Source organism: Variovorax sp. KBS0712, assembly GCF_006323185.2.
Classification (GTDB): domain Bacteria; phylum Pseudomonadota; class Gammaproteobacteria; order Burkholderiales; family Burkholderiaceae_C; genus Variovorax; species Variovorax boronicumulans.
In genome coordinates this window covers 904,204-961,874 of sequence record NZ_VCCD02000001.1, presented here as the reverse complement: position 1 = coordinate 961,874, position 57,671 = coordinate 904,204, and the positions used below count along the sequence as shown (strand labels likewise).

Genomic DNA, 57,671 nt, shown 5'->3' with positions numbered 1-57,671 from the left:
ATGAAGATGTTTAAGCGGGCGCGGGTCATAGCGCGATCCCGTCGTCAGGGTCCAGTGCGGCCAGACGCGCGGTGCGCATCAGCTGCCGGTCCACGTCTTGCGGCCGCAGCGGCACGTCGTCTTCGTCATCGAGCATCAGCAGGCCCTCGGCGTCTGGAAGCGGGGTCACATCGGCGGCGACGTCCAGTTCGGGCTTGAGCTGGTGACCACCCTCGCCGGCAAGTCCACTGGCATCTCCGGCTGACGAAGGCATGCGCGCTACCAGAGGTGACAGTCCGCTCCAGTCGTCAGGCCGTGCCGCAGGTCGGTCCGCATAGATGCCGCTGGCCAGCAACGGCTGAGGCAGGACGCGCGGGGTGAAGTTCCTGTCCTGGTAGTACCGCAGCTTCTTTGCTTTGATCGGGGGATGGCCGGAGACCATCACCACCGCGTCGTCCGGCGGCAACTGCATCACCTCGCCGGGTGTGAGCAACGGCCTGGCCGTCTCCTGGCGGGATACCATCAGGTGGCCGAGCCAGGGCGCGAGCCGATGTCCCGCATAGTTGCGCTGTGCGCGCAACTCGGTGGCAGTCCCGAGCGCTTCCGAGATGCGCTTGGCTGTGCGCTCATCGTTCGTCGCGAACGCGATGCGCACGTGGCAATTGTCCAGAATCGAATGGTTTTGGCCGTAAGCCTTGTCGATCTGGTTGAGCGACTGCGCGATCAGGAAGGCCCGCAGGCCGTAGCCGGCCATGAAGGCCAAGGCCGACTCAAAGAAGTCCAGCCTGCCCAGTGCCGGGAACTCGTCAAGCATCAGCAGCAGCTTGTGCTTGCGCGCGATGCCGTCCGAGCCATCCAGCGATTCAGTCAGCCGCCGTCCGATCTGATTGAGGATCAGTCGGATCAGCGGCTTCGTCCTGCTGATGTCCGAGGGCGGAACGACCAAGTAAAGCGAGACGGGATGCGCCGCCGAGATCAGGTCGGCGATGCGCCAGTCGCAGCGCGAGGTGACTTCGGCTACCGTGGGGTCGCGATACAGACCCAGGAAGCTCATCGCGGTGGACAGCACCCCCGAGCGCTCGTTGTCGCTTTTATTGAGCACCTCGCGCGCAGCAGAAGCAACAACGGGATGGACCTCTTCGCCCAGATGCCCGGTGGTCATCATCCGGTGCAGCGTCACCTCGAACGGGCACGCCGGATCAGACAGGAAGTTGGCCACGCCGCGCAGCGTCTTGTCCTCGCCGGCGTAAAGTACGTGCAGGATGGCACCAACCAGCAGGGCGTGGCTGGTCTTCTCCCAGTGGTTGCGCCGCTCCAGTGCGCCTTCGGGATCGACCAGGATGTCGGCGATGTTCTGCACGTCGCGCACTTCGTGCATGCCGCGCCGCACTTCAAGCAATGGGTTGTACGCTGCCGACTTCGCATCGGTCGGGTTGAACAGCAGGCAATGCGAGAAGCGCGACCGCCATCCTGCGGTGAGGTTCCAGTTTTCTCCTTTGATGTCGTGGATCACCGCCGAGCCCGGCCAGGACAGCAGCGAAGGCACCACCAAGCCCACGCCCTTGCCGGAGCGCGTCGGGGCAAACGCCATCACGTGCTCCGGACCTTCGTGGCGCAGATAGTCGGCGTCCTTGTGCGCGGTCTTGCCAAGAAACACGCCGGCAGGCCGGGTCAGGCCAGCGTCGGCGATCTCCTCACGCTCGGCCCATCGCGCCGAACCGTAGGTCGTGACCTGCCTGGCCAACCGTGAGCGCCAGACCGCCATACAGATGGCCGCGCCTGTAGCGAGCATCCCGCTCGACGCAGCAATGATCCCTCCGCGCTCGAACACATGAGGTGCGTAGGCATCGAAGAAGTACCACCACTCGAAAAGCTTCCAAGGCTCGTAGACCGGCATGCCCAAAAGGTCAAACCACGGCGACCCGAGCCGGGTCTGATGGTCCAACGCATGCGCCGTCCACTGCGTGCCCGCCCAGACGCCGCCAAGGGTGATACCCAGCACCACAACAATCTGTCCGAACAGAATGCCGGTTGCACTCCGAGTCCGCATCGGCCACTCCTCCTTCGCGTCTTGATTCCACTGCGCGCGTGCCGCAACGGCACCGCTTGCCCGAGTCTGGAGTCGAGTCGCCAAACCGCCCATCCATCGGGGCGTGACGGAGCGTGGTGAGGAGTACACCTACGGAAATCGCCGCCTCGGACTGGATGAAATTCAGGCCTCAAGCCGGCAAACTCACCAGCGGGCAACCAGCATGGCAGGCTACTGGCGGCAGATCCAAGGCCGATGACGCCGAATCGCCCACCGCAGCCGCAACAGTCGTAAAGATCGCTACAGAGTTTTTGCGTTCGCAACGAAACGTTGCAGCGCCTCTGGCAAACCAAAGCGTTGGTGCTTGTGGAGCACGAACGTGGTGATGCACTCAACCTCTTTCAGGGGAACGGCGCGCACGTCGCTACGGCAAAGCGTCTCGATGTGACCAGCATCTGCTAGGCCAACAGCGAGGCCGGCAGCGACGCGTGTAACGTAGCCACCCAGTGTGGCAGCCTCACCTGCCAACGTAACTTTCGCCGTATGACGCTGCACGATGACCTGCATCTGTTGTAGAAGACCCGGCTGCCGCTCGGCGTCACAAGAAAGCAGCGGGAAAGCCAGCAATTCGGCGATGGGAAGGACAGATTGTGCCGCTAGCTCATGCCCCCTGGGAAGTAGCGCCATCACCGGGTAGTTCCAAGCGGGCTGTTGCGCAATCGTATCGTTGTGGGGGAGGCCGAACGAAAACCCCGCATCCAACTCTTCTCGTTCCAGCGCGTTTACTAGTTCCGAAGCACGCATTTCCGTCAGTTCTAGCGGGATCGCAGGGGTCAACTTGCGCCAACGGACGAAGCATTGGGAGAGCTTTGGCTGAGCAATGCCATCGGCCACGCCAACGCGCAGTGGAGCACGAAAGCGCGCGTCCGTCTCACGCACAGCGCGATAGGCGCGGTCGATGCGGATGAAAACCTTACGCGCCTCTATCAGTAGGCGCGCACCGGCAGGGGTCAGATGCAGCTTGCGAGGGGCACGAACGAACAACTGCAGGCCGAGCCGCTCTTCAAGGTCGCGGATGGTTCGCGAGAGGGGAGTTTGATCGATGTGAACGCGTTCCGCAGCACGGCGGAAGTTGAGTTCCTCTGCGACGGCGACGAAGTGGCGAAGGTGCCGCAACTCGATCATTAGTGCTTCCTAAATTGACACTTGTCTCGGGCGAGTCCGTTCGGAATTGCACCGTATGTCTGGATCTGCGGCAAACCGCTCGTTAATTCTCTAGATCCCGGCAAGAAGCAGCGAAATGCAAACGGCCACGTTTGTTGTTCATATGTACTGTTGGCTTATTCGGATGGCACGCGTACGCCGCAAACCCGCCGGACGCGGCACGCCCCGCTTGACCGCACTGCGTGCGGCCAGCGCGTGCCGCTTACTTCTTTAGCGCGGTCATCGCGTCGAAGCCTGCCGTCAGGAACGGCAGCAGGTGCTTGTACACCTGATCGGGGCGAGATGACTTGAACCTGCCGTAGGACAGGTTCTCCACGCGTCCCGGCTCGGCCACGATGGCCACCATGGCCCCGACCATGAAGCTAAAGGCGTGGTAGACAACCTCTTCATCGACGCCATCCAGCACCCGCTGAAATTCGGTTAAATATTGGCGCGAGATCGGGTCGAAATGTTCACCGATCACCTTGGCCCAGTCCGGTGTGTTCGCGAGACGTGCGACCAATAGCGCGTAGTACTTCCAACCCTGCCCGCCGTTGGCGCTGCGCTCCACGAATGGCCATACGTAGCCGGCCACCAGGTCGGCTACGGCCACCGGCTTGCCGCCCATCCGTCCGCGCGCGGCGTCCAGAGCCCGCATGCGCTGGTGCCCCAGGTAGGAAGCGCGACGCTCCACTACCTTAGAAAACAGGATGTCCTTGGTACCGAAGTGGTAGGTGACCAGGGCGATGCGCGTTTCCGTGGCCTCCGCCACATCTCGCATGGAAGTGCCGTGGTAGCCATGCATCGCGAACAGGGCTTCCGCGCCGTCGAGCATGCGCTCGCGGGTGACCTCACCGGCCTTGCGTGGACTGGATCGGTCCACTCCCGGCACACTCGATCGCTCCCCAGGGGCTTGAACGGACTTCTTCATTTGGGCGGGGAGACGCAACCACGCGCGTGAACGGTCGGCATTGGTCAAGTGTACGGCAGGAACGGCTGGCCTCGACAGCACCATTTCATGCCTAGGCAAACCGGCACTTCGATCAAGCCGCAGGAATGACCGGCAGCAGAACGAACGACGGGTGCTCGGGCCCGGTATGCAGGGTGACCGTGCCGCCAAACACCGCCGCGGGTCGGTCCACGGCATCGTTGTGCGTCATGCCGCCCGTGCCCTTGGTGGCGTAGTGGAAGGTCTTGGCGAATTCGCTCAGCTCTCCGCCGTACTCGTAGTCCTTGCCCCGTACCGCTAGCGAGAGGCGCCAGCCCGCGGGCAACACGATGCAGGTCGGCAGGATCTCGATCTGCAATTCGTGGACCTCGCCCGGCACGAGCGGCTCCTTCACGTCGTGGCTGTGCACCGGTTGCCAGGGTTTGCTGCGTGCCGCATCCAGGCGTCGGTGCGATGCGCGCAACCAGCCTTGTGCGATGGGCGTGTTGGGGTCGAGTGCGCCTTGGAATGTCAGCTCATTGCCTTCCGGATCGAAGGCACTGACGATCAGGAACAGATCCGCATCGGCCGTGCTGGAAGAGATGTGCAGGGTCGCGGCAATCGGCCCCGTGATCTCCGTCTCCCGCTCCAGCGGCGCGGTCTTGAACAGCAGACCATCTCCCAGGGCCTCGTATTCCAGCCCGGCCGACTGCGTTGGCAAAGCCGTGCTGAGCGCTTGTGTATCGGCATGCAGGTAATGGCGGGTCCATTGCGTGCGCGAGATGGGCCAGGCGCTCTCGGCGCGCGGAACGAAGCGGCCGTCCCAGTGCCGGATGCCTAGCATCACCGGCGGCTGGCGATCCCATCCGTTGTCCTTGCCCTTGAGAAAGTGGTCGAGAAAGCGCTGCTGCAACTCCATGCCGACCTTCGCGGAGTATATTGACCAGTGCAGTTCGCCATGCACCTCGAGCCACTTCTGCGGAGAAGGCGAGTCGGTGAACGCCATGAAGTTGCCGCGCGGATGGATGCCCTGCCCGCCCCAGTTTGCGGAGGACAAGAAGGGCACGGTGATGTTGCGGGCATCGGTGGAGCGCTCCCGCCACCATGGGCCGTCCATCTCGTGCGCCAAGGCCGCGCTGAAATGGTCCAGGCGGTTGCGGGCCAACTCTTCCTGCGACAGATCGATCGGGCCGGCCACCGACACGCCGGTGTTGGGGTTCTTCTTCGCGCGTGACCCAACGCCGTATTGCACGGTGACGGCCTGCTTGGATGCCCAGAGCTTGGTGAATTCAGACAGGATGCCGCCGTGGCGGCTCAGGTCGCGGTAGACGTCCAGTAGCCCCTCCCAGGGGAGCACGGCTGCCAGGTGACTGGGGTGGCTTTGCGCCGCGCGCCAGGCCATGATGGCGTAGTACGAAATGCCCATCACCGCCACCTTCCCCGTGGACCAGGGCTGCGTGCCGGCCCACTCGATGGAATCATGTATGTCACGCTCCTCATTTGGACCGAAAGGGTCCAGCACCCCTTCCGACCAGCCGATGCCCCGCGAATCGACACGCATCACCGCATAGCCTTGGGGCACCCAGCGCTCGGGGTCCGAGACCTCCCAGTTCTGGTATTTGTTGGTGGATCCTTCGAGGATGTCGGGGTAGCCCTCGACCATCTTGTCCCACTGGATCGTGAACGACTCCTGATAGGACAGGCCCTTGCCATACATGCCGAGCGTGAGAATTACCGGGCAGGGGTCGTTGCCGATTGGACGGAAGATGTCGGCACGCAGCACCGCGCCATCGCGCGCGCGGATCGGCTGGTTCCAGGTGATGCGCATGCCATCCCGGATTTCGGTATGCACATGCAGGTCAAGCTCAGGCATCAGAAGATCTCCTTTTCAATCTATCTGTACATTTGACCATAGATAATCACATCTACTCTATCGGGTTAACACCGATATTCTTGTTGATCAACTGTACAGCAATAATTGCATTCTTTTCAAAGGAGACCAACCATGAAAATTTTCCGCTACGCCTGGACGCTTATTTCCTCGACCGTCTTGGCGTTGGGCGCCGCGCATGCCGCCATACCCTATGAAACGGAAACCTCTCCCGTAAAGATCGTCGTGCCCTTTGCCGCGGGCACGGGAGCTGACGTTATTGCCCGCGCCATCGCGCAGGAGCTGGGAACTTTGCTGAAGCGGCCGGTCATCATCGACAACCGGGCCGGCGCAGGTGGCAACATCGGCACCGAATTCGCCGCCAAGTCGCCACCCGATGGGCGGACCCTGCTGCTGACGGTGAACAACACAATCGTCGTCAACCCGCTGCTCTACCGCAAGCTCGGCTTCAACGCATTGAAGGACCTGCAACCGCTGACGCTGATCTCCACCGGTGGGTATGTGGTGGTCGTAAGGCCCGAACAGGGCATGCGCACGACGGCCGATCTGGTGCGTAGGGGCAAGGCGGAAGACTTGCGCTACGGCTCCTACGGCGTCGGTTCCATGTCGCAGATCTGCACCGAGATGTTCCAGGCCGGCATGGGCACCAAAATGCGCCACGTGCCCTACAAGGCCACGACATTGAATGACCTGCTGGCGGGTGAGATCGAATTGAGCTTCGAGCCCTTCGGCGGGGTCCGCGGCTTTATCCAATCCGGCAAGTTGGCCCCCCTGGCCGTCACCACCCCCTACCGGCTGGCGAGCCTGCCCGACGTTCCCACCCTGAGCGAAACCATGCCCGGCTATGACTGCCGCAGCTGGGTCGGCATGTTCTTGCCCGTCGGCACCCCGGTCGACATTCAAAACTTGCTGCAGCAGAAGCTTGCGGCCATCATTTCCGCGCCTGAGTTCACCAAGGTCATCGATCCCCAGGGCCACCGGGTGGACGTGCGCGGACCGGCGGAATTTGGTCAGATGATCCAGGCCGACTACGCCAAGTGGCAGCAGGTAATCAAGCCGTTGAACATTCAGCTCGATTGAAACCACCACAGCAGACCCGCCTCTACCATGAGCATCTACGAGCAGGGACTTGGCCAAAACCGGGCCAACTTCGTGGCGCTGTCGCCCGCCAGCTTTGTCGAGCGCAGTGCCGAAGTCTTTCGCGACATGCCTGCCGTCATCCATGGGAGCCGCCGCTACAGCTGGGGCCAGTGCAGGGATCGTTCGGCGCGGCTGGGTTCGGCCCTTCGTGCCCTCGGTGTCGGCCGCGGCGAGACCGTGAGTGTCATGCTGACCAACACCCCCGAAATGATCGAGGCGCACTATGCGGTGCCGGGCATCAACGCGGTTCTCAACACGTTGAACACCCGCCTGGATGCGGCACTGCTGGCCTGGCAACTGCATCACTGCGAAGCCAAGGTGCTGATCACCGATGCCGAGTTTTCCCCGGTGATGCGACGCGCTCTCCAGCAACTGAGACAAGAGTACGGGGCCGCCCCTATCGTCATCGATGTGTGCGACACCGAATTCGCCGGGCCTCACGAGCCGCTCGGGGAGCACGAATACGAGGCGCTGCTGGCATCGACGCAGCCCTTGCCCAGGCTGGATGGCCCCACGTCCGAATGGGACGCGATCGCCGTCAGCTACACATCGGGCACAACCGGCGATCCCAAGGGCGTTGTCACCCACCATCGAGGCGCCTACCTTAATGCCGTCTGCAATGTCGCTGTCTGGAGCCTGCCGCACTTCGCCAGGTACCTGTGGACCTTGCCGATGTTCCACTGCAACGGCTGGTGCTTTCCATGGACCCTTGCGCTTATGGGTGGCGTTCACATCTGCCTGCGCAAGGTGGACGCCCCGGCCGTATTTGCCGCCATGCGCGAGCATCGGGCGGACCACTACAGCGCGGCCCCCATCGTCCACAGCATGCTGTTGGACGCCTCTTCGGAGCAGCGGCAAGGCATTGAGCACAAGGTGCGCGGCATGGTTGCGGGCTCGGCGCCACCGGCGTCAATGATCGAAGGCCTAGCCCAGCTCGGCTTCGATCTGGTTCACGTGTATGGCCTGACCGAGGTCTACGGGCCCGCCGCCGTGGCGCAGCGGACACCCGAATGGGCTGCCGCGACGCCCGACCAGCAGGTTCGCCTCAACGGCCGCCAGGGCGTGCGCTATCCGCTGCAGGAGGGCATGACAGTGCGCGACCCGGCCACGATGCTGGAGGTTCCCGCGGATGGGCAGACCATCGGTGAGATTATGTTCCGCGGCAACATCGTGATGAAGGGCTACCTGAAGAACGATAAGGCGACGCAGGAGGCATTTGCCGGCGGCTGGTTCCACACCGGCGACCTCGCGGTGTTGGAGCCGGACCGCTACGCCAAAATCCGCGATCGCAGCAAGGACGTGATCATCTCGGGCGGCGAGAACATCAGCTCGATCGAGGTGGAGGATGCTCTGTACCGCCACCCCGCCGTGATGGCCTGTGCCGTGGTCGCGAAGCCCGATGCCAAATGGGGCGAGACGCCGGTGGCCTACGTCGAGTTGAAGCCCGGCGCCGAAGCCACGGCCGACGCGCTGATTGGCCATTGCCGGCAACTGATGGCCGGCTACAAGGTCCCACGCGAGATCCGGTTCGAGGACATTCCCAAGACCTCGACCGGCAAGATTCAGAAGTTCCAGCTGCGCGAGCGCACGAATTCTTAACAAGCAACAGTGGTCGACCGCGCAGGATCTGCGCTGTGAGAACAAGGCCGGTTGGCTATCTGAAGCAGCGCGCCTTCATAGCTTGCAGGACAGTGCAGTTTGCGCGCATCGCCTTGAACAAAAGTGAAATTCGGTGTGCCTCCTAGACCATCAACTCCAGCGACGCGGCCGCGAAGCCGTGCGGTCAAGGACATCTCGAAAGCGCTGCATTCAACGATCTAGTGGGAACGTCGGCCAACGTTAGCGACATCAACGTCGCCGGAGCGCTGCTGCACGGCGAGGAGCATGCGGCCTTCGGCGACTCGGGCTATCGGGGGGTGCACAAGCGAGCGGGAGCTGCAGGGCCGACCTGGCATGTGGCGATGCGCCCGGGCAAGCGCCAGGCTGCTCAACCCGTTCATCGAGCCGGAGTTCGTAGCCGAGCGTGTCGAGAAGATGAAGGCCAGCGTCCGAGCCAAGGTCGAGCACCCATTCCGGGTCATCAAGCAGCAGTTCGGGTTCACGAAGGTGCGCTATCGCGGCTTGGCGAAGAACACGGCGCAGATCGTCACGCTGTTCGCGCTGTCGAACCTGTGGATGACGCGGGCGCAAGCTGATGGAGGTCAGGGGATGAGTGCGTCTGCGAGGCCCGAAACAGGTTTGCAAGGCGGCCATGGCGGCTGCCCCACGCAGCAAACCGTTGCTGACCTTGCTCGATCGAGCCATCTGGTGGCAGCGACATCACCTTGTTCATTCAGCCGTGATTGCAGAACGTGTTCTGCAGATGGTATGGGCGCCTCCCTCCTGGTGCAGCTTCCGCCCGGCCCTGGGTAGTGCCAGAGTGGCGACCTCGTCGTCATCATCGAACTGGCGGACCATCATGGAACGTACCGTTATCGCCGTCGACATCGCCAAAAAGGTGTTTCAGCTGCACTGGGTCGATATGGAGACCGGGTGCATCGAGCGCTTGCAGCTCAAGCGTGCAAGGCTTCTCGAATGGTTTGCTAACCGCACCGCCGCGCTTGTCGTGATGGAAGCTTGCGGCGGGGCGCACGACTGGGCCCGTGCCTTATTCGAGTTTGGCCACGTGGTGCGACTGATTTCGCCCAGGAAGGTGCGCCCGTTCGTGCAGCGCAACAAGACCGATGCAGCGGACGCTCAGGCGATCTGGACGGCGAGTCAGCAGCCCGGCATGCGCTTTGTGCCAGCCAAGACAAAGGCCCAGCAGATTGTGTTGTCCTTGCACCGACTGCGCGCGCGACTCATGAAGACCCGCATCATGCAGACCAACGAGCTTCGTGGACTGCTCTATGAGTTTGGCATCGTGCTGCCGGAAGGCCGCGTCGCGTTGCTTGGGGCCTTGCCCGACGCGATGTCCGACGCGAGGGTCCGACTGCCGCCCATGCTCGTAGACAGCCTGGACGAGCAGGTCAGGCGAATCCAGCAAGTGCAGGCCGACATCGACATCATAGAACGCAGGCTCTCTCAGCAAATGCGAGATATACCCGCCTGCAAGGCTGTCGCCCAGATCCCCGGCTTTGGGCTCCTTACCGCTACTGCCGTAGTCGCCAGCATGGGGACGCCGACTGCGTTCAAAGATGCGCGAGAGTTTGCCGCGTGGGTCGGATTGTTCCCCCGACAGACCGGCACAGGTGGACGGGTCCAGCAGCTCGACATCAGCAAGCGGGGCGATGCATAACTGCGAACGCTCCTCATGCGTGGCGCTCGAGCTGTCGTGATCAGATCGAAGGATGGCTCGACATGGCCATGGCTCGCAGCTCTGTTGCAGCGCCGACCATATAGCGTGGCCGTCGCCGCCGTCGCGAACAAGTTGGCGCGAACGATCTGGGCTGTCCTGGCCCGCGGACAAGCCTGGCGGCCCGAGGCGTGGCAAGCAGCGCGCTGACGAGTTCTTGGAAACAGCCCGCGTTTGAAGGAGAGCAAGCGACCACGCGCGTGATGGGACAGACAAGGTCGGACCGGGACGGGGACACTCCGATAGGGATCCAGAGAGAAGAGCTCGATCTGCAGATGGGAACCTCGTCAGCGAAAACCATCACGGCCAGCAGGCATATCAGCCTGCATAACAGGCCGGATATAAGACTGCAGCCCGCCTCCTGCTTCTTCACACACACGAGTTACTTGCGATCCGGGAGGCGCCCATTTAAGACCATCCCTAGCGAAATGCCAATGCGGCGCTGGCACGCCGGGCGAGCTGTGCGCTGCTCTAGGCCGATGGCGAACCACGCGTGGACAAAGATGGCAATCTCATCGCTGTTCACGCTTTGCGACGGGGCCGCGAGCAGCGATCGGTGCTCACGGACCACCTCCAAGCACGACACTGAAGTAAGAGGCGAGCCAAGACCAGTCTGCGCCTTGTGCCCTCCCAGGCAATGACGATGAGCTCTCTGAGCGTCTGCGAGCAGATCACACGCCACGGAAGGAGCTCGATCACAGGCACTACGACCGATCGGATCAGTCGTTATCTTGTGGGCCTGCGGATGTCTCGAGCATTGGAGGCTCTACAGACGACCCTGTCGGTTGATGTGCCAGGAAGTGATGTAAGTCTCGATCTTTCGCTGAGCGGCAAGAGCGTAGGGGGGAGCCCGAAGCGCTTACACGCAACAGCCGTACTGTTCGGGGTGGTGATCGTGGAGTTCGGATAAGTTTGAGGTGCGACCCACAAAGCTTTTCCTTGAAGGAAATCGCTATGACTAACGCCACTATGGCATTGACTGAGCTTGCCGAGACGGGAGCCGACATCGACGTGCTGCGCCAGATGGTGCAGTTCATGGCCCCGCGCCTGATGAAGCTGGATTTCGAGGGCCGCTGCGGCGCGGCTTATGAAGAGAAGAACTCCGCTGAACGGCTCAACAGCCGAGACGGCTACCGCGACCGTACCTAGGATCGCCGTCGCAGCGATGATTGCGCGTGAAGATCACTGCCATACCACGCAGTTCGGCGTACTCTTCCGCGACCTGCTGCCGGGCTCGATGGTAGAGGTAGGAGCTTCCTGCTAGGCCAAGGGCTTCGAGCGGTTCTCGCAAGGGGCACCGTTGTCGTATGAAAACATGAACTACTTCCAAAGGTAGTCCAAGTTTTCCGCCGCACCCCCGTTGGCCCAGTTTCAGGGCGGCGCCAACACGGCCGGACGCCGGCTTGTCGGCTACTCTGTGAAATCGACAGAATGCGCTCGTGCAGCATGTGCCACAACAAGCGCCAGATAGCCACGCGCGAAGTCGTAGACGGCTCCAGCCAGAACTAAAAACTTGTGCATCATGAGGGGTCTCTCGCAGTTACTTGCTGACGATGGACTCCCAGGAAGGGCACTTGAGCTGGTCAGGGCCTACGTCGTAGGTATTCACGTTGGTCGATTCAATGACGGCGGCTGGAAATGCCACCTCAGAAGGGACAGGCAGCTTGCGCAATTCCCGTACGGCGGCCATCACACCGAAACATCCTTGTAGGAACGACTTGTAGTCGCCAGTTGCCGCAAGCTTGCCTGCCTTGATGGCCTCGATGGCTTCTTTGGTTCCGTTGATGCCGACGACCACCGATTTGCGCTTCGCCGCCTCGAGCGCCTCAATCACTCCGGTCGCCATTGCGTCGTTGACCGCGAACACACCGTCGATTTTCTGGTGCGTCTGCAGCAGGTTCTCCATGACCTGCAAGGCCTGCAGGCGCTGGTTGTTCGCCGGCTGCGAAGCGAGCACCTTCACCTCCGGAAACTCTTCCAGCGCCTTGCGGAAGCCACGCAGGCGGTTGGTGCTGCTGAGTGCAGCCTTCACGCCTTCGATGACCACCACGTTGCCCTTGCCGCCCAACGACTTCAGCAAGTAGCGGGCGGTCTCGACCCCCAGCGTGAAGTCATCGGCGCCAACGAAGGAAACGATGCGTCCGCTTTCGATGCGGTCCGTGACGTTGACCACCGGGATGCCCGCGGCGTTCAACTTCGTGATGGCCGGCACCATGGCCTTGTTATCGACGGGAATGAAAACTACCGCGTCCGGCTTCCTGACGATCACGTCCTCGACCTGGCTGAGCTGCTCCGGAATACTGTCTGGCTTGGTCGGGATGTAGTGCTGGACCTTCACGTTCAGCTGGGCTGCCGCCGAATCAGCGCCCAGGCGAACGTACTGGAAGAATGGATTCGTCTGGTTCTTGGTGAACACGGCGATGCGCTCGTTGTTCGCCATCCCGGTGACCGGTACAAGTGCCGCAACCAGCAGAGTTGCCGCTGTCGAAATTTTCTTTGCGTTCATGGAGCGATGTCTCCTATGGTTGAAATGGAAGGGGCCGTCAGCGCGCGTTGCCACGTCGCCCGATGACGTCGGCAACGACTGCGAGAAGTAGTACGACGCCAGTGACCAAGGGTTGCCAGTTGGCGTTGACGGCTAGCAGGTTCATGCCGTTGAGCACCAAGGTCAGGATGAGCGCGCCCACCGCTGTGCCTGCGAGCGTGCCCGCGCCTCCGAAGAGGGAAGCCCCGCCCAGCAAGACGGCCGCGATGGCTGGGAGCGTCAAGCCTTCGCCGATGTCACCCTCTGCAGAGTTGAGGCGTGCCAAGAAGACCAACGCAGCCAGGCCCGCCATGAGCCCGCTGACCGTGTAGACCAGGAACAGCCGCTTGCGCACCGGTACTCCGGACAATCGAGCCACCTCTGCGCTGCTGCCCATCAGGTAGATTTCCTGGCCGCGCGTGGTACGCATCGTCAGGTAGCTCCCTGCAACCAAGGCGACCGAGGCAATCAGAACCGGGATGGGCAGCCCGAGAAGGTAGCCGCTTCCCAACGCGCGGAACTCCGGCGGAAAGCCATGGATGCTCTCGCCCGCCATGTACGCGTAGGTTACGCCGTGTGCCGCCCAGAGCATCCCGTAGGTCGCGATGAACGGAGGCAGGCGGAACACCGTTATGAGCGTGGCGTTGAGCAGTCCGACCACCGTGCCGCACGCCATCGCCGCGAGCACGCCCATCGTGATGGAGCCCGAGGTCTGGATGACTACGCCCGCGACGCAGGCCGACAGTCCAACGTTCGCGCCCACGGAGAGGTCCAATCCGCCGGTCAGAATCACCAGCGTCAAGCCTGAGGCGAGGAGGAACAGCAGGCTGGCCTGGCGCAGAACGTTGAGCGCGTTGCCCGTCGTAGCAAAGCTCTCGCTGACCAGCGCCAAAGCGATGCACAGCAGAAGGACCACCAGGAGCCGCGACGACAAGGCACTCAACTTGAACGAGTGCACAGTGCCAGTGGAATCGGTGGGTAGCACGGTGAGGCTGGCCTTCATTTCGTTCCCTTCAGGTTGTCGAGCAGCAGCGACGCAATCACGAGCAGGCCGATGCAGGAGACCTGGACTGCAGAAGAAACGTTGAGCAGGTTCAGGCCGTTGCGCAAGACGCCCACAGCGACAACGCCAATCAGCGTGCCGAACAACCGCCCCTTGCCGTGTTCGAACGAAGTCCCCCCTACGATGACCGCCGCAATCGCATCGAACTCGAGTCCGAGCGCGGCACTGGGGTGGCCTGCGCTCATCCTGGCCGTCATCACCAAGGCTGCAAAGCCCGCTGCTGCTCCTGAGAGCGCGTAGATGCCGATGTGGTACAGCCGCAGGTTCACACTTGCGAACCGGAGCGCCTCGGGGTTCCCGCCTATCGCGCTGGCGTAGAAGCCTAGCCGCGTTCGGTGCATCAGCACATGGAAGACGGCGTAGAACGCCAGCGCAATCCATATCGTCGGCGTCAGCCCGGCGACCGGCTCGAACAAGAAGGCCAGGCTCTCGCTCGTGATGATGCTGTCGCCATCGGTCGCGACGAGCGCGAGGCCCTGCGCGATGCCCATCGCCCCAAGCGTCACGATGAACGGCGGCAGCCCCAACACGGACACGAGCGCGCCGTTGGCCAGTCCGAACGCCAAGCCCACCCCCATCGCGGCACCGACGGCCAGCATCGGAGAGCCACTGGCCACCAGCACCATGGCCAGAACGACCCCGGCCAGGCTTAGAACCGCGCCGAGCGACATGTCGATGCCCTCGGTCATGATGACCAAGGTGGTGGGCAGCGCGAGCAGCAGCAGGACGACCGACTGCTGCGCGATGTTGTTGACGTTGCCGGCGGTCAGGAAGTTCGGCGCCAACAGCGAGAACGCCAGCAGCAGCACGAGCAGGACCCAGGCCACACCAGGCATGGCGCCGAACGAGCGGACGGCGGCGCCGCGATGGGCGATTGCGATGGCACTCATTGGACGGCCTCCATCGCGCCGGCTCCGATGGCCAAGCGCATGACGCTCTGTTCGTTCAGCTCCGCGCGCGTCAGATGGCCAGCGACGCGGCGCTCGCGCATGACGTAGGCACGGTCGCAGACGTGGACGATTTCGGGCAGCTCCGAACTAATCATCAGCACGCCTTTGCCCGCAGCCACCAGTTGGTCGAGCAAGGCGAAGATCTCGGACTTCGCGCCGACATCGACGCCACGCGTTGGCTCGTCGAAGATGAACAGCTTGGCATCCGCCTGCAGCCACTTTCCGATGACGACCTTCTGCTGGTTTCCACCGGAGAGCAGCTTGACGATTTGCTCGGGCGAGGGCGTGGCGATGCGCAGGCGGCCGATGAGTTGCTGCGCAATCTCACGTGCGAGGTTCGGACGATAGATGCCCGAAGGGAAGGTCTTGCCCAGGCTCGCAACGTTGAGGTTGTCCGAGACGCTGCGTGCAAGCGCGACGCCCTGGGTCTTGCGACTTTCCGGTATCAGGGCCACACCCGCTGAGCGCGCCTGCTCCGGTCCACCAAAAAGCAGGCGGCCGTTCAGCTGAATGGTCCCGCTCAGTACACGGTCTGCGCCGAAGATAGCCCGCGCAACCTCCGTGCGGCCCGAACCGGCCAGGCCAGCCAAGCCCACGATTTCGCCGGCCCTGACCTCCAGCGAAACGTCGGCCACGCCGTTCGCCGCAGCCAGGCGCTCGACCTTTAGCAACACGGCGCCCGGTTGGTTCGCGAAGTTGCGTGGATAGGTCATGTCGACAGTGCGGCCGACCATCATCTGCACCAGCATGTCTGGCGTCGCCTCGCCGCGGAGCACCGACGACACCCGGCTGCCATCACGCAGCACGGTGACGCGGTCTCCAAGCTCGAACACCTCCGCCATGCGATGCGAGATGTAGATGATGGCGACGCCCGCGGCGCGCAGCTGGCGAATCAGTGCGAACAAGCGAGCCGTCTCGCGCTCGGACAGTGCGGCTGTTGGCTCGTCCATGACCAGCACGCGGGCCTTCTGCGATGTGGCCTTGGCAATCTCGACCATCTGCTGCTGCGCCAGGCTCAAGGTATGGACGGGTGCGTCGGGGTCGAGGTCAAGCTCCAATTCCCGCAGCACCTCCGCCGCTTCACGCCGCATCCTGGACGTGTCGACCACGCCAGGAAACCATCCGGCAGGCTCGCGCCCCAGGAAGATGTTCTGCGCGATGCTCAGGTACGGCACGAGCGAGAACTCCTGGAAGATGACCGCCACGCCGAACGACCGGACCGCCGAGGCCGACTGCAGGTCGATGGCTCTGCCGCGCTCCAGGATTTGTCCCTTGTCCGCGCGGTACGCGCCGCACAAAACCTTCATGAGGGTCGACTTGCCGGCGCCGTTCTCGCCGAGCAACATGTGGACCTCCCCGGGATAGATTTCCAGCGAAACGTCCTTGAGCGCTTGGACACCAGGGAAGGACTTCCCGATGCTCTTGAGCTCCAGCATCGGAGCTTCCCGCTCCGATGCCGTGTCTCCATGGTTGTTGTTCTGATTCATCTTCGCGGTGACGGCCTAGAAGCCGACCTCCTTGGCGCCCTTAAGCTTGAGCATGGCGCGGGCCTCGTCTGGTGTGGCGACTTCCAGCCCAAGCTCCGCCAGGATGCGACGAATCTTCGACACCTGGGATGCGTTGTCGGGTGCGAGTTCGCCGCGACCGAGGTACAGGCTGTCCTCCAATCCCACGCGCACATTGGCCCCCATGACGGCCGCCTGCGTCAGCAATGGCATCTGGTGGCGGCCCGCGGCAAGCACCGACCATTGGTAGTCGTCACCGAACAGGCGGTTCGCAGAATCGCGCATGAAGGTGACGCACTGCGGATCGGGGCCGATGCCGCCCAGGATGCCGAAGATGGTCTGGATGAAGAACGGGGGCTTCACCAAGCCGGCATCGACGAAGTGCGCCAGGTTGTAGAGATGGCCGACGTCGTAGCACTCGAACTCGAAGCGCGTGCCGCAGCCATCGCCCAGCTCACGCAGGATGTGGCGGATGTCGCGGAACGTGTTGCGGAAGATGATGTCTTCGGTGCCCTCGACGTAGGCCTGCTCCCAAGGGTGCTTCCACGCCTTGATTTTGCTGGCGACCGGATGGATCGAGAAGTTCATCGAGCCCATGTTCAGCGACGCCATCTCGGGCTTGAAACGCAGCGGCGGGGCGAGCCGCTCTTCCAGCGTCATCTTGGTCGAGCCGCCGGACGTGATGTTGATGACCGCGTCGGTGGCGTCCCGGATGGGGCCCAGAAATTTGGCGAAGAGTTCCGGGTCCGCGCTGGGGCGGCCGTCTTCTGGGTTGCGTGCGTGCAGGTGGAGGATGGCTGCGCCCGCCTTGGCCGCGTCGATGGCTTGCTGTGCAATCGCTTCCGGTGTCAGCGGAAGGTGCGGCGACATCGTCGGCGTGTGGATGGCGCCGGTGACGGCGCACGTGATGATTACCTTGCTCTTGGCCATCGGTTCTTTCCTTGAATGTGTGGTCAGGTCGTCTTAGCGGTTGCTTTCGCCTGCTCATCGGCTTGGTTCATCGCAACCAGGTGCTCGCGAACCCGCTTGCGCAAGGCCTCTTCGTCGCGCACGCTCCATTTGCGAAAGCCCTCTCCGGACTTCATGCCAAGCCAGCCACCGCGCACCAGGTCCTCCAGGTAGGGGGACGGGCCCGGCCGGCTGTCGATTTCTGGCAGCACCGTGCGGTGGATGGCCAATGTCAGGTCGGTGCCGACCATGTCGGCGTTTTCCAGAGGCCCGAGGACTGCCAGGCGACGACCGAAGCTGGCCTTCACGACCGTATCGACCGTTTCGGGGCTGCAGATGCCCGCCTCGACGAGGGCCACGGCTTCGCGCCACAACGCATGCTGCAGCCGGTTGCCGATGAATCCCGCGACGTCCTTCTCGACCATCGCCGGCGTTTTGCCGGCGGCGGTCAACAAGTCGAACATGCGTTGCGCCGCGGCAGCATCGGTCCATGGTGTCTTGATGACCTCGACCAGCGGAACCAGATAAGGTGGGTTCCACCAGTGCGTCCCCATCGCCCGCGCAGGCGTTCGCATGCCTTCGACAATCTTGCTGATGGGAATCACCGAGGTGTTGCTGGCCAGCAGCGCCGTCGACGGCGCGAGCAACTCGAGCTGAAGGAAGAGCTTCTGCTTGAACGCTAAGTCCTCAGGCCCTGCCTCGATGACCACGTCCGTGCCGGCGAGGCACTCCCCGAGGTCTTCGAACGGGAACACCCTGTTCGCTGCATCAGCATCCTGGCCCAGGTCCGAGAGGTTCTGAGCGATGCGCTGACGCAATGAGGTGAGCGCTTCGTAGCTCCGGTCGAACACAGCGACCGTGTGGCCGGCGGCGGCGAAGACCTGGGCAATGCCGTGGCCCATCAGGCCAGCGCCGATGACGGCGATGTGGAGTTTGTCTTCCATGCTCAATCTGGTGGCGTTGTCACTGCAGGCGGGCCAGCCCGCCAGCCGACCGATTACTGGTTCTCGCCGGACTCGATGCGGTACTTGCCGCTCTTGTCCACGATGGCGACAAGACGCACGATGCAGCCGTCGCCCCCCGTCCAGCGCCAGGGGAAGGCAGCGAGCGTGACGCGCTTGCCCGTCACCCTGTCCAGCTCACCGCCGACGTTCTCGATGCCGCAGATGCCTGCGGCCAGAATCGCCGAATGGCAGGGCTCCCATTCCGGGAAGTCCTCGATGACCTTGCGACCGGTTTCGCGCTCGTACTCCATGTTGACGTGGGGCAGCAGCCCGTTTGGCCAGCCCGGGCCGTGCGGACCAATAGCAGTGCCGAGGGGATGGTCGAGCGCCTGCGTATCGATGCCAATCATCTTGACCTTCTTCTTGGCGAACCACTCCCCGGCTTCCTTGTAGAAGCCTGGCGAGTAGGCGTAGTACTGGCGGTTGTCGCCATAGTGCTTATGCCAGCCGGTGTTGACAATGACGATGTCGCCTTCGCGAATCTGCGGCGAGGCCCGTTCGAGGTCTTCTGCGGTGATGACTTCCCACCGGCCCTTCGGAATCGAGACTACGACGCCGGTACCGAAGAAGTACGGCAGGGGCACCTCGTCCATGAACGGCGTGCCTTCGACCACGTGGGCGGGCGCATCGATGTGCGTGCCTGAGTGCATCACCGTGGTGATTTTTTGCGTCAGTACCCCCGACTTGGCCATGCTATGCAGCCGCTCAATCTTGACGTCCTCGAAGTAGGGCCAGCACGGCTGGCCCAGGCCCCAGGGGTGGCTCAAGTCGTGGAACTCGAGACCCATGTCGTTCCTCAGGTTTTCCTGGTAAGTGATACCGCGGACGGTAATCGTCATATCGCACTCCATAAAAGTCGTGAAGGTGCCCTGCGACCGCTTTACTGCAGCCCTGGCCAGTCCGGATGGATGCAAGTAGTATCTGTACGAATGACCAATAATAGTCCTAGAGTAAACCCTAGGAAATAGGAATGAGTTCGCGTGTTCGTCTCGTCCTGTTCGTACAAAGTCTGAATATACAATTGTACAAATGTACAGTTGGTAGAAGGTCATTGAAGGGGCGTGCAGCAGGGGCTCTCACCATTCGGAGAGTGCGCCTGCATAGAACCCATGCGGGGCGGCGGTTCAGCATCTGCTTAGGGATTCGCTGATCAATGAGCGCCGCGGCCCAGATCGATTCGAGCGCGATGCGATGCATCGCAACGCCGGCGTCGTTCGGTCCGCACAGACGCTGTGCAGGCCGTTTGCGATCAGACCGATTAAAGAGCCGCTCAGCTCAGGCTACGCGATCTTTTCCGAAGTCTGGACCACGTCTGCAACTTGCCGACGTGTCGTGAACGACCTCCAGGAGGAGATCCGATGCACCGATCGAGACTAACGCGTGTTTGCTTCAGCCCACATCAGCGCGGTAGAGTTTGGTCGCCGTCGAGACGGCTAGACCGGTCCGTGCAGTCTGGTATACGCTGGGGCTTTGAAGCCCGTGACTGAGTACATCGCGCACGGCCGCCGTCCTGGTCTTCCTGAAGCCCAAACGGTTACGCGCGCCGGCTCGCCCGAGAGCGCATTCACAAGCAAGGGATCTGAAGACCATGTCTGGTGGTGGGCATCGACGTGGCCAAGGCGCACGTGGATTTCTCGGTGCTGGGCGCCGAGCTCGATGCCCAGCGTTTTGACAACGAGGCCGAGGCTCATTCGGCGTTGGCGGCGGCTCTGAAGCCGATGGATGTGGCGCTGGTGGTAATTGAGGCCACGGGCGGCTACGAGACGGCGCTGGCCTGCGCGCTGCAGGCGGCGGGCTTGCCCGTGGCAGTGGTCAACCCGCGCCAGGCGCGCGACTTCGCCAAGTCCATGGGGCGGCTGGCCAAGACCGACCGCATCGACGCGTGCATGCTCGCCGAATTCGCGGGTGTGCTTGTGCGTCGCGACGATCTGGCCAGCTTCATCCGCACCCTGGCGGATCAAGAGCAGCAGGCGCTGGTCGGGATGGTCACCCGCAGGCGCCAGCTCGTGACGATGATGCTGTCCGAGCGCCAGCGGCTGCAGTTGGCCATTAACCTCGTGCGCCCGAGCATCGAGGCCATGATCGAGGCGATCCGCCAGCAGCTCGATGACGTGGAGGTTGAAATGGTCGGACACGTCCAGGCGCACCACGCCGAATTGGACAAGTTGCTGCGCTCGGCCAGCGGCATCGGCCCGGTGGCCAGTGCCGCATTAATCGCCGAACTGCCCGAACTGGGCAGGCTAAACTGCCGCAAGATCGCCGCCCTGGTCGGTGTGGCTCCGATGGCCAACGACTCGGGCAACACCAAGGGGCGACGACGCGTGCAGGGCGGCCGCTTCGAGATACGCCGCGTGCTCTACAAGGGCCACGCTCACGGCTGCACGGCACAATCCGGCCATCAAGTCCTTTTACGACCGGCTGCTGGCCGCAAGCAAGTTGCCCAAAGTCGCCTTGGTCGTCTGCATGCGCAAGCTGCTGACCACGCTCAATGCCATGGTCAAAACCAACAAACCTTGGGGCAAATCGCTTCACGGCGCTTGACTCGAAAAACGGCTACTAAGTCGTTTCACCGCCAACTCAAATGGAGATGCCCCGTTGCTTCCTCCATTGCCAAGTCGCTGAAGCCCCGTGCATAACAGTGGACACTTGCTGTCCCAGTCTCTGTTCGGCCACGGGACGCCAAGGCACCAGAGTGAAACCCATACCGTCATCCAGCATCGCGAATCGGCCGCTGGCTAGCAGGATTGAGCGGCGATAGATTCCGGTTGCGTGCTCGCCATCCTGCAGCTGGCGGTACTTCTCTCCGGTCTGCTGCTCCAGCGCCTTGACCGCCGCCGCCAGATCCCGGTCGCGTAAAGTCGCCAGAAGGTTGTTCACAAGCGCTGCGCGCTGGCCACGCCACTCGGCGAGACCCTGCTCAACGAGAAAATCGACACGGTCGCGCATCGCATCGCGCACTTGAGTCCCAAAGCCTTGGCCGGACAGGGCCGAAGCATCGCCTAGCAACTGCTTGTCCAGCCAGGTGGCGCCGATGGCCCGCACCTGCTGGTCGATGGGTAGGTGCGAACGCAGTTCGATCACCGGTCCATCAGCCTTTTGCGCATCATGCTGTTGGGTTTTCCGCAGCAGGTCCGGCGGCACTCTCCAAACGCCATCGGCGATGCGCTCCACGATACCGGCGCGGCGCAGTGCTTCGAGTCGGCGCACGTGCGCATCGACCGTGGACTGCGGGTCACGGTCGTTGGCATGCTTCAGCTGCACCACGTGGTCGGCAGTCTTGTAGAGGCCATCTCGCGCGGCGGTTGCGATGTGGCGGTCCACCAGCTTCTTCTGGCCTGACGGCCTCGCCTCCACGATGCCGTGTACGGGCAGTTCTGCGAGGTCGGCACCGGCTGGCAGCTTTAGGTAGTGCGCCCGTCCGTCGATGCCATCGACTACCAAGTAGCCGCGGTCGCGCAGTTCGTCGGCCAAGCCCTTGCCCACGATCCGACCGATGACGGGGGAAGTAAGTTGCTCATCGACCACGCATTCCCGCCGCTGGCCCTTGAGCGCTCGGCGCATCGTCTCCAGCGCATCCTCGCGCTGGCCCATGGCGTCGAGTGTGGCCGCCATGTCGGGCTTGAGCTTCCAGCAGTTCGCATTCATCCTCTCGGCCAGGCCCATACCCTCGAGCCGCTGCAGCCGTGCTCGCAGTGCGTTCTGACGCTCCCGATCTTGCGCGTTGCCCGTCAGGTCGATGCCATCAGCACCAGCTTGCCGGATCAGCGCCCGGTCCAGGCCGGTGAGCCGCTGCTGGTCGACATCCCGCCGCAGGCTCTGACGGATTTCCGCCTCGGTGCGCGGCCCCTGCCATTCGGTGGCGATCTCGCTTGCGCGCAGGCGCATGCCGTGAGCCATGTAGTCGGGAGCGATCACGAGATCTTTCCTGCCGCTGGCAGGCCCACCCGTATGGCCGTTCAGCACGATGTGGGTGTGCGGATTGTCCGTGTCCCAATGGTCCACGGCCACCCAGTCCAGCCGGGTCTCCAGGTCGATCTCCATGCGGCGCATCAGTTGGCGGGCGAAGTCCTTCAGGTCTTCCAGTTCCAGGCCATCCTCGGCCGAGACGATGAAGCGGAACTGGTGGCGGTCGTTCTGCCCACGCTCCTGAAAGGCCTTGAGGTCGACCGCATCGGTGTCAGCGCCGTAGGCCTGACCCTTCTGCCCATCGCGCGTGACGCCGTCGCGTTCGATGTAGCGCAGGTGCACGGCCACCGAGTTCGGACTGGCGCGACGCAGCACGACGAAGCGGGACTTGATAACCACACGCCGTGCGTTCGGCCCCAGGCGCTGGCCGGCCATCGAAGCCGCAACGCGGCCTCGGCCGAACGTGTTGGCGGGTCTGCCAAGGCTCTTGCCGGCGGACTTTGCGCCGGCCTTCGACACCTGATTGAGAACCTGCGAAACGAAGCGCTGCGAGCGCGGCCCCCCGCGCGACTTCGGCGCCGCGGGCTTGACTTGAAAGCGATTCTCATCATTGCCAGCCATGCAGACTCCAGCGCACAGCGGCGCGGCAAAGCGCAAACGGCACGCGACAGACTCCGCTGCCATGCGGGTTCCAGGCTCTGCGCGGCACGCGCAAGACCCCTTGCGGTGCCGTCGCAAACCCACGTGCAGACTGGCTTGGAGGGGCACGACGTGCCACCCCCTTTATCTGGCCCTCCGTCTTCGCCTTCCGCATCCGCTTCCGGCTCCGACCTGCCGCCAGCCGCGCACAGGGTGCGCAACGCTGCCCGAAGGGCAGTGGCGGTGCAGCATGAGCTGCACGCTGGCGGCGAGCTCCCTGCACGATGGAGTGCAGCGCGGGCGCTTGCCCGGCTTCAGTGTGGCGGCGTGTTGAATGATGCGATGGAGCAAGCCTCATGGCGCGTTCCAGGTCCACAGTGGCCGCGCGATGCCGAGCACGGCAGAGGCGGCGATGGGGCCGAAGTAGCGGCTGTCGAACGACGCCGGGTTCGTGTCGCTGAGCAGGAATAGTTCGTCACCGGCGAGAGGGCGGCAATGCTGCCAGGCAGGCAGTGGCCGGCGCGCGCCGTCATGTGTGCGTGTGGTCGCCGCAACTGCACCATCAACCAGCACGACCTGTCCTTGAACACACACCGACTGCGGTGCGATGGCGCCGATGCGCTTGAGGATCGGCACGCCGCTCGGCAGGTACCCGCGCCGTCCTGCGAACGAGGCCACGTCGGCGGGCAGCCGGGCCAGCACGATGCTGCCGACGTGCAGCAAGGCGACGCGGTCGGTGCGGCTGACGCGATACCAACCACGAGGAACGCTGTCCGTCGGGTTGTAGACCACGAACACCCGCTCATGCGCCGACATCGACATGAAGGCCGGCGCGCACAGTGCAGCCAGGCCGATGCCCATGCCGGCGAAGAGCACGCGCCGGTTCATCTCAATACTGCTCGCGCAAGATGCGCCGCATGCCGTTCGGTGGTGTAGCCCGGCGGCGGCTGGCGTGCTGCCAGCCGGTTGCCGACCGTGCGCCAGTACGTGACGGCGGCCGCGGCCGGATCGATGCCCAGCGCCTGGATGGCGTCGATCACTTCGAGCACGGCCTTGACCTGCGGCTCGCCATCGGCGCGCAGCAGGATGCGCGCGCTGGGCGCTACGCCGGCGATGCGTTGCGCGCCATCGAACGGCATCGGCGCCTGCAGCACCATGAGCTGCCAGAGCGCCGTTCCGTAGTCGTTGCCGATCCATTTGACGCGGCAGCACACCGCGCCGGGAGCGAAGGTCGCGACGCGTCGCCAGCGATCCAGCGTCGTCTCGCGCACGGGCTGTCCGAAGCGCAGCCAGACGTTCACGCGATGCTCGACGAAGGCGAGCGAGACGCGCATGTGGACAGGCCGCGGCGGCGGCACGGCCCGGGGCCAAGCCTGCGCGGTGATCGGCAACGACTGCGTCATCACGGGCCTGCTCCGTACTCGCGCTCCAGCAGATCGCGCAACATCTCGGCCGCCGTGACGCCGCGTTCGAACGCGATTACCTTGATGCGGCCCCGCAGCGCCGGCGTCACGTCGATGGTCAGGCGAGCGGTGTAGATCGACGCCTTGGCGGCAACCTCCGGTGCATCGGCCTGCCGCACCCAGGTCGAGGCCGGGTCGGCGGCTGGCTTGCGGCCGATGGATGCCCGTTTCTGCGCTGCAGAAGATGCTGCTATCGTCATCGCAGGATCTCCTGCACTGCCTGCGCCAGCGCCGCAATCTCGCGCGCGGCGGCGCACTTCGGCGCGGCTTCGCATGCGAGCCGACCGGCGGCCACGCTGTCGGCGAACACGATGCGCTGCGAGACTTCGGCTTGCAGGGCCGCAAACGGCTGATCGGCCAGCGCCGCACGCGCTTCGCGCCCAATCACGGTGCCGACCACACGCCGGTTGATCACGAAGGCTGCGCGAAGCTGCGGCCTGAACACCCGGGCCTCGGCAATGAGCGTCACCATCTCGTGGCTGGCCCATACGTCATAGGCGCTGGGCTGCACCGGGATCAGCACCAGGTCGGCGGCCAGCAGCGCGGAGCGCGCGAGGGCGGCGACGCGCGGTGGGCCATCGATCACGACGAAATCCGCCTCTAAGGCGATCTGTGGCGCTTCCTGATGCAGCGAGTCCCTCGCCAGCCCAAACACGCCGTAGAGCCGTCCCTGGCCGTTCTGAAGCCGCCGTTGCGCCCAGTCGAGTGCAGAGCCCTGCGGGTCTGCATCGAGCAGCGTCACGCGGCTTCCTGCCATCGCCAGTTCGCCGGCCAGGTGCGTGGCGAGCGTGGTCTTTCCTGCCCCGCCTTTCTGGTTGAGCAGCGCGATCACTTTGCCAGGCCGGTCTTGTCTTCCTGGCAAGCGGTTTTCGGCTGTTCGGACTGCCTCCGGCGAGGCATTGCCCATCTTTTGAGCAGATTCGGCTCGCGCGCGCGTGAATTCCATTTATGTATCCCTTTAGATGTTTAGGGAGGCCCGAAACCGTTGCTGGGCGCGGCTTGCGGGTTGTTTGGCGCCGGTGATCCACCGATGTTTGCGCCGGTGATCCACCGAGTCCCGCGCCGGTGATCCACCGAGCCCGTCCCCATGACATCCACAGGTTCTTCAACAGAAGCTGTGGATAAGTCCGTCCTTGAGACGTCGTCCGTGCAAGGGCGGAAGGCCAGCCACTCGATTCCGCCGCTGCATTCGATAGACAGGCGATAGCCCGGCAGCGCCTGGCGCAGTGCGAGGCCGCGCACGTGCGCGGCGAAGTCGCGGGAACGCTGGAGCGCGCCGGACTTCAAGTACAGGTGGCGCATCTCGAAGCGCCAGCCACCCGGCTGCCGGCCGCCGTGCTTGCGCACGAGCCGGTACAGCCAGCGCTCGATGCCGCCTGAAAGCCGGAAATACGTCGGATCGAGCGTGAGTACCAGAGCCTCGTCCATCACGCCGGTGAAGAACCAGTCGGCCAGGATCAACTCGATGCCGTCGGAGCGCCCATCGGGCCGGATGTACTCCTTCCACTCGTTGATCCAGGAGAAGCGGTGCACCCGCTTTCCACCGTTCGGGCGCTCCCGTTGGCGCAGCGTGGTGGCGACGGTGGTGGATTGCAGCCGGTCCAGCGCGGCACGCAGCGCGAGGTAATCGCTGCGGCCGGTACCCCGCTGGGCAAAGCGCAGGATCTCGTAGGGTGTAGCCACCATCAGGCGCGAAGGCGCGATGCCTTCCTTCTTCGCCTGGATGATCTGGCTGGCGGCCCAGATCAGCACGTCGGCATCCCAGATGGTGGCGATGCCGTGCTCGGGTACGCCTTCGACAGTGAGCGAGATGCCACCGGCCTCGAAACGGATCGGCACGATGCGCGGCGACTTGGCCAGGGAGAAGAAGGGGTAGGCCATCAAGTCCTGCGCATCGCGCAGCGCCATGTCGCCGTGCGGCAGCGCGCGGAACAGTGTGAGCTGTTCGCGTTCGCTCAAGCGCTTCGACATGCGGTGTTGCCCCTTGGCCCGTTAGCGGACGGAGTCGCGCTGCACGTAGCCTGGGTCCGAGGTCATGCCGTAGGCGTGACTGTCGGCCCAGGCCCGCAGGTCGGCGGCGGCGTAGACCACGCGCGCACCGAATTTGCGAAAGCGCGGACCACCACCCAGTACGCGTTGCTTCTCCAGGGTGCGCGGCGACAGCCGCAGGAAGGCGCCGGCTTCGTCGGTGGTCAGGAACTCGGGATTGACCGGAGCAACTGGAACCGCAGCAGGCTGCGGCGCAGCCGCTGCGGCCGTGCGGGAAGGGAAAGAACTGCCAGCTGCCATGACGGACTCCATCGCTGTCGATGGGCCGCAAACCGTTCGCGACCCGATGGAGGCAGTCTCGGGAATCAGGCTCGATCGAGGCAGGGAGAGATTCAGCGCTCCGGTTCGTCTCCGGGGTGCTTCGCTGTGGTGTTCGATACACCGGCCAGACCCAGATAGCCGCTGGTCATGTACGCCTCCGCACGCCGCAGAAGATGGCGCACCTGCGCGCGCAGTTCGCCATCCTCGTGCCAGCGCAGGACGACGGCTTCGAGGCCGAACAAGGCCTGGGCGATATCGCGGTGCGACGCGCCTGCCTGCGAGGCATCGAGCGCCTGCAGGGCGCGCAGGTGGAGCAGCGCGGTGCGGGTGACCGCCCGTGCAGGATCGACCCGAGGCGCGTGACCTTCCAGGGCCTGTGCTTGCGCATAGAAGGCGTCTAGCTGGCCGCGCAGGCGTGGCGTCAGCGGCACGGCGCTCGCATAGGCGGCGTTGTCAGCCAGGGTGCCCGACAGCGACAAGCGCATGCGTTGTGCGCTGTAGTCTGCAGTAAGCGACAGGTCCGGGCCGTCAAGCGCCAGGCGTTTGCGGCCAGGAATGCGCCATAGGTCGAAACGGTGGGCTGCGGCGTCGTGCGTGTTAGCAGCCCGCACCCGCAGCAAACCGTCAGGGGAGGATAGCCACAGCGGACGCGCAGAGCGCCCGTCCAGACCAGGATCTTCGGCAACATCGCAACCCCCAGCGGGCGAAGGACACCACGCGCCTGCGACGCGTCCAATCCGAGCCGTAGCCCGGATGGCGGCGCAGGTACTCCCATGCGACGCCCGAGTCGTCGAGGTCCAGCACGTAGAGGTAGGCGGCGGAGACGGCCCAGGGGGCGCGGGGCAGGTCTTCGGGGTTGGGTTTGGTCACGGAATCCTCCTTTGGAAGAGGAAACCTGCCACAGCGGAGGGGGCGCAAGGTCGCTTTCGAGGCGACGCGCATCGCGCAAACGGCGACCCTGCCGGCGATCGCATCAGTCGTTGATCGATCCGTCTCGCTGTGCGTCTGCCAGGTAGCCCGAGAGCGGCTGGCGCGGTTTGAAGTGTGGATCGGCCACGATGCGCATGCCGCGCGGGCCGCGGACGCCTTCTAAGGCCGAGAGGCTGACTTGCCCCAGCTCTGGGGTGCCGGTGCCGGCGTCGAACAGCCCAAAGGCTCGATCCCCATCGGCATCCAGCTCAGTCAGCAGCCAGGCGGCCCCTGCGTCCAGGGTGTAGAGCTTGACCACGGGCAGCGGATCGATGGTTTCGCCACGCGCCCGCGCTGCGCCATTGGCCAGCAGCCGGCTTCGCTGTTCTTCGGTTAGGAAAGTCATGGTTTTCGCGTGAGGCAGTTAAATACTAATTCGCAGGGGGCATAAAGCAAGTCCCAGAAGCGCCCCCCAGGCGCTTCCTACCGGGCGGTATGACGTCGTCTTGTCAGCGGGACAAGCCGAATACTCTGTTGGCGCGCCATCTTATGAGTTAAAGATAACGTGGTTTTAATTGCTTTAAAACGTAACGCTTCTGTGTATGCAGAAGCAGGGAATACAGCGCGGGCGGCCGACCGGCGCGACGACGTTTGAGGCGGGCCCGGCACGGGCCTTTGGAGATGCGGTGCGCGCCCTGCGCACCGAGGATGGCGTTGCCCAGGAAACCCTGGCGCACCAGGCCGGTATCGAGCGTTCGCACATGGGCAAGATCGAGCGCGGCGAGCACATGCCGACCCTGGCGATGATCCTGAAGATCGCGCGAGCGTTGGGCCGTAGCGCTGGCGAACTGATGCTGGAAACCGAAGCGCGTCTGCTCAAGGAAGAGGGTTAGAACGAGATCGGCCGCCGACCGTCGTCGGCGGCCAATGCGTCGTGGCTAGACCACGATGCGTCCGGCAAGACGTGCCTCTCGTGCATACGCGCTCAAGCGTTTCTGCGCCTCGAAGTGCAAGTCCCGTTCAATGGGAAGTCCGAGCCGGCCGCGCACAGTTGCGATCTCCGCCAGGCTGACCCACCCCAGCTCAGGGTAGCCCAAGCCGAGGTCGCACAGCCCAAACGCATGGTCGTGGTCGTCCGGGTCGATCTCGGTCAGCAGCCAGGTCGCCCCGGCGTCCGGGGTGAACAGCTTGACCACCGGAGCGGGATCGAAGTCTTCCTGTTCGAGGGACTGCCGGCCGTTGGCCAGCAGCTGCGCGCGTTGCTCGTCCGTGATGAGTTTCGTCATGGTCTTCTCCTTGGAAGGAATCAGGGCGGGATTGCCCGAGACCGGAAGCAGCACGGCGTAGCGCAGCCGTCAGGGTTCGACAGACGGCCGCGAGGCCGCCAGCGTGCACAGCACGCGCAGACCTTGACGGTGAGAACGGCGTGATACGGTGAAGGGAACAGCAAGCCATCCCTCCTTTCACCCCTGCTTCTGCAAACGCAGTGCGCAGCGCCGACTGGCGCGAAGGCGTCAGCGATGGAAGCCCGAAGGGGCGAGACGCCATCGGCGGCTCGATGCGCAGCACGACAGCGCGGCCGGCATCGCCGGAGACGCACAAAAACTCTTGGGCTGGATGACGGATGTGTGGAGAGTCGTAGAGCCAGCGATCCGGCATTCAACAAACCCTCCGAAGCGCAAAGCCGCCTTCACGAATCGCCGTTGAACCGTGGAGCCGCAAAGCCGTAAAAGCGGATTGGCGAGCAGACGCAGATACGGGTGTACTCATTTGGGAACATCCGCAAAGCCGTGAGTCAGGGGCGAGCCTGCGCCGGTCTGCTGACGCGCAGCCCAACAGGGAGCGAATACGATGCCTGTATGGACGCTCCCCAACAAGAAACCTCGGACGAACCCCTGGAAGTCATGCTCCGTCGGTCCGACGAGCTGCACGAAGCGCTGCTGCACCTGCTCGACGGCGCCGAGTTCGATCCCTCACCTCGCGGCGAGGCTGCCTTCGGCATGTGCTCCGTGGCGCTCGAGCATGGGCTCAGCCTGCGCGCCTTGATGGCGATGGGACTGGCCACGTCGGCGGTCGGCCTGATGCGGCTGCAGTTCGAGGCCTTGACCCGTGCCATGTGGCTGCAATACGCGGCCAGCGACCTGGCCATCGAAAAGCTCAGCGCACCGCTGACCCTGCAGAGCGAGCAGGCCGCGAAGAACCTCCCCTCGGCCAGCGAGATGATCGAGCAGATCGGCAAGCGTGTAGGACCCAACTTGCCCGCGGCCGCGCATCAGATGCTGGCGCATTTCAAGGACGTGTCCTGGCATTCCCTGAACTCGTTCGTGCACGGCGGCATCCACCCGCTGCGCCGACAGTCCGAAGGCTTCCCGGTCCACCTGGCCCTGCAGATCCTGCGCAATTCCAATGGCCTGCTCACGATGACCGCCATGGCCCTGGCGGTCCTGACATGGGACGAAGCCGTCGCCAAGCCCATGCGCAAGATCCAGCCGGCGTTCGCCGACTGCCTGCCTGACTTGTTGAAATAGCGGCCTCGCAGAGGAACAGCGCCCCGCCGAAGCGGGGCGCCGAGGGCGACGCTCAGTCGCCCTTGTTGCGCGACCAGATCAGGTTGTGCGCGCCGTCGTCGCCTTCGACCAGGCGGGCGTAGATCGTTGCCGGGAACGACGGGTCATCCAGAGTCACCGACAGGTAGGGGCGCTCCGCGCGGCTGAGCTTCTTCCACGCCGCGCCGATCTCGAAGTTGCCGGCGACGATGCGGTAGTCCGGAGCGTTCTCGCTCTCCTTGTCGTTGGGCACGATCTTGACCTTGACGTTGAGCGTCAGGGTGCGAACCGTGCCGGTGTAGCTGTCGTTCTGTGCGGTGAATGTGCCGATGTTGGCCATGATGAAGTCCTTTTGAAGTTGACCAGGTCGCGCCCATCGCGGCCTTGGCGTGATCCGATGGGGGAGGGTCCGGGCGCGCCGCATCCCACAGCGCAGCGAAGGGGCCGCAACGCAGTGAAGGACCGGGAGGCCCGAGAAATTTGCCTCGCGAGGAAGACCGCAGGTCGGGGAAATTTGTCGGGCCGGACGGTTGCGGCGAACAAGCCCGAGGCGTCGCGAAACGAAGTGCAGCGCCGCCGCGCCCTCGCCAGGATTCACGGCAAATACAAGGCCGCTGTGGGTGTGATCCTGTCGCGAAAGGACGCATGGCCCCAGCACCGTCTCCGCCGCAACAGCGTTTCCGGCACGGGCCCCGAAGCGATCCCAGTCCATGTCAGCCGCGCAACGAAAAGGAGGAACAATCCCACCGCATCCGCGCTGCCAGTGGATCGGCATTTGTGGCGTGGAAGGAGCTGCGCATCGGAACGCTCTCTGTGAGCCACCGTCGTCTGGCGGACTGTTCGCCCGCTTCATTCAGGACGGCTCGCACGACATTCGAGTGCAGCAAGTTGCGTCGTGTCCGCGCTCCGCCACTGGCGGGGCGCGCATTTCTAGGTTCCAGGGCATTGGAGTGCCAAAACCTTTGTCGCGATGCGCGACTCCATCTGTGCCCGCTGGACAGCTACCAGCGTGACAGTGGCTTCGCAGACGACTTCGTGCGCATCGTGGGCCTGAACGCGGAATGTCGCGCTCCGGTCCCCCAGCCGTTCAAGCCATCCGCGCAGTCGCAGGGGGGACCCGGGTGGGATTGGCCCTCGATGGTCGATACGGATCGAACGGCCGACCACCACTTCGGCGACGGCATCGACGTGCTGCTGCATCTCACGAATGCAAATGGATTCGACCACTGCCACAAGGTACCCGGTGGCAAGACATTCGATCAGTCGCTCGGCATACTCGCTTCCGTGCGGAAGCCGCGAGAAAAGCGACTTTGCCGTCTGGTCGGCCGGCACGGTGTAGGACTCTTCAAAGAATATCTCGCTGACGCCTTGGTGGTTCATGGGGTATCCGGATGGGGTTGTCGAAGGCTCGATCAGCGCGCTGGATTGCGGGCGATCGGTGCTGTTCGATGCTCCCGTGACCCGCAGGCATCCCCAACCCACCGCAGCGAGTGCTGGCGTAGGGCGGCACGCAGGGCGCGTTGGGCTTGCGCGTTCCGGAAGTCAAAACGCGCGCGGCAGACCTGCCGCGCGCGATGCGCCGATTTCTCGATCCCCGGCCTCGCGGGCCGGGGAGTCATGAGGATCACGCCGTTGCGTGCGCGTCCTCGTGGTTTTCGGCATCGGCCTGCCCCTCAGCAATCGGTTCAGCGCTTGCAACGTCAGCCGGCGTTACCTCCGGGGCGCGGAACATCGCAGGCAGCCAACCCGTGCCCGCCGCAAGCCGCTCGGCTTCGCTGGAGATCTGCGCCTTCTTGAGCTTGCCGAGCCGGTTCACTTCACCGGGCGCGAAGGCCTGCACCCCTTCCACGGCCTTGGCCTTGGAGACGTGGTCGAAGTAGCCCGCTGCGGTCGGCGTCCACCACGCGTGCATGTCCAGCGCCACGGCCTGTGCCAGCGCAGCAGCCGGGGCTTCGTCCTCACGCGAAGCGATGGCGGTCACCGTGAAGCCCACGCACACTGCCAGCAGCGACAGCAGCTCCTGCTGTGGCATCGCCAGCAACTCGGCGAACAGCGCATCCGGCTCCGCGGGCAGGCGCTTGTCCCAAGCCTCCCGCACCTGTCGCATGCCCACCGCAGCCGGTGTCTCGGCCACGTCCGGCGCGTACTGCTCCAGCCGGTCCTGGGGGTTGGCGGTGATGTTGATGGGCGAACCGTAGTGCGCATCATGGATGACGCGCAACGTAAGCCGGTGCACCACGGCCACCAGCGCCACGTGCGGATGCCGAGCCACTTCCGCTTGCAGGGCGGCGGTGCGATGCGCGCTGAGGCGCTTTACCAGCTTCTCCGAAATGGTGAGCTTGGCTTCCTGCTGCCCGCTGCCGCCTTCGGCTTCGTCATCCGCACTGTGGCCATCGCGTTCCTGCTGACGCAGCGTCTTGGCCTGATCCTCACGCAGCAGCCCGCGATGCACGATCACGCCGCCCATGTGGTCGAGCGACACCACGGCCCCCGCCGTCGCCATCGTGCGCGGCGGATAGACCACCAGGGTGCGTTCGATGGCTTCCAACTCGTTGCCCAGGCTGTCCATCTCGTCCTGCGCTGCCTGCGCCTGCTCGTCCGTCATGTCGTCGTTCTCGTCGTCCAGGCGGTCTTGCAACTTGCGCTGTTGCGCTTCGAGCTTGGCGATGCGTTTGGCTTCGGCTTTGCTCGGCTCGCGCCGCTTGCTGCGCATGCGCTGGAACTGGTGCAGGTCGGCGTAGGTGGCACGCGGCGCTACGTCCACCCAACCCCATCCCTCGGCCTGCACATGCTCGGCCACAGTGGCGAGCCTTTCCTTCGCCAGCGATTCGAGCAAGGTTGCATCCGTGAGGAAGATGCCGTTCTGTTCGTCCGCGAACAGGTCACGCCGCACGGGGCCACCGGCCTGCTCGTAGGTCTGGACGCCCACGAACTTCGCCAGCGCATCGCGGCCCGCGTCGATCTCTTCATGCGTCAGGTGATCGCGCAGCGCCTCCGGGCTGCGCTGCCACTGCGGCGATTCGTAGAACGCGGCTTCCTGCGCCGCATGGTCGTCGGTGATCGCCAGCGCCATCAACTGTTCCAGCGTCACGGTGCCAGTTCGGTAGTCGGCCAGCAAACGTGGCGAGACGTTGGCGAGCTTCAAGCGCCGCTGCACGACCAAGGGCGTCACGCCGAAGTCGGCGGCAATGTCCTCGATGGGTCGTCCCTCGGCCACCAGATCGGCGAAGGCCTCGAACTGGTCGGCCGGGTGCATGGCCTCGCGCTGCACGTTCTCGATCAGGCTGACAGTGCGCGCCGCAGCATCAGACCCCAGCAGGCAGGCCACCTCGAAGTCCTTCGCGAGCTTGCGCCGCTTGACCAGCAGCTTTAGCGCGGCGAGGCGGCGGCGACCGGCCACGACTTCGTAGTGTTCGCCATCAGGGGCCATCACCACGTTGAGGTTTTGCAGCAAGCCGACGCGGGCGATGCTGGCGGCCAGTTCGGGGATCGACGTGCCGCCGCTCTTGCGCACGTTGCGGCTGGAAGGCCGCAGCTTGGACAGCGGAATCAGCAGCAGTTCCTGCGCAGCCGTGACGGCTGCGACCGCAGCGGCGATGGCGGTGGTTTCGTGAATGGTAGCGGTGTTCATATTGAAAACTCCTGTCCCGTGTCGGGACGTAGAAAGTGAAAAAGGGAAGAAAAGGGGAAAGGGTTCAAGGCGTCGGTGTCTGCATGCGCGGCTCTCCTGTGGTTTCCCACGCCAGCCGGATTCCAAGATTCGGAGCCCGGTGTTGGCTTCGGTGGGTTCGGCGCAGTGACCTGGGCTGGTCGCCGTTGCCGCCGTCTTTCCTGAGTTCATCGCCCGCGAAAAACCGGGCCGGCGGGGCCTGGCCGTCAAGGAAACAAGCGCAGGGTTGGTGCGGCCCGCAGCCTCCGGCGAGGACACGGCCCTGCGCGCCTTGACGGCCAGGCACCGGCGGCTACGGTCGCGGGATCAGCGATGAAGGAGGGGAAAGACGGAAACCCGGCCAACGGCCAGGGGAGCGACGAATCCACGGCCGCGCGGCGAGCGCCACAGCGCGCCGAAGGCGCCGCCTGGCTAAAGGTGAACAAGCGCGCAGCGCGCATCGGCACCGTGCGCTGGCCGATCAGGCGCCGCCTGGTCGGCGGTATCGAGGGGCGCCAAGCCTGCGCGGCGGGGATTGGCTATAGCCAGTCCCCTGGAGAACCCTGGGACCACGCGCGCAGCGCGCACGATGAAGAATGAACTAAAGGGCCCGCAGGCCCTTGCGTCACAGCAACCCGCGCTCCGCAAAGCTCAGCACGTCGTTGCCCGCGACGATCAGGTGGTCAAGCACCCGCACGTCCACCAGCGCCAGCGCCGCCTTCAGCGTCTGCGTCAGGTGTTCGTCGGCCCGCGACGGCTCGGCGACCCCCGACGGATGGTTGTGCACCAGGACCAGCGCCGCCGCATTGCGCGCCAGTGACTCCTTGACCACCTCCCGCGGATAGACCGATGCCTGAGTCACCGTGCCGCGGAACAGTTCGAGGTATTCGATCAGCCGGTTCTGCGCATCGAGCATCAGAACCGCGAACACCTCGTGCTCCAATGTCCCCAGCTTGACCCGCAGGAAGTCGCGCACCACCTGTGGTGAGGACAGCACCTCGTGTCCCTGCAACTGCTGTCCCAGCAGCCGCTGCGCGGCCTGCAGCACCTCGCCGGCATCCGCCGGCCGGTAGTCGCCCGCGACATCGCGAACCAGAAGAACGGAAGAATCGAAAGAGAAGAGATCGTGCGCCATCATCGGCTCCGTGAATCGGGCGGGATTGCCCGAGACCGGCACCAGCACGGCGCAGCGCAGTGGTCAGGGTTCGAAGACGGCCGCTAGGACGCAAGCGCACAACCGCAGGGCGGGGCGCGCAGACCTTGACGACGAGAACGACGTGATACGGTGAAGGGAACAGCAAGCCAGCCCACCGCCACCCCCCCCGTTGCCGGATTGGCAAGCGAAGCGCGCAGCGCGGACACGCGCGAAGGCGTCAGCGATGGATGCCGAAGGGGCGAGACGCCATCAGCGGCTCGATGCGCAGCACGACAGCGCGACCCGGCGATGCCGGGTGACGTCCGGCATGGTTGATCCGTGCAGAACCCCCAAGCCCCCGAAGCCGCATCGCCGGAAACCTCAAATCTGCTTTCTCGCGAAATCAAGCAAACACGAAGGCAGCATTTGCGATTTGCATGGCATGCGCAGAACCATTAACGAACGGACGAGGGTTTTCCTGCAGAAGCAAAGCCTCGATGGGGCTCTTCCGGAAAGTCGCCGATGCGGCCGCGGTGATGGAGTGCTCTCGGCCGTAAGCTGCGGCCAGCAGTGCGTCCGTGCCCCCGATGGGAGACGGCCGAGGCGGGCGATGATCAATCGCCCTTGCTGCGCGACCAGATCAGGTTGTGCTGGCCGTCCTCGCCATCGACTAGGTGGACGTGGATGGTCGCTGGGAACGACGAATTGTCCAGCGTCACAGACAGCTAGAAAAGCCGGCCTTGAATCTCTAGCGCCGTTGCAGGTATTTGCTGTTAGGCGTCCTAAATGAGTTTGTGACCACCGAGTAGTGGACAGTTCGGCCACTGAGGATTAACGATGAGCATATGAGTTCGCGCTCTTGTAATACCCACGCGTAAGACCTTCCTGCTTTTGGGATACGGCGCGTCGTCGCCTCGCCAAATGAACGAGGACTCGACGCCAGCGGCAGTCCGACGCGCTTCACGGACGATGATGACGCCGTCGAATTGCTTACCCTTGGCCTTGTGGAAATTCATCACTTGTAGGCCCGCAGGGGTGTCCACGCCGTCAAGAATTTGCTCTTGCGCGAGAGCTTGGTCCAGCGCCAACCGAGCGTGGGTATAGGCTCCATCGCGCAGCCACTCATTGGATAGGCCAGCCGAGATTCGATGTCCCCGGCGGAAGGCAACCAGGAAGTCGAGTTGGGCGGCCACGCGCAGCAGTTCGTCTTGGCCGGTGGCCCGCAGCGCATGCTTGACTGTGAGCCAATCAGTGGCGGGGTCGCCCGTGAAGCCGTCGATGTGCAGCGTGACGATCAGCCCTCGCAAGGCTTTGACGATGTTGATGGTGAGGGTCTTGCCGGCCCGAATCTTTCCCACTTGCTCCAAGAGCTTGGTGACCGCCGCCTTGCCTTGGCCCGTCGCTCGCCGCGCGGCGGCGATCAACTCCATGCTGGTCGCCACATCAAGCTCGAGGCGCGCGAGGTCTTTGGGTTCCAAAAGAAACGCCGCGAGCCGGGCCGAGAGCAAGGCCTCGGCCTCGTCGAATAGCAGCTTGTGGCGTACAACCTTGCCCAAGTTGGGCTCGATGGCGTTGAGGGCGTTCGACATGCGCAGAGCGCTTCGGTTGTTTGAGACCAGTATGGCCAGCGTTTGTACCGGCGCGTCGGTTTCACCGCGAATAGCCTTGAGCAGCTGGGCCATCGCCCGGCGCAACAAGTGGTTCCAATTCGGCGTGGGATTCTCCGGGCGATAGGAGATGGAGGAGACGCCCTTGTAGGGCGCGCCGCGCACATGCCCAGCAAGAATGTCGTTTCCGAAGATCAGAATTTCAGAGTCGGGGCTGCGGTGATTCTGGGTGCCCAGATCGACTTCAAGTGGGTCGAGCGCGGCTCGAATGGCGGCGATCCGTTCGGGGCCGACTCCGGGGAGGTAGTCAAAGATTTGCTGCTCGAGGTCAGCGAGGCAGATGATCTGCGCGTGCGGAGCGAGCAATTCGATGCATCGCCAGGCGAATTGGCCCGTGTCCTGGGCTTCATCGACGATGATGATCGGATGGCGCCGCGCGAGCGATGAAAGCAGGTAGCTGCTGGTGGCAAGGAGCTTGGTGGCGTTCGGGGCGAATAGGTCGAAGGCGATGCGTCCGTCTTCGCGAAAGAGTCGCTCGCGCTCCACCAGCCACTGCCCCCATCCTTCATCTTCGTCGTCGATGCCGCCGCAGATGGCCTTTTCATCTTGCGGCAGCAGGATGGAGAGCTTGTCTGGTGCGCCCAACAGGTAGGCGTGGGCTTTGAGGATGTCCCAGAAAAAAGAATGAAAGGTCTGGATCGACAGTTGGTCGCGCTCGGCCTTGTTGGCTTCGAGCTTGGCAGCGTCGAGGATGCGCGCCACCGCCGCGCGAGAAAAGCTCAGGAAGAGGGCTGACTGCCCCGGCGCCATGCCTTCCTGAATGCGCTTGACCGCTTTGCGCAGGGCAATTGTGGTCTTGCCACTGCCAGGTCCGCCCGTGACCAAAGCGTGCCCTTCGCAAGCCAGGACGCTGTCGCGAAGCGGGCAGGGCTCGTTCATAGCGCGACGGGCAGCTCGCCTTGGTCTCCTGGCTCTGCGGCCTCATCGTCGTCGATGGCCAGCGGCGCGGGGAACATTGCGTAGACCGACGAGAGAAATTGCGTGACGGTCGCCGGCAGCTCCGCAAAGTCGCATTGCTCAAACAAGCGCGCGGCCCATCCCGCGCCCTTGTTGCTGGCCAACGCCTTCTTCGCGGTGGCCCGAATGCCTGCCTCGTCCGGCTTTACGGCGGGGATGCCCACGTTGCCAGCCTCGCCGCTCTCCTTGAGCTCGGACAAGAATGTCCAGAGGCGCTCGGCCGGCATCTCCGCGGACACGAGATCTTCAAAGCCTTTGTGGGCGTGTTCGCTGTTGATGTCGAAGCTGGCGGCGTAGTTGGCCGTTTGCTCTGGGGGGCGATTGGCCTTGTGGTCGTAGAACGCGATGGTCTTCAACCCAAGGGTCTTGAAGAACTTTCCGAACTTCGGTCCGTTGCCATCGCCATCCGAGTTGAAAAACGCGGCGCCCGCGATGTCCAGGGGCTGCAAGGCGTCGTCGTTCTCTTCCATGCGCCGCGCGGCCACCGGCAACGCGTGGAATTCCGTGAGGCCCTCGACCACAATCGCAGCCTTGCCGAGCATGCACTCCGACAGGCCCCAGCGGGCGTAGCGCTTGAACTCATTGTCCTTGAGCCCGGTGGCTTCTGACACCTTCTTGGAAGTCACCACGCCGTCGGCGCGTGAGAGCAGCAGCGTCTGCGACGGCTCGAACCGCTCGATCACAAACGGCGAGTGGGAAGTCACGAAGGCCTGCGTGGTCTTCGTCAGCAGGTAGTCGGCAATGCGCCGCTGCGTGTGCGGCGGGACGGCGATCTCTGGCTCTTCCATCGCAAAGATCACCGTCTCGGGCTTGAGGTCGGCGATGAACGAGAGCAGGGCAAGCACCAATGTGTTGATGGTGCCGGTCCCCGCATGCGCGAAAGGGACGTGGCCTTGGTCCGCCGAGAGCGCGAGAAAGAACGTCATGGTCTTTCGCAGGTGCTCCCGCGTGAGTTCGGAGACGTGGAGCTTGGTGGCATTGCCTGGCGCCTCCATCGGGATGTAACGCGACAGGCGCTTCTCGATGGATCGCAGTACCGGCGCGAGTTCGTCCGCATCAGCCTCAATGTCGAGGCCGCGCAAGCGCTCGATCGTCTTCTCCCAAAGGGTGGTGCGGACCCCCTTGGTGCGTAGGATGATGTCCAGAAGCGAGCCGCGCTCAAGGCTGAGCGCCCGCGATCCAGTTCGCAGCGCCCGCAGGTAGAGGAAGCCGAACTGGCGCTTGATCGACTTTGAGACGGCCGTCAATTCGCCGGCCGGCGCGTCGGGGCTTCGCGAGAAGAAGGTCTTGGCCTCGAACTCGTCCTCGGCCGGATCGTATTTGCCGATGGTTTCCAGGCGCAGGCAAGGAACGACATCGGGTGGATTGGCCTGCTCTGCCTCTCCCGCGCCAAGCAGGCGCTTCTCGACCATGTGCCAAAACTCGGTGTTGCCGCCGCACTTGGCGTCAATCTCGGCGCTCAGGTCGATCAGCACAGCCTCGACGCGAAGGGGAATGGGCTGGGGTTCGGCGCCTTCCTCGACCGGCGGCGCAAGGTAGCGGGCGTTGTAGAAGTCGAACTCATCGATGGGCGGGAAGCGGTTGAGCCGGTCAGGCCCCAGCACGAGGTCAAGCGCGTCGCATAGCGTGCTCTTGCCCACGTTGTTCGCGCCCACCATGAGCGTATGCCCATCAAAGAGGAGATCCGCGGACTTGACGCCACGGAAATTCGAGATGGACAGGCGGACGACTTTCATGCGGCTTCCCTTTTTGATCTTCTGAGAATGATCTTGTTGTGGTTATCATTATGATACGCGCATGGTATTCTTGTGACATTTGGCGCAATGGTCGCTTCGCGCGCGCGAGCGGATGCAGGAGAAACACTTGAAGGCTTCGGCACAGGGGTTGTCGCAAACCCAACGGGAAAGGCTCGCGTTCTTGGAACTGCGAGCCTTTTTTACCGGGGAGCTGCGGCGCGGGGACATCGAGGCTCGGTTCGGCGTCAAGCCTGCGGCGGCGTCGCGGGACCTCAGCGCTTATCGGGAATGCGCGGGGGCGAACCTCGAATACGACACAGCGGAGCGCTGCTACCGCCCCACGCCGGCCTTCAAGCCGGTCTTTGAGTTTCAGTCCGAGCGCGTGCTCGCGTGGCTGTTGCAGGGGTTTGGCGACGGGCTGGATTTGAAGCTGCGCCAAGTCGCGCCGTGCGAGGGGCCGGGCAACTTGGTCAAGCCGGATTTGGGCGTGCTCGCGACGCTGACGCGAGCCATGAATGGCAAGCGGGCGGTGAGGCTGAGCTACCTGTCGCTTTCGTCAGGCCAGAAGCGGCGCGACCTCGTGCCGGTGGCGTTGGCGGACAACGGGCTGCGCTGGCATGTGCGGGGATATGACAGGGAAAAGGAAAGATTTGGAGACTTTGTGCTGACACGGATCGCGAAGGCCCAGGAGATCGACGGGATCGTCGAAGAGCGTGAGCTCTTGGGCGCCGACGAGCAGTGGGCGCGCATCGTGGATCTCGAGCTCGCTCCGCATCCTGGCGTGGCCTGGCCCAAGGCGGTCGAGGCCGACTACGGTATGCAAGATGGCTTGCTGCGCGTGAAGTCGCGCGCGGCGCTGGCCGGCTATGTCCTGCGCCGCTGGAACATCGACAGCACGCCGGATCATCGGCTCGATCCGTCGCTCCACCATCTTTGGCTGCGCAACCCACAGACCCTGTATGGCGTGGAGAGCGCCGCATTGGCCCCAGGCTTCGCGGCGGCAAGCGCCGAGGTCGCGTAGACGGCAAGAAGAAAGAAGTCAGGGAACACAACATGAAACTCGAATCCATCGCCAAAGGCGCGCTGGTCTCCGGCATTGAGGAGGGCAGGGTCGTTCGCGTGGTCAGCGCCGACCCTCTGGGCGACAACGCCGTCACCGTCGTCTACAAGACCGACGACGGGCGCTTGGGCGAGCGCGTGTTGTTTCGCTCTAACGAGTCGGAGCTCAGCATCGCCTCTGTCGGCCGGCCGTGGAGCTTCGACTCTGACGGCGCAGACTTCAAGCTCGCGGCCGAGGCCTACCGGATCAACCTCGCGCACCTTTTCGACCCGATGATGGCCGTCCACACGTCGAACGTGGAGCCGCTACCCCATCAGATCACGGCGGTTTACGAGTCGATGCTGCCTCGGCAGCCGCTTCGCTACGTGCTCGCCGACGATCCGGGCGCCGGCAAGACAATCATGGCGGGCCTGCTGATCCGCGAATTGCTGATGCGCGCGGACGCGGCCCGTGTCCTGATCGTCTCACCGGGCAGCCTGGTCGAGCAGTGGCAGGACGAATTGTTCGAGAAGTTCGGCCTCTCGTTCTCGCTGTTCACGCGCGACCTGCTAGACCAAAGCCGTACGGGCAACCCTTTCGACGACCACGACTTGCTCGTGGCTCGGCTCGACCAGCTCTCCCGCAGCGAGGAGCTCCAAGAGAAGATTCGGAATTCCCATTGGGACCTGATCGTCGTCGACGAAGCCCACAAGCTTTCGGCCACTTGGTTCGGCGCCAAGATCAACGAAACCAAGCGGTTTAAGCTCGGCCAGCTGCTGGGCTCGGTCACTCGCCACTTCCTGCTGATGACGGCCACGCCCCACAACGGCAAGGAGGAGGACTTCCAGCTCTTTATGTCGCTGCTGGACTCGGACCGCTTCTACGGCAAGTTCCGCGACGGCGCGCACAAGGTCGATGTCAGCGACATGATGCGCCGAATGGTCAAAGAAGACCTGTTGAAGTTCGACGGCACGCGGCTGTTCCCCGAGCGCGTGGCCTACACAGCCAACTACAAACTCTCCGAGTCCGAGGCTCAGCTCTACAACGACGTTACGACCTACGTCAAAGAGGAGATGAACCGGGCCGACCAGCTTGATGGCAAGCGCAAGGGGACGGTGGGCTTCGCGCTGACCGCCCTGCAGCGCCGGCTCGCGTCGAGTCCCGAGGCGATCTACCAGTCCTTGAAGCGGCGCCGTGAAAAGTTGAAGCGCCGGATCGAGGACGAGAAGGCCAAGCAGCACGGCGGCAAGGCCCGGGCCGAGACTTATGCCGAGCAGGCGTCCGAAGACATTTGGGACTCTGCCGACGACATGGCCCCGGAGGCCTACGAAGAGTTTGAAGAGGAGGTCGTGGACCAGGCCACTGCCGCCCAGACCATCACCGAGCTCGAAGCCGAAGTCTTCACTCTGGGCCACCTCGAGCACCAAGCCAAGGCGCTGGTGCATTCCGGCCAGGACCGCAAATGGGAGGAGCTCCGCGAACTCTTGCAGAACACGCCTGCGATGCGCGGCCCCGATGGCTTGCAGCGCAAGCTCATCATCTTCACCGAGCATCGCGACACGTTGAACTACTTGGCAGACCGCATCCGCGGCCTGCTGGGCCGCCACGAGGCCGTCGTGATGATCCACGGAGGCGTCCACCGCGAGGACCGGCGCAAGGTCCAGGAGCTGTTCCGCAACGACAAGGACACGCGCGTCCTGGTTGCCACCGACGCGGCAGGCGAAGGTGTGAACTTGCAGAACGCCCACCTGATGGTGAACTACGACTTGCCTTGGAACCCCAATCGCTTGGAGCAGCGCTTCGGGCGCATTCACCGCATCGGGCAGACGCAGGTCTGCCATCTATGGAACATGGTCGCTGCCGAGACCCGCGAGGGCGATGTCTTCCAGAAGCTCTTCGACAAGATCGAGATCGAGCGCAAGGCCTTGGGCGGCCGGGTGTTCGACATCCTGGGCGAAGTCTTTGACGGTGTTAGCTTGCGCGAGTTGCTCATCGAGGCGATCCGCTACGGCGAGGATCCGGCGCGCAAGGCGCACTTGCGCGAGGTGGTCGCCACTGCCCTCGAGACCGAGAAGCTGCGCGAGATCATCAGCCGCAACGCGTTGGCCGAAGAGGTCATGGACGAGCAGCGGCTCTTCGCGCTCAAAGAAGAGATGGAGAAGGCCGAGGCCCGCAAGCTTCAGCCGTACTTCATCCGGTCGTTCTTCGCCCAAGCTTTTGAGCGCCTAGGCGGCGAACTGCGTCCGCGCGGCTCTGGCCGCTACGAGATCACGTTCGTGCCGGCGACCATCCGCGAGCGCGACCGCCAGATCACTGGCCGCGACCGCCGGAACATGAATCCCGTCGTGAGCAAATACGAGCGGGTCTGCTTTGAGAAGGGCAAGGTCCGTGTCGAGGACAAGCCTGGCGAGGCGGTCGCGAGCCTGATCCACCCCGCCCATCCGCTCATGCAGTCCGTCGTGGACCTCATGCTCGAGCAGCATCGCGGCAAGTTGAAACAGGGCGCCGTGCTGGTCGATCCCAACGACGAGGGCATCGAGCCCAAGCTGCTGTTTCTGCTCGACCATTCGGTGAAGGAGGGCGGCGAGCCGGGACTCGTCGTCTCGCGCCGCTTGCAGTTCGTGACCATCGACAGGCTCGGCGCCATCTGCAACGCCGGCTGGGCGCCTCACTTGGACCTCAACCCCATCGAGCCGGGCCAGCGCGCCATGGTCGCGCCAGAGATCGATGCCGACTGGATCAAGAAGGATCTGGAGGAGGCGGCGCTGAGCCACTCTTCTGACAAGCTTGTGCCCGAGCACTTCGAGGAAGTGCGCGTGCGCCGCGAGCATCAGGTCGATAAGAACCTGGCCGCAATCCACGAGCGCCTGGTCAAGGAAATCGACTACTGGCAGGACCGCCACGAGAAGCTCAAAACGGACCTGGCCGCTGGCAAAGACGTGCGCCTGCCGCTCGAAAATGTTCGCCGCACCATCGACGAGCTCAGCGTCCGCCTCGAATCGCGGACCAAGGACCTTCAAGCCATGCGCCATGTCGTGTCGAGCATGCCAGTTGTTGTTGGCGGCGCGCTGGTGATCCCCGCCGGGCTGATTGCGATGCGCAGCGGCGAGGCCGAAGGCCCGACATGGTCCGCCGATGCGAAGGCCCGCGCACGCGTCGAGCGCGTCGCGATGGAAGCCGTTCGCAAGGCCGAGGAGGCGATGGGGCACTCGGTCATCGACGTGTCGGCCGAGAAGTGCGGCTGGGACCTGACATCGGTGCTTCCCGTCGAGGACGGCAAGCTGCCGCAGGCCCGCCACATCGAAGTGAAGGGACGAGCCAAGGGGCAGTCCACCATCACCGTCACCCGCAACGAAATCCTCTACGGCCTCAACCAGGCCGACAAGTTCCTTTTGGCCATCGTGGTGGTCGATGGCGAAGGCCATGAAGGTCCGCACTACATCCGCAATCCGTTTACGCAAGAGCCCGACTGGGCCGTGACGAGCATCAACCTGGACCTCGCGTCCCTTCTTGAAAGGGCGCAAGCAGCATGACAACAATAAAAATACCCAAGAAACTCATTGAAGTGGCGTTGCCACTGGACGACATCAACGCAGCATCGTCAAAAGAGAAGTCAATCCGTCACGGCCATCCGTCCACGCTCCACATCTGGTTTGCTCGGCGTCCTCTAGCTGCGGCAAGGGCAGTGTTGTTCGCTCAAATGGTCAACGACCCTGGCTACGAACGCCATCTTGGCCGTGGCATGAGCAAAGATCGAGCAAAGGTTGAACGCGAGCGGCTTTTCAACATCATTCGAGACTTGGTGAAGTGGGAAAACACGGACAACCAAGAGGTTCTGAATCGAGCGCGCGACGAGATCAAGAAGTCATGGAGGGAGACCTGCGAACTCAACGCAGGACTGCCGGGTTTTGATCCCGAAAGGCTGCCGGTATTTCACGATCCGTTTGCCGGTGGCGGATCGCTGCCATTGGAGGCGCAACGGCTTGGCTTTGAGAGCTATGCGACAGACCTGAATCCTGTCCCTGTGGTCCTCAACAAGGCAATGATCGAGATTCCGCCGCGGTTCAAAGACCGCCCTCCTGTGGGACCGAAGGCGTTGGCAGCCCATCAGGAGCGGATAGAAGAGCACTGGGCCGGAGCGCAAGGTTTAGCCGAGGACCTGAGGCGCTACGGAACTTGGGTTGGCAAGGCCGCCTTCGAGCGGTTGGAAGCCCTCTATCCGCAAGTCGATCTTCCCAAGCGTTTGGGCGGTGGAAAGGGGACCGTTCTCACGTGGCTCTGGTGCCGAACCGTCGCCAGTCCAAATCCGGCTGCCGAGGGCGCCCATGTGCCTCTGGCGAAGTCATTTCAGCTTTCCACCAAGGAAGGCCGAAAGATTCATGTCGTCCCTGAGGTTTCGGCGGACAAGCGTAGTTACGAGTTTGTGTTGCAGGAGGGCGGGCAACCCAAAGTCTCGTCCACCGTTGGAGGACGCGGTGGTCTGTGCATCTTGACAGAATCGCTCATGCCGCTCCCATATATCCAGGCGGAAGGGCAGGCGGGTCGATTGAGCCAGCGGCTGATGGCCGCCGTCATCGAAACGCCGAAGGGCAAGGCATATGTCGCAGCTAGCGAAATCGATGCCCCTGACTTCTCGATGCTTGTAGCGTCGGCGCCCGATGCCGAAATTCTTCATTGGAAGAGCTGCACTAACGTCGTCGTCTATGGAATGAAGACGTTCGAGAGTCTTTTCAATCTCCGGCAGCAACACGCATTGTCAGTGTTCAGCTCACTGGTCATAGAGGCGCGAGACATCATTCGGGCGGATGCCGTCAAGTCGGGCCTCGAAGACGACGGGGTGGGGTTGGACCACGGCGGGGCCGGGGCGACAGCCTACGCCGAGGCTATCTCGGTTTATCTCACCTGCGCCATCGGACGAGTTGCGAACTACTGGAACACGTTGTCTTCGTGGGAATCCGGAGGTGAATTTGTCAAGGGAGCCTTCACCACGCATGCGCTGCCGATGGTTTGGGACTACGGCGAAGTCAATCCTCTGCGAGATGGTGGAGGCACCTGGGTGAGCGCGTTGGGGTGGATCGCGCGCGTCGTCGATTTGCTACCTGCATATGCGCGCGGGCATGCCTTGCAACTAGACGCCGCAAAGGCGACCATTCCCATTGATTCCATGTCAGTGGTCTCGACGGACCCGCCGTATTACGACAACGTTCCGTATTCGAACCTGTCGGACTTCTTCTACATCTGGATGCGGCCATGCTTGCGCGAGGTGTTTCCCGACATCTTCGCGACGCGACAGACGCCCAAGGCGGATGAATTGGTGGCGTCTCACAGCCTCTATGCCGACATCAATGACGCCATGCGTCATTTCACCGATGGCATGACATTGGCCCTGAGACAGATACACGACAAGTCAAACGAGGCCATCCCGGTAACGATCTACTACGCGTTTAAGCAGAGCAGCACTGGCGCCGCAGGGACGGCTTCGTCAGGCTGGGAAAGCTTCTTGGAGTCGGTGATCCAGGCGGAATTCGTGATTACTGGCACTTGGCCGGTCAGAACTGAGCGAAGCACTCGCAGCCTTGCTATCGGCGCAAATGCCTTGGCATCGTCCATCGTTCTGGTCTGCCGAAAGCGGGACAGTGATGCTCAGACTGTGTCACGCAGGGAGTTCCAGCGCGAATTGAAGGATCAGATGGCTGATGCCCTTGACGCCATGATTGGAGGCGCGGAAGGGGTGTCTCCTGTCGCGCCAGTTGACCTGGCCCAGGCCGTAATCGGTCCTGGCATGGCAATCTTCTCCAAATACTCTGCAGTTCTTGAAGCCGATGGCCGTCCCATGACGGTTCATACCGCGCTGACGCTGATAAACAAGATGTTGACAGAGGGCGCTGATGACTTTGACGCCGACACCCAGTTCTGCCTTGCTTGGTTCGACGAGAAAGGCTGGGCTCCAGGCGATTTCGGGCAAGCCGATGTCTTGGCGCGAGCTAAAGGCACAAGCGTTCAAGGCGTGGCTACTGCCGGCGTGATCGAGTCGGGGTCGGGAAATGTGCGCCTCTTCAAGCCCAGCGAATATCCGGCAGATTGGTCGCCGCAGAACGACAACGACACTCCTGTGTGGGAGGCGTTGCATCAAATGATCCGCGCCTTGCAGGCGGAAGGAGAGTCGGCGTCGGGGGCTCTTCTGGCGGGGATGCCGGCGCGCGCCGAACATATCCGCAACTTGGCCTATCGTCTCTATACGCTTTGCGAGCGAAATAAGTGGGCAGAAGAGGCGAGAGCCTACAACGACCTGATCACCTCGTGGATTGGCATCGAGTCCGCATCCCATGAGGTGGGGCACTTTGGATCGCAACGGAACTTTGAGATTTAAGGGGACAACAATGAAATTAAAGCCTTGGCGCGAAATCGCCATTCCTCATGAAGATGTCCTCAAGGGTACTTTTCAGCAAGCCGAATTCGCCGCCGACATCTCGCGAGTCCATCAAGGAACCGCGACGCCGGAGTACCAGGATGCTGCGCTTTTCTTCCAGCGCACATTCATCACCGAGGGCATGCGGCTTCTGCTGGATTCGGTGGTCAAACGCCTGGCGGGCAAAGGCGGCGATCCAGTCGTTCAACTGCAAACCGCTTTCGGCGGTGGCAAGACCCACACGCTCCTCGCGGTGTATCACTTGGCTAAAGGTGAGACGCCGGCCGGCAAGTTGCAGGGCGTTCCGCCCATCTTGGATGCGGCTGGGATCGCTGAGCTGCCCAAAGCCCGCGTGGCTGTGCTCGATGGAGTGGACCTACTCGACCTGGCGAGCAAGCCGCGTAAGCGAGGCAAATCCACCATCAAGACCATCTGGGGCGAGCTCGCATGGCAACTCGGCGGCGACGAGTCTTTCGCCATCGTCAAGGAAGCCGATGAGAGCGGAACCGCTCCGGGCAAAACGACGCTGACGGAACTGCTGGCGGCCAACTCCCCATGCATCATCCTGATGGACGAGCTCGTCCGCTATTTCTCGCAGTTTGAAGAAGGCAAGACGCTCTCGGGCGGCACCTACGACACGCAGCTCTCGTTCATCCAATCGCTGACCGAGGCCTTGAAGGCGGTTCCGACGGCCATCCTGCTGGCGTCGTTGCCGTATTCGGACCGCGAGGCGGGCAGCCAGCAAGGGGTGAAGGCGCTCCGCGCGTTGGAGCACTACTTCGGCCGCGTGCAGGCCTTGTGGAAGCCGGTGGCGACCGAAGAGTCATTTGAGATCGTGCGCAGGCGGCTGTTCGCGACTGTGTCGGACCGACTTGCGGCGGAAGAGGTGTGCCGCGCGTATGCCGACTACTACTCGGCTAATGCGGCGGACCTCCCGCCCGAGACGCAAGAGGGCAGCTATTTGGAGCGACTGAAGCACGCCTATCCAATCCACCCGGAAGTGTTCGACCGCCTTTATGAAGACTGGTCCTCGCTCGACAGTTTCCAGCGCACCCGTGGCGTCCTGAAACTTATGGCCAAGGTGATCCATCGCCTCTGGACATCAGGCAACAACGACTTGATGATCCAGCCGGGCAGCTTGCCGCTGTTCGACCCTGACACCAGAAACGAGGCAATCTACTATTTGCCGCAGGGGTGGGACCCGGTTCTCGAACGCGACATCGACGGCGAGCGCGCGGCGACGACTGAGATCGACAACTCCAAGCCTCTCTTCGGCTCCATCCACGCTTGCCGCCGATTGGCGCGAGCGGTGTTCCTTGGGTCGGCGCCAGATTCCGGCGCGGTCGGCGGAGCCAAGCACCATCGCGGCATTGAGCTTGAACGAGTGCTGCTTGGATGCGCCCAGCCCGGCCAGGTGGTCGGCCACTACAAGGACGGCATGCGGGCGTTGGTGGACAAGCTGCAATACATCAACAGCGCCAGCAACCGCTTTTGGTTCGACACTCGGCCGAACCTGCGCAGGGAAATGGAAGACCGAAAGCGCCGCTTCGACTTGCGCGAGGATGTCTACCCGTTCATCAGGGAGAAGCTTCGCTTTGCCGGTGGCGTGTTCGATGGCGTCCATGTATTCACGTCGTCGTCTGACGTGCCGGACGACTTGCAGTTGCGCCTCGTGGTTTTGCCCCCGGAAGCCACATTCAGCAAGGGCGCGCAGTCGGCCGCCATCGACGCCGCCTCTGCCATCTTGAAGAACCGTGGCGATTCTCTGCGCCAGAGACAGAACCGCCTGATCTTCATTGCTCCCGACACCGACAGCCTCTCGCGGCTAAAGGACCAGGTCACTTCGGCGTTGGCTTGGAAGTCGATTGTTGCGGACGTGAAGGAGGGCCGCCTCAACCTTGACCAGCACCAGACCAAGTTGGCCTCAAACAGCTTTGATCAAACGAGCGAGGCTCTGGGGCGCATGGTTCGAGAGACGTACAAGTGGCTGCTCGCGCCGTCGCAGGAGGTCAAGGCCAGCTCCGGCATCGGCGACATTGAATGGGATCACTTCCAGATCAATCCGGCCGTCGTCAATCGCGCGGAGGAGATTGAGAAGATTCTGAAAGAGAACGAGCTACTCATTGCCGAGTGGGCGCCCATCCATCTTTCCAAGATGCTGCAAGCGTGGTTTTGGAAGGATGGGGCATCCACGGCTGGCGCTGTCGATGTGTGGCAGAAGTCGTGCTCCTACCTCTATCTCCCGCGCCTCCGCGAGGCTGAGACGCTTCGAGCCACCATTGGCGCAGGCGTCGATTCGAGGGACTTCTTCGGCATCGCCTATGGGCAAGATGGGGAACGCTACCAGGGCTTCCATTTCGATCAGGCCACGCCTGTTATTTTCGATGACGCGTTGCTGTTGATCGAGCCAAAGGGAGCTTCAGCCTTTGCCGCCAAGTTGGCTGAGGAGGCCGCTGCGCGAGACGCAGAGGCCAAGGCAAAGAATGCTGGCGGCAGTTCAGCCGGCGAAGGTGGCAAGGCCGAAACGGGTGGCGAATCAAACACAGCGACCGTCGCTCCTGATCGTGGCAGCCCCCCTGGCCCCGAAGACACGTCGGAAACGCCCACGAGTGGCGGATCGGCCAAGAAGACCATGTTCTTTGGTTCGGTCGATCTTGACCCGCTCAAAGCCAAGATGCAGTTCTCCAATATTGCCGACGATGTGCTGATGCTGTTCATGAAAAAGCCTGGCGTGAAGATTCGCATCTCCATTGAAGTCGAGGCTGAATCTCCCGCAGGATTTGACGATGGCCTCCAACGCTCGGTGCGCGAGAACTGCGACCAGTTGAAGTTCAAGAACCGGTCATTCGAAGACTGACGCGGGAAGCGCCATGGGCAAGATCATTGTTCCGGCTCTGCCGACCGCCAGGGAAATGGAGCGGCATCTTCAATCGCTGGTCGAAGACGAAGAGAGCGCCTTCTTGGGCGGGCGCTTGACCTTGATCTCTCACACATCGACATGAGGGCTCAGGTCTCGGTGTTCGGATCACGGCGGTGTACATAGATGAGTCCAGCATCGACATCTTTGGGAGAGATCAACCATGGCTAGGCCCAAGAAGGCAGACACATCGACAGGGTCGTTCTTCGAGGAGGACTATCTTGTTCGCACTCTCGGGCGCATCGCTCACGACCCCGAGGTCGCGCTGACGGAATTGGTCGCTAACGCGTGGGACGCGGGCGCTTCTCTGGTGGATATTACGGTGCCCGGCGTGAGGGAGACGGCCTTGGTCGTTCAGGACGACGGGCACGGCATGAGCGCAGCCCAATTCAAGGGCAGGTGGATGCGCCTGGGCTACGACCGGATCAAGCACCAAGGCGTACAAGTGGAGTTCCCTCCGGAGCGCGCCGACTGGCGGCGCAAGGCCTATGGCCGCAATGGCGTCGGCAGACATGGTCTGCTGTGCTTCGCCGACCACTACGAAGTCGAGACGTGGCGCGAAGGGAAGGGCACGGGCTTCGAGATCGGCACCCAGAGCAGCGAGACGCCCTTCAAAATCATGAAGGAGACGACGTTCCTGCGGTCCAGCCACGGCACGCGGCTGTCGGTTGTCGTGGAGCGGCATCTGCCCGACGAAGGCCGCATTCGAGAAATCCTGTCGGCCCGGTTTCTCCACGACCCGCAGTTCGTCCTCAGGGTGAACGGCCAATCGGTTTCGCTAGCCGACCAATCAGGACTGATCGAGCGGGCTCCGCTGAACATTCCGGGCTGCCCTTCGGCCGAGGCCTTCGTGGTGGATTCGTCGCGGGCCGCCAAATCGACGATCTACCAGGGCGTCGCGTTTTGGGTCAATGGCCGGCTTGTCGGCTCTCCAAGCTGGGTGGTTGGCTCCGAGGCCGTCATTGATGGCCGCGCGCGGTTTGCCAAGCGCTACTCCATCGTGGTCAAGACCGACGATGGTTGGACCAGCGAGATCGAGCCCGATTGGGCGCGCTTCAAGGCCGGCGCGAAGACCGACGCGCTTTTCGAGGCCGTGCGCCAATACGCGCAGCAGGTCTTCGGCAAGCTGTCGTCGGATTTGGTGGAGGAGAGCTCCGAGGAGGCCCTGGTCCGCAACCGCGAGGAGTTCAAGGGGCTCTCGCAGCTCGGGCGCATCGAAGTCGCAAGCTTTGCGCGCGACCTCGTCAAATCCAATCCGACGGTCCACCCGGACACGCTGTCTGCAGCCGTCCAGGCGTTGATCAATTTAGAGAAATCCAGAGGCGGCGCGGGCCTGCTCGAGAAGCTCACCAAGCTCGATGACTCCGACATCGAAGGGCTCGACCGCCTGCTCAGCCAATGGACGGTTCGGGACGCGCTGTCGGTGCTCGACGAGATCGACCACCGCCTGGCCGTAGTGACGGCCATCGAGAAGCTTTGCGGCGATCCGGCGACCGACGAGCTGCACACGCTGCATCCGCTGGTCACTCAGGCCCGGTGGCTCTTTGGCCCCGAGTTCGACAGCAGCGAATACGCCTCCAACGTGAGCCTGCGCACGGCCACGGCAAAGATTTTCGGCAAGCGCGTTTCCACCACTGCTTTTGCCAACGCCAGGCAGCGGCCCGACATCGTGTCGCTGGCCGATGCGACTTGCTCCGTGGTGGGCACCGAGGCATTTGACTCGGCGAACTCCAATTTAATGCGCATCCAAGACGTGCTGATCATTGAGCTCAAAAAGGGCAAGTCGGCCATCGGGCGCGAAGAGATGAACCAGGCTGACGGCTATATCCAAGACTTTCTGGGCAGCGGCGCGTTGGACGGCACGCCCACGTTCAGAGCCTTTGTCGTCGGTTACGAGATCGCGCCAAAGACCGCTCGGGAAAAGGAGATTAAGGAAGAGAGCGTTCTTCGCGGCAAGGTGATGGCGACCACCTACGGGCAGCTCACCAGAACGGCGCATCAGCGGCTCTTCCGCCTCAAAGAGCGGATTCCGGCGCGATATGAGGACGTGTCGGGCGCCGACCTGTCGGCCAGGGTCATGCAGACGGCGACACAAGCCCCCTTGTCGCTTGTCTCGACAAGCGCTGATCAACCAAAGGCTTAACGCAGTCGACGGCCCAGAAACGGCGCTGCTTGCTGCCCGCTATAGTTTCATCCGAGCGCGAGTTCCCCTGCTTTTCCTCCCTGAGCAGGCCCATCCCTGATGATTTCAATCCACTCCTCCAGCGATGGGCGAGTGGATTCTTTATTGAGTCGCGGAACCAGCGTTCCCCCGCCATTGCGCCCCGGACGGTCACAAAGCGTGATCAATATGGGCCAGCAACTCTTGGAGAAGATCGTCCGCGCCCGTCACGTCGTCCTCGTCGAGCCAGAGCTCTTCTACGCATTCGGCTTCTGTGGCGATGGTGATGGCGGCGGCATTCTTGATCAGCCGGTAGAACGTCGCAGAATCTTGTGGCGATATGGCCCGCCGGGTGTGGAAAGCATCCAGGTCGATGTCGAGGATGTAGGGCGCGGCTTCCAGATGCGCCAATCCGATGCAGCTTGAAATCTCCGAGCCGCGAGCGAGTTGGTCGTCGAGGTATTTGCTCTCGATGATCTCGTTGGATTGCTGGATGTTGCAAGCGTCGTTGTGCGGCATGGCGTGGCATCCGATGAAGCAGTCGAAGGGAAGGGCATAGATGCGGTTCGGTGTTGGCGTGTAAGACATCGGCCGCTGCGGCACTGGGACTGATGGAGGATTGGGCCAGTTCTCACCCCGGCTCTTGTCGTAGGCAATCTGCTCGACCGACGGCGTGGCCCCAGAATCGCTCAGTTGGATGCAGAAAGCGCTATCGAGCGTGCCTGAGCATGTGGCCGCGTCGATGTGCTCGTCGTATTTGAGCTTCGTGATGGCGTCGGTGATGCTCTGATCGCCTAGCCAATCGATCTGGGACACAAGGCTAAGCCGAAACGCCTCTTGGTCACTCACTCGGCCCTCGTGGGCTTCCCAATGCGCATGCCCCAGGAATGCTTCATAGGTGTCCGTGTGATGGTCGATGGTGATCAGGTTGGGAGCGTTAGCCATCGAACGCCGGACAAGCGCCCAAGCTGCGAGCGCCTTGTGGTGGTCGTCCACAACAAAGATGTCCTTACCCTTGATAGCGTGTAGCGTGAAGAACTGGCTTAGCGGCATGTTTTCTCCTTCCCAAAAAAAATGCAATCAAAACAGGTCGTCGTTGGGATCTTCAGCGTCTCCTAATTCGACGGTTGGGTCGTCCGATTCGGCGGAAGCATCTGTCTCAGGGAGCGTTTCTTCACCGGCAGACATCAGCCGATGGAGCTGTTTGAGCTTTTCAAGAAGTTCATCGAAGGTGATGACCGCCACGTCTTTCGAGGAGTGCCGAAACAGGTCCAGCGAGCGCGTTTGCGCGAGCTCGGTCGGCACCGTCCCGACGATCACGATGCAATTGACGGAAGAGACATGCATACCCTCCATTGACTTGTCTTGCGACATCTTCGAGGCGAAATAGTGAAGCAACTGGGCGCGTTGGTCGAGGACCTGCGCCATTGATGCCGTCAAGTCCTTGTGTGGCGCGTGCAGGTCGCCACGGTAAGGCTTGGCATCCACAAGGCCTGCGGATGGACGCTTGATTTCAATGAGGGCTAGGTTCCCGGTGAATCGCTGGGCCATCAGGAAGTCCACGATGCTTTCGCCATTGCCCCGGATGGTTGTTCCACCGACGTTGGCCTGGTCCTGAAACAAGATGACCGGAAAGGGAAACGCGAGGCCGAGGATGAAGGGGTTGGCTTTGAAAAAAGCTTGCCACTTTGGTTCTGGCAGGTTTTTGGACAACATGTCTTCAAACTTGCCAATGAGCTCCTTCAACGTGACCTGTTCGATGACTGCCTTGAGTCTGAGCAGTTCAGATGGCCGCTCGGCGGCGATTTTCTCGGCATCGTCCCGAACTACTTGTGCGGCGGCGAGTCCATCCTTCGCGTTGCGGCTGGGATTGCGGCCACGCAATTGGACAAGATCGTAGATTTCGCCTGGTTTGACGTTCGGAAAGCGCCGCGCAAACTGATTGGGAAGCGCGGCGTGGAGCGTTGCGTTGTATGCGGCGAGCCTGCGGTCGCGCAGTGATCTTCCGCTGGCCCGACCCGTGATCGTGTCGATGGCTTGGCGGATCGACGTAAAGCGATCGACGCCGAGCCGAAATACTGGAAGCTCAACACTAGCTCCGTCGCCTGGTTCAATGACCAGCTGCGTCACACCGACCAGCTCGAGGACGGCTTCGGGGATGAGCCTGTATTCCCATTTCAAACCAAGCCCATACTTGGCGTGCCGCCCAAATCCTGTCGGAAGCCTTTTGAGCATGCCGTCAAAGTCTTCGACAGATTCTGGCAGCGCCCAGAGCTTGCGGTCCTCTGCGACGACTGTGATGGACGTAAGTTCGTCATATTTCGGGTCAAGGAATTCGTGTCGGTGTGACGCCGCCACAAGCGGATACATGGTGAGCTCTCGGCGTGTCACCCGAGCAAGCAGAACGGTCCGCTTGACCATCTCATTCGTCTCGAACGAGCGAGTTTCACCATGAGCGTAGAGCTCCACGCAATCTTCGCCGTTTGCGTTGGAGGGCTGCAGAGTCACGAGAAGCCCGTTGGGGTCTCGGTTCCTGCCCACCTCTTCACGCTCAGGATCGTCGTCGGGCTGTTGCGATTCGCTGTTTTCGGTGCCGTTGTCCAAGTCCCAATCGAAATCGTCGGGTGCATCGATCGGCGCGGTCGTCTTTTTGTTCATTTCCCTGGTTCCATTCAGCGGCGAAAGTCGGGGTGCGGCGCGCCTCGACAGGTGCAAAGGTGCTCGGATGGTGGCAGGCGGTATCGAAACAGGCTTCGCAATCGATATTTTCCGCGAATGTGCTCGACGACGAGTTGCCGTGTTTGCCGGCGTTCACCCCGCCTTGGGAAGACAGTTCCCACGGTTCTTCCGGGTGCCTTCGGCGTTACTAGCGAGCCTTCACGGGGGTTAGCCTCACCGCCGCTACAAATGTCTTTGTGGGAGTGACCAGACCCCGCGAGTTGCTTGGGCTGGCGCTGCGTAAATCTGAAGCAGCGAAGCTCATTGAGACTGCTAGGGACCAGGGGTGGAAAATCGTCGACTTGGTCGATCAAGCAGGGTAGCCGGTCGGACTAGGAGAGTACCGCCGAAGCCCAAGTGAAGGCCGGCGTTGCGCCGTTGGCGGCAGGTTCAAGTGTGGACTTTTGTCGCGCCGATGCGGCACAGCTGGCGATAGGGCGCTCTCATACGGGCCGACGCGTCTGTTTGCGGCGGGGCGCTCACGTACGATGCCGGTCACGACCACAAGAAGAGGACCATCACACATGAGCCGCAAAGATCCCCCGTCCCTGCGGCCGCTCACCGATCTCGAGCGCCGCCACTACCGCGATGAGCTCAGGTCAGGGCGGTACGCCGCCTTGGCGGATGCCGAGGGCTTCGAGCAGATCTGCTTCTCGCTGGAGGCGCTTGGCCTACGCCTGTTGGGCCAGCAGGGCGACCTCGGTCAGTACGAGGACCGGATTGCCTTCTATGCCCGGCTGTCGCCCATACTGACCGAACTCGCCAAGACGCACCCCTCGGGCTTCAAGTCGTTCGAGGCGCTCTACGACACGGTGCGCAAGGCCCGCAACGACAACATGCATCTGGGTGCCTATGCGCGCCATGCGACGGTCGCGGCCATCGAGCTGTGCATCGGTCTCGAGGACGCTTTGATGGTGGATGTGAAACCCACGGTTGGCTATGTAATGGTCAAGTCGCCGATCACGGTGGAACCCTGGCAACCCGTTGCCCATGCGCGGCAGCTAATGCTCATGCACTCTTTCTCTTTTCTCCCGGTGCGGCATCGGCAGGCGTGGCATCTGCTGTCAGAGTTGGCATTGGCCCAGTTCCTGAACGCCAGCCAGACAGCCAGGAGGACGCGGTTGGGGCTGACGATCGAAGAGGCCATCGGTCATGCGCCGGGCCTGGAACTGGTGCTGGTGGCGCAGGATCGGCTGCTTGCGGCGCAAACCACCATCAGCGAAGTGCTACAGGGCGCGAAGGCGATCGACGGTCCGACCCTCTGGCTGGTCGTGGAAGACGGGCGTGAGGATCGTCTGGCGGGCGTGCTGTCGCCCTTTGAGCTAATGTAGGGCGGGCCACGCGCGCGAGATGGCTCGGCAGAACTGCGATCAGAAGTCCGGAAGCGGACATCGAAGATGCGCAGAGTGCTGTTGCAAACTCGGCGATCGTTGACGATTGATGTGCTGGAGTAGTCGCCCGTCAAACTGAGTCCATCTCCCGCGCTAGCAAAAGCGCTCGGTTCCTGACGGTAGAAGTGAAGGTAAACAGCGATTCTATGAACGACGCAAGCTAGTGTTCATGCGGGTTTCGGGCCCTCGAAAACCATTGAGTGGGCTCCACGTCGTAGGGTACAGCGCGGTGGCGTCGCCCGCCGCTCCTGGCTAAGCCGCCCGCTGCAGAGGCACTACGTTGCTGGCCGTCAAAATCGCGTCAATGTGCTGACCGAGTAGCCCCCATGCCTCACGCTTTTCTTCGGCGTAGTCATGATGCAGATAGTGCCTGCGCACTTTGCTACCTGGCAACACGTGGTTCTGGCAGCGATCAATCACGTCTGGGCTGACGCGCAGCGCCTGCATCATCGTGGAGGCGGTTCGGCGCAGATCATGCGGTGTCCATTCGCCGTTCTTTCCATCGGCCAGCACCAGCGAGTCGTCGTTCCTCCGATGCGCGAGTAGCTTGCGGTTCTTGAACCGCGTCTGGCGATCGCCAACCTGCTTGCTGACGCTCTTGACGAAGACGTGGCCTTCCTGCTGGCTGGCAGGAAAGCACCAATCGGTTTTGCCGGTCAGTTCGTGCAGCGCCTTGAACTGCCGCAGTGCGAACTCGGAGAGATAGACCTGCCAGTCAACGTGCGTCTTGGTGTTCTCGCGAGGAACGAACCAGGTCGCCTTCTCTAGGTCGATGTGCTCCCACCGGGCCTGAAGCAGCTCGCCAATGCGGCATCCGGTCCCGAGGCAGACCCACAAAGCGAGCTGCGTTTCCCGCTGCACCGGCCTGTCTGCGACCCGCTTGTCCTTCGCAGCCTCGTACGTGGCCGCCATGCTGGCGAAGATGTCGCGAAGCTCCCTGATCTCATTGGCAGAAAGGGTGCGTTCCCGGATGCCCGGCTCGTAGCCTTGTGGTACGACCTGCTTCAGTTCGACTAACTCGGCCAGGTTGCCATGGACTAGCAGCGAGCGCCAGGGCTGGCGCTTGATGGCCCAGCGGAACATCTGGCGCATCTCGGTCAGCATGCGCTCCGCAGTTCGGGCTCGTCCGCGTTTGCGCCCGACGTTACGAAGGAGGTCGAGTAGTTGGGCGTCGCCGAGTTCGCGCACCGGCGTGTCTCCGATGCTGGGCAGCACGTCCTTCTCGAAAGTCCGGCGAAGTTCGGCGTTGGCGTCCTTGCGGCTCACGCCGTCGGCCAGCCAGGTCTCGAACAACGTGCGGAATGGAGCATTGGCAGCCAACGCTGCAGCCTTTGCTTCTGCGGCCGCACGATCGGCTTCGGCGCGCTGCACCTGAAAGTCGATGCCGTCCCGCGCGAGCGACTGAATGCGGGCGTTCTCCGTCACCGCCTGGGCGAGGGACATGTGGCCGTCGGTGCCGCCGCTGCCGTATGGGCGTGGCAGGCGCGCTTGAATCTGCTTGCCAGCCACGACGTAGCGCACGAGCCAGGTCTTGGTGCTGTCCGGCGCCACACGCAGGTAGAGGCCGCGGTCGGCCGTGACCTTGTAGCCGGCGTCCTTGGGCTTGAGCGCTTCGATGCCA

At 63.1% G+C, this 57,671-nt stretch carries 43 protein-coding genes and 7 pseudogenes (2 of these 50 only partly in view); 16 read left to right on the top strand and 34 right to left on the bottom strand.

What is annotated here, in order from left to right:
- The 5 genes from FFI97_RS04210 to FFI97_RS04190 all read right to left on the bottom strand — a co-directional run.
- A protein-coding gene (locus tag FFI97_RS04210; RefSeq protein WP_139702058.1) for a CopG family transcriptional regulator crosses the window boundary here: on the bottom strand, positions 1–29 show its 5' end (the start). 460 nt of this gene lie to the left of the window's left edge; 29 of the gene's 489 nt are visible here — the first part of the coding sequence; the start codon lies at positions 27–29; its stop codon lies beyond the left edge, outside the window.
- Positions 26–2,029 (bottom strand): conjugal transfer protein TraG, encoded by a 2,004-nt coding sequence (locus FFI97_RS04205; RefSeq protein ID WP_139702059.1) that lies wholly within the window; start codon positions 2,027–2,029, stop codon positions 26–28. The genes FFI97_RS04210 and FFI97_RS04205 overlap by 4 nt, the downstream gene beginning before the upstream one ends.
- A gap of 279 nt (positions 2,030–2,308) precedes the next feature.
- Entirely contained in the window at positions 2,309–3,193 is an 885-nt protein-coding gene (locus FFI97_RS04200; RefSeq protein WP_139702060.1) for a LysR family transcriptional regulator, read from the bottom strand.
- Positions 3,194–3,434: 241 nt separating this feature from the next.
- Complete coding sequence (locus FFI97_RS04195) at positions 3,435–4,190, bottom strand: TetR/AcrR family transcriptional regulator (protein WP_185993555.1); 756 nt, start codon at positions 4,188–4,190, stop codon at positions 3,435–3,437.
- 64 nt (positions 4,191–4,254) lie between these two features.
- On the bottom strand, positions 4,255–6,012 hold the full coding sequence (locus FFI97_RS04190) for a CocE/NonD family hydrolase (protein ID WP_221937662.1): 1,758 nt from the start codon (positions 6,010–6,012) through the stop codon (positions 4,255–4,257).
- A gap of 132 nt (positions 6,013–6,144) precedes the next feature.
- Between FFI97_RS04190 and FFI97_RS04185 the strand changes: the two genes are divergently transcribed.
- The 5 genes and pseudogenes from FFI97_RS04185 to FFI97_RS04165 all read left to right on the top strand — a co-directional run.
- Complete coding sequence (locus FFI97_RS04185; protein WP_139702062.1) at positions 6,145–7,110, top strand: Bug family tripartite tricarboxylate transporter substrate binding protein; 966 nt, start codon at positions 6,145–6,147, stop codon at positions 7,108–7,110.
- 27 nt (positions 7,111–7,137) lie between these two features.
- Positions 7,138–8,769 carry an acyl-CoA synthetase gene (locus tag FFI97_RS04180; RefSeq protein WP_139702063.1) on the top strand — a complete coding sequence of 544 codons (1,632 nt, stop codon included), beginning with the start codon at positions 7,138–7,140 and terminating at the stop codon, positions 8,767–8,769.
- Between the two features lie 221 nt (positions 8,770–8,990).
- A pseudogene (locus FFI97_RS34390) lies at positions 8,991–9,582 on the top strand (transposase).
- Positions 9,583–9,628: 46 nt separating this feature from the next.
- Positions 9,629–10,654 (top strand): annotated as a pseudogene (locus FFI97_RS04170) (IS110 family transposase).
- Between the two features lie 804 nt (positions 10,655–11,458).
- Positions 11,459–11,647: pseudogene (locus FFI97_RS04165) on the top strand (IS256 family transposase); the annotation flags it as partial.
- A 397-nt stretch (positions 11,648–12,044) separates the two neighbouring features.
- Here the strand turns inward: FFI97_RS04165 and FFI97_RS04160 are convergent.
- The 7 genes from FFI97_RS04160 to FFI97_RS04130 form a co-directional block, all read right to left on the bottom strand.
- On the bottom strand, positions 12,045–13,010 hold the full coding sequence (locus tag FFI97_RS04160) for a sugar ABC transporter substrate-binding protein (RefSeq protein WP_139702065.1): 966 nt from the start codon (positions 13,008–13,010) through the stop codon (positions 12,045–12,047).
- A 37-nt stretch (positions 13,011–13,047) separates the two neighbouring features.
- Positions 13,048–14,031, bottom strand: coding sequence for an ABC transporter permease (locus FFI97_RS04155; protein WP_139702066.1), 984 nt, complete (start codon positions 14,029–14,031; stop codon positions 13,048–13,050).
- Entirely contained in the window at positions 14,028–14,981 is a 954-nt protein-coding gene (locus FFI97_RS04150) for an ABC transporter permease (protein WP_139702067.1), read from the bottom strand. Before FFI97_RS04150 ends, FFI97_RS04155 begins: the two co-directional genes overlap by 4 nt.
- Complete coding sequence (locus tag FFI97_RS04145) at positions 14,978–16,477, bottom strand: sugar ABC transporter ATP-binding protein (protein ID WP_260684895.1); 1,500 nt, start codon at positions 16,475–16,477, stop codon at positions 14,978–14,980. The genes FFI97_RS04150 and FFI97_RS04145 overlap by 4 nt, the downstream gene beginning before the upstream one ends.
- Positions 16,478–16,543: 66 nt before the next feature.
- Positions 16,544–17,476: a 3-keto-5-aminohexanoate cleavage protein gene (locus tag FFI97_RS04140; RefSeq protein ID WP_139702069.1), complete on the bottom strand. Its 933-nt coding sequence runs from the start codon at positions 17,474–17,476 to the stop codon at positions 16,544–16,546.
- A gap of 23 nt (positions 17,477–17,499) precedes the next feature.
- Positions 17,500–18,438, bottom strand: coding sequence for a 3-hydroxyacyl-CoA dehydrogenase family protein (locus FFI97_RS04135; RefSeq protein ID WP_139702070.1), 939 nt, complete (start codon positions 18,436–18,438; stop codon positions 17,500–17,502).
- 53 nt (positions 18,439–18,491) lie between these two features.
- On the bottom strand, positions 18,492–19,337 hold the full coding sequence (locus tag FFI97_RS04130) for a cyclase family protein (protein WP_221937661.1): 846 nt from the start codon (positions 19,335–19,337) through the stop codon (positions 18,492–18,494).
- A gap of 753 nt (positions 19,338–20,090) precedes the next feature.
- Here FFI97_RS04130 and FFI97_RS04125 point away from each other — a divergent pair.
- A pseudogene (locus FFI97_RS04125) lies at positions 20,091–21,039 on the top strand (IS110 family transposase).
- 36 nt (positions 21,040–21,075) lie between these two features.
- On the opposite strand, the gene FFI97_RS04120 reads toward FFI97_RS04125, so the two are convergent.
- From FFI97_RS04120 to FFI97_RS04075, 11 genes and pseudogenes are all read right to left on the bottom strand, one after another.
- The gene (locus FFI97_RS04120; RefSeq protein ID WP_139702071.1) at positions 21,076–23,025 is read right to left on the bottom strand and encodes a DUF3363 domain-containing protein; all 1,950 of its coding nucleotides are present in this window, start codon (positions 23,023–23,025) and stop codon (positions 21,076–21,078) included.
- A gap of 372 nt (positions 23,026–23,397) precedes the next feature.
- On the bottom strand, positions 23,398–23,931 hold the full coding sequence (locus FFI97_RS04115; protein WP_139702072.1) for a S26 family signal peptidase: 534 nt from the start codon (positions 23,929–23,931) through the stop codon (positions 23,398–23,400).
- Positions 23,928–24,446, bottom strand: a complete 519-nt coding sequence (locus FFI97_RS04110; RefSeq protein WP_139702073.1) for a DUF2840 domain-containing protein — start codon at positions 24,444–24,446, stop codon at positions 23,928–23,930. The genes FFI97_RS04115 and FFI97_RS04110 overlap by 4 nt, the downstream gene beginning before the upstream one ends.
- Positions 24,446–24,706 carry a chromosome partitioning protein ParB gene (locus FFI97_RS04105; protein ID WP_139702074.1) on the bottom strand — a complete coding sequence of 87 codons (261 nt, stop codon included), beginning with the start codon at positions 24,704–24,706 and terminating at the stop codon, positions 24,446–24,448. The genes FFI97_RS04110 and FFI97_RS04105 overlap by 1 nt, the downstream gene beginning before the upstream one ends.
- Positions 24,703–25,452 carry a ParA family partition ATPase gene (gene parA / locus FFI97_RS04100; RefSeq protein ID WP_260684894.1) on the bottom strand — a complete coding sequence of 250 codons (750 nt, stop codon included), beginning with the start codon at positions 25,450–25,452 and terminating at the stop codon, positions 24,703–24,705. The genes FFI97_RS04105 and parA overlap by 4 nt, the downstream gene beginning before the upstream one ends.
- 206 nt (positions 25,453–25,658) lie before the next feature.
- Positions 25,659–26,477: pseudogene (locus tag FFI97_RS04095) on the bottom strand (replication initiator protein A); the annotation flags it as partial.
- Between the two features lie 21 nt (positions 26,478–26,498).
- Positions 26,499–26,795 (bottom strand): helix-turn-helix transcriptional regulator, encoded by a 297-nt coding sequence (locus FFI97_RS04090; protein ID WP_139702076.1) that lies wholly within the window; start codon positions 26,793–26,795, stop codon positions 26,499–26,501.
- 92 nt (positions 26,796–26,887) lie between these two features.
- Positions 26,888–27,301 carry a DUF2285 domain-containing protein gene (locus FFI97_RS04085; protein WP_139702077.1) on the bottom strand — a complete coding sequence of 138 codons (414 nt, stop codon included), beginning with the start codon at positions 27,299–27,301 and terminating at the stop codon, positions 26,888–26,890.
- Between the two features lie 30 nt (positions 27,302–27,331).
- A pseudogene (locus FFI97_RS34385) lies at positions 27,332–27,427 on the bottom strand (DUF7011 domain-containing protein); the annotation flags it as partial.
- 13 nt (positions 27,428–27,440) lie between these two features.
- Positions 27,441–27,686, bottom strand: coding sequence for a transcriptional regulator domain-containing protein (locus FFI97_RS04080; RefSeq protein ID WP_139702078.1), 246 nt, complete (start codon positions 27,684–27,686; stop codon positions 27,441–27,443).
- Between the two features lie 103 nt (positions 27,687–27,789).
- Positions 27,790–28,131, bottom strand: a complete 342-nt coding sequence (locus FFI97_RS04075) for a DUF2958 domain-containing protein (RefSeq protein ID WP_139702079.1) — start codon at positions 28,129–28,131, stop codon at positions 27,790–27,792.
- Between the two features lie 196 nt (positions 28,132–28,327).
- On the opposite strand from FFI97_RS04075, the gene FFI97_RS04070 reads away from it, so the two are divergent.
- A complete protein-coding gene (locus FFI97_RS04070) occupies positions 28,328–28,618 on the top strand; it encodes a helix-turn-helix domain-containing protein (RefSeq protein WP_139702080.1) in 291 nt (96 codons plus the stop codon).
- 45 nt (positions 28,619–28,663) lie between these two features.
- Here FFI97_RS04070 and FFI97_RS04065 read toward each other — a convergent pair whose 3' ends face one another.
- Positions 28,664–29,011: a DUF2958 domain-containing protein gene (locus FFI97_RS04065; RefSeq protein WP_139702081.1), complete on the bottom strand. Its 348-nt coding sequence runs from the start codon at positions 29,009–29,011 to the stop codon at positions 28,664–28,666.
- Positions 29,012–29,584: 573 nt separating this feature from the next.
- On the opposite strand from FFI97_RS04065, the gene FFI97_RS04060 reads away from it, so the two are divergent.
- A complete protein-coding gene (locus tag FFI97_RS04060) occupies positions 29,585–30,253 on the top strand; it encodes a DUF6988 family protein (protein ID WP_139702082.1) in 669 nt (222 codons plus the stop codon).
- Between the two features lie 52 nt (positions 30,254–30,305).
- On the opposite strand, the gene FFI97_RS04055 is transcribed toward FFI97_RS04060, so the two are convergent.
- The 3 genes from FFI97_RS04055 to FFI97_RS04045 form a co-directional block, all read right to left on the bottom strand.
- Positions 30,306–30,611 (bottom strand): DUF736 domain-containing protein, encoded by a 306-nt coding sequence (locus FFI97_RS04055; protein WP_139702083.1) that lies wholly within the window; start codon positions 30,609–30,611, stop codon positions 30,306–30,308.
- A 590-nt stretch (positions 30,612–31,201) separates the two neighbouring features.
- Complete coding sequence (locus FFI97_RS04050; RefSeq protein WP_139702084.1) at positions 31,202–31,651, bottom strand: thioesterase family protein; 450 nt, start codon at positions 31,649–31,651, stop codon at positions 31,202–31,204.
- Positions 31,652–31,895: 244 nt separating this feature from the next.
- A complete protein-coding gene (locus tag FFI97_RS04045) occupies positions 31,896–33,902 on the bottom strand; it encodes a ParB/RepB/Spo0J family partition protein (RefSeq protein WP_139702085.1) in 2,007 nt (668 codons plus the stop codon).
- 351 nt (positions 33,903–34,253) lie between these two features.
- Here FFI97_RS04045 and FFI97_RS33560 point away from each other — a divergent pair, with 351 nt between their 5' ends.
- Positions 34,254–34,520: a hypothetical protein gene (locus FFI97_RS33560; RefSeq protein WP_139702086.1), complete on the top strand. Its 267-nt coding sequence runs from the start codon at positions 34,254–34,256 to the stop codon at positions 34,518–34,520.
- Positions 34,521–34,545: 25 nt separating this feature from the next.
- Here FFI97_RS33560 and radC read toward each other — a convergent pair whose 3' ends face one another.
- The 4 genes and pseudogenes from radC to FFI97_RS04025 form a co-directional block, all read right to left on the bottom strand.
- Positions 34,546–35,055 carry a RadC family protein gene (gene radC, locus FFI97_RS04040; protein WP_139702087.1) on the bottom strand — a complete coding sequence of 170 codons (510 nt, stop codon included), beginning with the start codon at positions 35,053–35,055 and terminating at the stop codon, positions 34,546–34,548.
- A 614-nt stretch (positions 35,056–35,669) separates the two neighbouring features.
- Positions 35,670–35,780 (bottom strand): annotated as a pseudogene (locus FFI97_RS04035) (DUF736 family protein); the annotation flags it as partial.
- A gap of 57 nt (positions 35,781–35,837) precedes the next feature.
- Positions 35,838–37,601 (bottom strand): UvrD-helicase domain-containing protein, encoded by a 1,764-nt coding sequence (locus tag FFI97_RS04030; protein WP_139702088.1) that lies wholly within the window; start codon positions 37,599–37,601, stop codon positions 35,838–35,840.
- The gene (locus FFI97_RS04025) at positions 37,598–39,415 is read right to left on the bottom strand and encodes an ATP-dependent nuclease (RefSeq protein WP_139702089.1); all 1,818 of its coding nucleotides are present in this window, start codon (positions 39,413–39,415) and stop codon (positions 37,598–37,600) included. The genes FFI97_RS04030 and FFI97_RS04025 overlap by 4 nt, the downstream gene beginning before the upstream one ends.
- A gap of 127 nt (positions 39,416–39,542) precedes the next feature.
- Here FFI97_RS04025 and FFI97_RS04020 point away from each other — a divergent pair, with 127 nt between their 5' ends.
- The 6 genes from FFI97_RS04020 (at position 39,543) to FFI97_RS04000 (ending at position 51,923) form a co-directional block, all read left to right on the top strand.
- Positions 39,543–40,436: a WYL domain-containing protein gene (locus tag FFI97_RS04020; protein WP_260684893.1), complete on the top strand. Its 894-nt coding sequence runs from the start codon at positions 39,543–39,545 to the stop codon at positions 40,434–40,436.
- Positions 40,437–40,468: 32 nt separating this feature from the next.
- Positions 40,469–43,987, top strand: a complete 3,519-nt coding sequence (locus FFI97_RS04015) for a helicase-related protein (RefSeq protein ID WP_139702090.1) — start codon at positions 40,469–40,471, stop codon at positions 43,985–43,987.
- Complete coding sequence (locus FFI97_RS04010; RefSeq protein ID WP_139702091.1) at positions 43,984–46,824, top strand: DUF1156 domain-containing protein; 2,841 nt, start codon at positions 43,984–43,986, stop codon at positions 46,822–46,824. The genes FFI97_RS04015 and FFI97_RS04010 overlap by 4 nt, the downstream gene beginning before the upstream one ends.
- A 10-nt stretch (positions 46,825–46,834) precedes the next feature.
- Positions 46,835–49,720 (top strand): ATP-binding protein, encoded by a 2,886-nt coding sequence (locus tag FFI97_RS04005; protein WP_139702092.1) that lies wholly within the window; start codon positions 46,835–46,837, stop codon positions 49,718–49,720.
- A 13-nt stretch (positions 49,721–49,733) separates the two neighbouring features.
- Positions 49,734–49,865 (top strand): hypothetical protein, encoded by a 132-nt coding sequence (locus tag FFI97_RS33850; RefSeq protein ID WP_260684892.1) that lies wholly within the window; start codon positions 49,734–49,736, stop codon positions 49,863–49,865.
- A gap of 78 nt (positions 49,866–49,943) precedes the next feature.
- Positions 49,944–51,923, top strand: a complete 1,980-nt coding sequence (locus tag FFI97_RS04000; protein ID WP_139702093.1) for an ATP-binding protein — start codon at positions 49,944–49,946, stop codon at positions 51,921–51,923.
- Between the two features lie 189 nt (positions 51,924–52,112).
- On the opposite strand, the gene FFI97_RS03995 is transcribed toward FFI97_RS04000, so the two are convergent.
- Positions 52,113–52,994 carry a UPF0489 family protein gene (locus FFI97_RS03995; protein ID WP_139702094.1) on the bottom strand — a complete coding sequence of 294 codons (882 nt, stop codon included), beginning with the start codon at positions 52,992–52,994 and terminating at the stop codon, positions 52,113–52,115.
- A gap of 27 nt (positions 52,995–53,021) precedes the next feature.
- Positions 53,022–54,599 (bottom strand): Shedu immune nuclease family protein, encoded by a 1,578-nt coding sequence (locus tag FFI97_RS03990; protein ID WP_139702095.1) that lies wholly within the window; start codon positions 54,597–54,599, stop codon positions 53,022–53,024.
- Positions 54,600–55,183: 584 nt separating this feature from the next.
- Here FFI97_RS03990 and FFI97_RS03985 point away from each other — a divergent pair.
- The gene (locus FFI97_RS03985) at positions 55,184–55,990 is read left to right on the top strand and encodes a CBS domain-containing protein (protein WP_139702096.1); all 807 of its coding nucleotides are present in this window, start codon (positions 55,184–55,186) and stop codon (positions 55,988–55,990) included.
- A 312-nt stretch (positions 55,991–56,302) separates the two neighbouring features.
- Here FFI97_RS03985 and FFI97_RS03980 read toward each other — a convergent pair whose 3' ends face one another.
- Positions 56,303–57,671, bottom strand: the 3' portion of a protein-coding gene (locus FFI97_RS03980; protein ID WP_139702097.1) for a tyrosine-type recombinase/integrase. The gene runs 20 nt beyond the window's last position; only the last 1,369 of its 1,389 coding nucleotides appear in the window; the start codon falls outside the window, past its right edge; its stop codon occupies positions 56,303–56,305.

What these genes read in the sequence shown, in the direction of transcription:
- FFI97_RS04205 (WP_139702059.1), bottom strand. Translation starts at nt 2,029, where the DNA reads ATGCGGACTCGGAGTGCAACCGGCATTCTGTTCGGACAGATTGTTGTG.
- FFI97_RS04200 (WP_139702060.1), bottom strand. Translation starts at nt 3,193, where the DNA reads ATGATCGAGTTGCGGCACCTTCGCCACTTCGTCGCCGTCGCAGAGGAA.
- FFI97_RS04190 (WP_221937662.1), bottom strand. Translation starts at nt 6,012, where the DNA reads ATGCCTGAGCTTGACCTGCATGTGCATACCGAAATCCGGGATGGCATG.
- FFI97_RS04185 (WP_139702062.1), top strand. Translation starts at nt 6,145, where the DNA reads ATGAAAATTTTCCGCTACGCCTGGACGCTTATTTCCTCGACCGTCTTG.
- FFI97_RS04180 (WP_139702063.1), top strand. Translation starts at nt 7,138, where the DNA reads ATGAGCATCTACGAGCAGGGACTTGGCCAAAACCGGGCCAACTTCGTG.
- FFI97_RS04160 (WP_139702065.1), bottom strand. Translation starts at nt 13,010, where the DNA reads ATGAACGCAAAGAAAATTTCGACAGCGGCAACTCTGCTGGTTGCGGCA.
- FFI97_RS04155 (WP_139702066.1), bottom strand. Translation starts at nt 14,031, where the DNA reads ATGAAGGCCAGCCTCACCGTGCTACCCACCGATTCCACTGGCACTGTG.
- FFI97_RS04150 (WP_139702067.1), bottom strand. Translation starts at nt 14,981, where the DNA reads ATGAGTGCCATCGCAATCGCCCATCGCGGCGCCGCCGTCCGCTCGTTC.
- FFI97_RS04145 (WP_260684895.1), bottom strand. Translation starts at nt 16,477, where the DNA reads ATGCTGGAGCTCAAGAGCATCGGGAAGTCCTTCCCTGGTGTCCAAGCG.
- FFI97_RS04140 (WP_139702069.1), bottom strand. Translation starts at nt 17,476, where the DNA reads ATGGCCAAGAGCAAGGTAATCATCACGTGCGCCGTCACCGGCGCCATC.
- FFI97_RS04135 (WP_139702070.1), bottom strand. Translation starts at nt 18,438, where the DNA reads ATGGAAGACAAACTCCACATCGCCGTCATCGGCGCTGGCCTGATGGGC.
- FFI97_RS04130 (WP_221937661.1), bottom strand. Translation starts at nt 19,337, where the DNA reads ATGACGATTACCGTCCGCGGTATCACTTACCAGGAAAACCTGAGGAAC.
- FFI97_RS04120 (WP_139702071.1), bottom strand. Translation starts at nt 23,025, where the DNA reads ATGGCTGGCAATGATGAGAATCGCTTTCAAGTCAAGCCCGCGGCGCCG.
- FFI97_RS04115 (WP_139702072.1), bottom strand. Translation starts at nt 23,931, where the DNA reads ATGAACCGGCGCGTGCTCTTCGCCGGCATGGGCATCGGCCTGGCTGCA.
- FFI97_RS04110 (WP_139702073.1), bottom strand. Translation starts at nt 24,446, where the DNA reads ATGACGCAGTCGTTGCCGATCACCGCGCAGGCTTGGCCCCGGGCCGTG.
- FFI97_RS04105 (WP_139702074.1), bottom strand. Translation starts at nt 24,706, where the DNA reads ATGACGATAGCAGCATCTTCTGCAGCGCAGAAACGGGCATCCATCGGC.
- parA (WP_260684894.1), bottom strand. Translation starts at nt 25,452, where the DNA reads ATGGAATTCACGCGCGCGCGAGCCGAATCTGCTCAAAAGATGGGCAAT.
- FFI97_RS04090 (WP_139702076.1), bottom strand. Translation starts at nt 26,795, where the DNA reads ATGGCAGCTGGCAGTTCTTTCCCTTCCCGCACGGCCGCAGCGGCTGCG.
- FFI97_RS04085 (WP_139702077.1), bottom strand. Translation starts at nt 27,301, where the DNA reads ATGCGCTTGTCGCTGTCGGGCACCCTGGCTGACAACGCCGCCTATGCG.
- FFI97_RS04075 (WP_139702079.1), bottom strand. Translation starts at nt 28,131, where the DNA reads ATGACTTTCCTAACCGAAGAACAGCGAAGCCGGCTGCTGGCCAATGGC.
- FFI97_RS04070 (WP_139702080.1), top strand. Translation starts at nt 28,328, where the DNA reads ATGCAGAAGCAGGGAATACAGCGCGGGCGGCCGACCGGCGCGACGACG.
- FFI97_RS04065 (WP_139702081.1), bottom strand. Translation starts at nt 29,011, where the DNA reads ATGACGAAACTCATCACGGACGAGCAACGCGCGCAGCTGCTGGCCAAC.
- FFI97_RS04060 (WP_139702082.1), top strand. Translation starts at nt 29,585, where the DNA reads ATGGACGCTCCCCAACAAGAAACCTCGGACGAACCCCTGGAAGTCATG.
- FFI97_RS04055 (WP_139702083.1), bottom strand. Translation starts at nt 30,611, where the DNA reads ATGGCCAACATCGGCACATTCACCGCACAGAACGACAGCTACACCGGC.
- FFI97_RS04050 (WP_139702084.1), bottom strand. Translation starts at nt 31,651, where the DNA reads ATGAACCACCAAGGCGTCAGCGAGATATTCTTTGAAGAGTCCTACACC.
- FFI97_RS04045 (WP_139702085.1), bottom strand. Translation starts at nt 33,902, where the DNA reads ATGAACACCGCTACCATTCACGAAACCACCGCCATCGCCGCTGCGGTC.
- FFI97_RS33560 (WP_139702086.1), top strand. Translation starts at nt 34,254, where the DNA reads ATGAAGGAGGGGAAAGACGGAAACCCGGCCAACGGCCAGGGGAGCGAC.
- radC (WP_139702087.1), bottom strand. Translation starts at nt 35,055, where the DNA reads ATGGCGCACGATCTCTTCTCTTTCGATTCTTCCGTTCTTCTGGTTCGC.
- FFI97_RS04030 (WP_139702088.1), bottom strand. Translation starts at nt 37,601, where the DNA reads ATGAACGAGCCCTGCCCGCTTCGCGACAGCGTCCTGGCTTGCGAAGGG.
- FFI97_RS04025 (WP_139702089.1), bottom strand. Translation starts at nt 39,415, where the DNA reads ATGAAAGTCGTCCGCCTGTCCATCTCGAATTTCCGTGGCGTCAAGTCC.
- FFI97_RS04015 (WP_139702090.1), top strand. Translation starts at nt 40,469, where the DNA reads ATGAAACTCGAATCCATCGCCAAAGGCGCGCTGGTCTCCGGCATTGAG.
- FFI97_RS04010 (WP_139702091.1), top strand. Translation starts at nt 43,984, where the DNA reads ATGACAACAATAAAAATACCCAAGAAACTCATTGAAGTGGCGTTGCCA.
- FFI97_RS04005 (WP_139702092.1), top strand. Translation starts at nt 46,835, where the DNA reads ATGAAATTAAAGCCTTGGCGCGAAATCGCCATTCCTCATGAAGATGTC.
- FFI97_RS33850 (WP_260684892.1), top strand. Translation starts at nt 49,734, where the DNA reads ATGGGCAAGATCATTGTTCCGGCTCTGCCGACCGCCAGGGAAATGGAG.
- FFI97_RS04000 (WP_139702093.1), top strand. Translation starts at nt 49,944, where the DNA reads ATGGCTAGGCCCAAGAAGGCAGACACATCGACAGGGTCGTTCTTCGAG.
- FFI97_RS03995 (WP_139702094.1), bottom strand. Translation starts at nt 52,994, where the DNA reads ATGCCGCTAAGCCAGTTCTTCACGCTACACGCTATCAAGGGTAAGGAC.
- FFI97_RS03990 (WP_139702095.1), bottom strand. Translation starts at nt 54,599, where the DNA reads ATGAACAAAAAGACGACCGCGCCGATCGATGCACCCGACGATTTCGAT.
- FFI97_RS03985 (WP_139702096.1), top strand. Translation starts at nt 55,184, where the DNA reads ATGAGCCGCAAAGATCCCCCGTCCCTGCGGCCGCTCACCGATCTCGAG.